At 65.6% G+C, this 48,589-nt stretch carries 41 protein-coding genes and 4 pseudogenes; 30 read left to right on the top strand and 15 right to left on the bottom strand.

Annotated elements, in window-relative coordinates; translation table 11 throughout:
* Positions 1 to 907: 907 nt before the first annotated feature.
* The gene (locus AB0F62_RS32975; protein WP_361807822.1) at positions 908 to 1,108 is read left to right on the top strand and encodes a hypothetical protein; all 201 of its coding nucleotides are present in this window, start codon (positions 908 to 910) and stop codon (positions 1,106 to 1,108) included.
* 340 nt (positions 1,109 to 1,448) lie between these two features.
* Here AB0F62_RS32975 and AB0F62_RS32980 read toward each other — a convergent pair whose 3' ends face one another.
* On the bottom strand, positions 1,449 to 2,960 hold the full coding sequence (locus tag AB0F62_RS32980) for an MFS transporter (RefSeq protein ID WP_361807825.1): 1,512 nt from the start codon (positions 2,958 to 2,960) through the stop codon (positions 1,449 to 1,451).
* Between the two features lie 907 nt (positions 2,961 to 3,867).
* On the opposite strand from AB0F62_RS32980, the gene AB0F62_RS32985 reads away from it, so the two are divergent.
* Together AB0F62_RS32985 and AB0F62_RS32990 are read left to right on the top strand one after the other, a co-directional pair.
* Entirely contained in the window at positions 3,868 to 4,476 is a 609-nt protein-coding gene (locus AB0F62_RS32985; protein ID WP_361807828.1) for a helix-turn-helix domain-containing protein, read from the top strand.
* Positions 4,477 to 5,023: 547 nt separating this feature from the next.
* The gene (locus AB0F62_RS32990) at positions 5,024 to 5,200 is read left to right on the top strand and encodes a hypothetical protein (RefSeq protein ID WP_361807831.1); all 177 of its coding nucleotides are present in this window, start codon (positions 5,024 to 5,026) and stop codon (positions 5,198 to 5,200) included.
* A 55-nt stretch (positions 5,201 to 5,255) separates the two neighbouring features.
* Here the strand turns inward: AB0F62_RS32990 and AB0F62_RS32995 are convergent, their stop codons facing one another.
* Positions 5,256 to 5,810 (bottom strand): XRE family transcriptional regulator, encoded by a 555-nt coding sequence (locus AB0F62_RS32995; protein ID WP_361807834.1) that lies wholly within the window; start codon positions 5,808 to 5,810, stop codon positions 5,256 to 5,258.
* A 328-nt stretch (positions 5,811 to 6,138) separates the two neighbouring features.
* Between AB0F62_RS32995 and AB0F62_RS33000 the strand changes: the two genes are divergently transcribed.
* From AB0F62_RS33000 to AB0F62_RS33040, 9 genes are all read left to right on the top strand, one after another.
* Entirely contained in the window at positions 6,139 to 6,312 is a 174-nt protein-coding gene (locus tag AB0F62_RS33000) for a hypothetical protein (protein ID WP_361807837.1), read from the top strand.
* Between the two features lie 1,057 nt (positions 6,313 to 7,369).
* The gene (locus tag AB0F62_RS33005) at positions 7,370 to 10,567 is read left to right on the top strand and encodes a S8 family serine peptidase (protein ID WP_361807840.1); all 3,198 of its coding nucleotides are present in this window, start codon (positions 7,370 to 7,372) and stop codon (positions 10,565 to 10,567) included.
* Between the two features lie 600 nt (positions 10,568 to 11,167).
* Complete coding sequence (locus AB0F62_RS33010) at positions 11,168 to 11,557, top strand: hypothetical protein (RefSeq protein ID WP_361807843.1); 390 nt, start codon at positions 11,168 to 11,170, stop codon at positions 11,555 to 11,557.
* 153 nt (positions 11,558 to 11,710) lie between these two features.
* On the top strand, positions 11,711 to 12,910 hold the full coding sequence (locus tag AB0F62_RS33015; RefSeq protein WP_361807846.1) for a histidine kinase: 1,200 nt from the start codon (positions 11,711 to 11,713) through the stop codon (positions 12,908 to 12,910).
* A gap of 2 nt (positions 12,911 to 12,912) precedes the next feature.
* Positions 12,913 to 13,557: a response regulator transcription factor gene (locus AB0F62_RS33020; RefSeq protein WP_361807849.1), complete on the top strand. Its 645-nt coding sequence runs from the start codon at positions 12,913 to 12,915 to the stop codon at positions 13,555 to 13,557.
* A 282-nt stretch (positions 13,558 to 13,839) separates the two neighbouring features.
* Positions 13,840 to 14,232 (top strand): helix-turn-helix domain-containing protein, encoded by a 393-nt coding sequence (locus AB0F62_RS33025; protein WP_361807852.1) that lies wholly within the window; start codon positions 13,840 to 13,842, stop codon positions 14,230 to 14,232.
* 885 nt (positions 14,233 to 15,117) lie between these two features.
* Complete coding sequence (locus AB0F62_RS33030) at positions 15,118 to 15,198, top strand: tryptorubin family RiPP precursor (protein ID WP_361807924.1); 81 nt, start codon at positions 15,118 to 15,120, stop codon at positions 15,196 to 15,198.
* A gap of 108 nt (positions 15,199 to 15,306) precedes the next feature.
* Positions 15,307 to 16,359, top strand: a complete 1,053-nt coding sequence (locus AB0F62_RS33035) for a cytochrome P450 (RefSeq protein WP_361807855.1) — start codon at positions 15,307 to 15,309, stop codon at positions 16,357 to 16,359.
* Positions 16,360 to 16,702: 343 nt separating this feature from the next.
* On the top strand, positions 16,703 to 17,077 hold the full coding sequence (locus tag AB0F62_RS33040) for a hypothetical protein (protein ID WP_361807858.1): 375 nt from the start codon (positions 16,703 to 16,705) through the stop codon (positions 17,075 to 17,077).
* On the opposite strand, the gene AB0F62_RS33045 is transcribed toward AB0F62_RS33040, so the two are convergent.
* Positions 17,043 to 17,711, bottom strand: coding sequence for an IS5 family transposase (locus AB0F62_RS33045; RefSeq protein WP_361807861.1), 669 nt, complete (start codon positions 17,709 to 17,711; stop codon positions 17,043 to 17,045). The two genes, AB0F62_RS33040 and AB0F62_RS33045, sit on opposite strands and share 35 nt — an antisense overlap.
* Before the next feature lie 516 nt (positions 17,712 to 18,227).
* On the opposite strand from AB0F62_RS33045, the pseudogene AB0F62_RS33050 reads away from it, so the two are divergent.
* Together AB0F62_RS33050 and AB0F62_RS33055 are read left to right on the top strand one after the other, a co-directional pair.
* Positions 18,228 to 18,428, top strand: a pseudogene (locus AB0F62_RS33050) (nuclear transport factor 2 family protein); the annotation flags it as partial.
* A gap of 422 nt (positions 18,429 to 18,850) precedes the next feature.
* Positions 18,851 to 19,594 carry a DsbA family oxidoreductase gene (locus AB0F62_RS33055; protein ID WP_361807927.1) on the top strand — a complete coding sequence of 248 codons (744 nt, stop codon included), beginning with the start codon at positions 18,851 to 18,853 and terminating at the stop codon, positions 19,592 to 19,594.
* 1,028 nt (positions 19,595 to 20,622) lie between these two features.
* Here AB0F62_RS33055 and AB0F62_RS33060 read toward each other — a convergent pair.
* The gene (locus tag AB0F62_RS33060) at positions 20,623 to 21,072 is read right to left on the bottom strand and encodes a nitroreductase family deazaflavin-dependent oxidoreductase (RefSeq protein WP_361807930.1); all 450 of its coding nucleotides are present in this window, start codon (positions 21,070 to 21,072) and stop codon (positions 20,623 to 20,625) included.
* A 999-nt stretch (positions 21,073 to 22,071) separates the two neighbouring features.
* Here AB0F62_RS33060 and AB0F62_RS33065 point away from each other — a divergent pair.
* The 3 genes from AB0F62_RS33065 (at position 22,072) to AB0F62_RS33075 (ending at position 25,311) form a co-directional block, all read left to right on the top strand.
* Positions 22,072 to 22,680, top strand: coding sequence for a winged helix-turn-helix domain-containing protein (locus tag AB0F62_RS33065; protein WP_361807864.1), 609 nt, complete (start codon positions 22,072 to 22,074; stop codon positions 22,678 to 22,680).
* A 502-nt stretch (positions 22,681 to 23,182) separates the two neighbouring features.
* A complete protein-coding gene (gene ltrA / locus AB0F62_RS33070) occupies positions 23,183 to 24,652 on the top strand; it encodes a group II intron reverse transcriptase/maturase (protein WP_361807867.1) in 1,470 nt (489 codons plus the stop codon).
* 131 nt (positions 24,653 to 24,783) lie between these two features.
* Positions 24,784 to 25,311 carry a transposase gene (locus AB0F62_RS33075; RefSeq protein ID WP_361807870.1) on the top strand — a complete coding sequence of 176 codons (528 nt, stop codon included), beginning with the start codon at positions 24,784 to 24,786 and terminating at the stop codon, positions 25,309 to 25,311.
* A 212-nt stretch (positions 25,312 to 25,523) separates the two neighbouring features.
* Here AB0F62_RS33075 and AB0F62_RS33080 read toward each other — a convergent pair whose 3' ends face one another.
* Positions 25,524 to 26,153 (bottom strand): helix-turn-helix domain-containing protein, encoded by a 630-nt coding sequence (locus AB0F62_RS33080; protein WP_361807873.1) that lies wholly within the window; start codon positions 26,151 to 26,153, stop codon positions 25,524 to 25,526.
* Positions 26,143 to 26,607, bottom strand: a complete 465-nt coding sequence (locus tag AB0F62_RS33085) for a nuclear transport factor 2 family protein (RefSeq protein WP_361807876.1) — start codon at positions 26,605 to 26,607, stop codon at positions 26,143 to 26,145. The genes AB0F62_RS33080 and AB0F62_RS33085 overlap by 11 nt, the downstream gene beginning before the upstream one ends.
* A gap of 390 nt (positions 26,608 to 26,997) precedes the next feature.
* On the opposite strand from AB0F62_RS33085, the gene AB0F62_RS33090 reads away from it, so the two are divergent.
* The 4 genes from AB0F62_RS33090 (at position 26,998) to AB0F62_RS33105 (ending at position 28,653) form a co-directional block, all read left to right on the top strand.
* Positions 26,998 to 27,165, top strand: a complete 168-nt coding sequence (locus AB0F62_RS33090) for a hypothetical protein (protein WP_361807879.1) — start codon at positions 26,998 to 27,000, stop codon at positions 27,163 to 27,165.
* A gap of 347 nt (positions 27,166 to 27,512) precedes the next feature.
* On the top strand, positions 27,513 to 27,887 hold the full coding sequence (locus AB0F62_RS33095; protein ID WP_361807933.1) for a DUF488 family protein: 375 nt from the start codon (positions 27,513 to 27,515) through the stop codon (positions 27,885 to 27,887).
* A 148-nt stretch (positions 27,888 to 28,035) separates the two neighbouring features.
* Entirely contained in the window at positions 28,036 to 28,281 is a 246-nt protein-coding gene (locus AB0F62_RS33100; protein ID WP_361807882.1) for a YlcI/YnfO family protein, read from the top strand.
* The gene (locus AB0F62_RS33105; protein ID WP_361807885.1) at positions 28,282 to 28,653 is read left to right on the top strand and encodes a toxin Doc; all 372 of its coding nucleotides are present in this window, start codon (positions 28,282 to 28,284) and stop codon (positions 28,651 to 28,653) included.
* A 63-nt stretch (positions 28,654 to 28,716) separates the two neighbouring features.
* Here the strand turns inward: AB0F62_RS33105 and AB0F62_RS33110 are convergent, their stop codons facing one another.
* Together AB0F62_RS33110 and AB0F62_RS33115 are read right to left on the bottom strand one after the other, a co-directional pair.
* Positions 28,717 to 30,111 (bottom strand): amidohydrolase family protein, encoded by a 1,395-nt coding sequence (locus AB0F62_RS33110; RefSeq protein ID WP_361807888.1) that lies wholly within the window; start codon positions 30,109 to 30,111, stop codon positions 28,717 to 28,719.
* 204 nt (positions 30,112 to 30,315) lie between these two features.
* Complete coding sequence (locus AB0F62_RS33115; RefSeq protein ID WP_361807891.1) at positions 30,316 to 31,566, bottom strand: MFS transporter; 1,251 nt, start codon at positions 31,564 to 31,566, stop codon at positions 30,316 to 30,318.
* 148 nt (positions 31,567 to 31,714) lie between these two features.
* Here AB0F62_RS33115 and AB0F62_RS33120 point away from each other — a divergent pair, with 148 nt between their 5' ends.
* The 6 genes and pseudogenes from AB0F62_RS33120 (at position 31,715) to AB0F62_RS33145 (ending at position 38,022) form a co-directional block, all read left to right on the top strand.
* The gene (locus AB0F62_RS33120; protein ID WP_361807894.1) at positions 31,715 to 32,629 is read left to right on the top strand and encodes a LysR family transcriptional regulator; all 915 of its coding nucleotides are present in this window, start codon (positions 31,715 to 31,717) and stop codon (positions 32,627 to 32,629) included.
* A 1,480-nt stretch (positions 32,630 to 34,109) separates the two neighbouring features.
* Positions 34,110 to 34,613, top strand: a complete 504-nt coding sequence (locus tag AB0F62_RS33125) for a MarR family transcriptional regulator (protein WP_361807897.1) — start codon at positions 34,110 to 34,112, stop codon at positions 34,611 to 34,613.
* 264 nt (positions 34,614 to 34,877) lie between these two features.
* A complete protein-coding gene (locus AB0F62_RS33130) occupies positions 34,878 to 35,081 on the top strand; it encodes a hypothetical protein (protein ID WP_361807900.1) in 204 nt (67 codons plus the stop codon).
* A gap of 1,419 nt (positions 35,082 to 36,500) precedes the next feature.
* Positions 36,501 to 36,782: a transposase domain-containing protein gene (locus tag AB0F62_RS33135; RefSeq protein WP_361807936.1), complete on the top strand. Its 282-nt coding sequence runs from the start codon at positions 36,501 to 36,503 to the stop codon at positions 36,780 to 36,782.
* A gap of 120 nt (positions 36,783 to 36,902) precedes the next feature.
* Positions 36,903 to 37,124, top strand: a pseudogene (locus AB0F62_RS33140) (IS4/IS5 family transposase); the annotation flags it as partial.
* Positions 37,120 to 38,022, top strand: a complete 903-nt coding sequence (locus AB0F62_RS33145; RefSeq protein ID WP_361807942.1) for a hypothetical protein — start codon at positions 37,120 to 37,122, stop codon at positions 38,020 to 38,022. The pseudogene AB0F62_RS33140 and the gene AB0F62_RS33145, both read left to right, overlap by 5 nt.
* Before the next feature lie 398 nt (positions 38,023 to 38,420).
* Here the strand turns inward: AB0F62_RS33145 and AB0F62_RS33150 are convergent, their stop codons facing one another.
* The 6 genes from AB0F62_RS33150 to AB0F62_RS33175 all read right to left on the bottom strand — a co-directional run bounded on the left by AB0F62_RS33150 (position 38,421) and on the right by AB0F62_RS33175 (position 43,937).
* Entirely contained in the window at positions 38,421 to 39,194 is a 774-nt protein-coding gene (locus tag AB0F62_RS33150) for an ABC transporter permease (RefSeq protein ID WP_361807903.1), read from the bottom strand.
* A complete protein-coding gene (locus AB0F62_RS33155) occupies positions 39,181 to 40,287 on the bottom strand; it encodes an ATP-binding cassette domain-containing protein (protein WP_361807906.1) in 1,107 nt (368 codons plus the stop codon). Before AB0F62_RS33155 ends, AB0F62_RS33150 begins: the two co-directional genes overlap by 14 nt.
* Positions 40,288 to 40,360: 73 nt before the next feature.
* A complete protein-coding gene (locus tag AB0F62_RS33160) occupies positions 40,361 to 41,578 on the bottom strand; it encodes a cytochrome P450 (RefSeq protein ID WP_361807909.1) in 1,218 nt (405 codons plus the stop codon).
* 73 nt (positions 41,579 to 41,651) lie between these two features.
* Entirely contained in the window at positions 41,652 to 42,608 is a 957-nt protein-coding gene (locus tag AB0F62_RS33165) for a DUF2332 domain-containing protein (RefSeq protein WP_361807912.1), read from the bottom strand.
* Complete coding sequence (locus AB0F62_RS33170; RefSeq protein ID WP_361807915.1) at positions 42,605 to 43,546, bottom strand: polyprenyl synthetase family protein; 942 nt, start codon at positions 43,544 to 43,546, stop codon at positions 42,605 to 42,607. Before AB0F62_RS33170 ends, AB0F62_RS33165 begins: the two co-directional genes overlap by 4 nt.
* Positions 43,547 to 43,799: 253 nt before the next feature.
* Positions 43,800 to 43,937: a hypothetical protein gene (locus AB0F62_RS33175; protein WP_361807918.1), complete on the bottom strand. Its 138-nt coding sequence runs from the start codon at positions 43,935 to 43,937 to the stop codon at positions 43,800 to 43,802.
* Between the two features lie 508 nt (positions 43,938 to 44,445).
* On the opposite strand from AB0F62_RS33175, the gene AB0F62_RS33180 reads away from it, so the two are divergent.
* The gene (locus AB0F62_RS33180; RefSeq protein WP_361807939.1) at positions 44,446 to 45,165 is read left to right on the top strand and encodes an IS5 family transposase; all 720 of its coding nucleotides are present in this window, start codon (positions 44,446 to 44,448) and stop codon (positions 45,163 to 45,165) included.
* A gap of 751 nt (positions 45,166 to 45,916) precedes the next feature.
* Here the strand turns inward: AB0F62_RS33180 and AB0F62_RS33185 are convergent.
* Positions 45,917 to 46,261, bottom strand: a pseudogene (locus AB0F62_RS33185) (transposase); the annotation flags it as partial.
* 1,253 nt (positions 46,262 to 47,514) lie between these two features.
* Here AB0F62_RS33185 and AB0F62_RS33190 point away from each other — a divergent pair.
* Together AB0F62_RS33190 and AB0F62_RS33195 are read left to right on the top strand one after the other, a co-directional pair.
* Positions 47,515 to 48,204 (top strand): transposase, encoded by a 690-nt coding sequence (locus tag AB0F62_RS33190; protein ID WP_361807921.1) that lies wholly within the window; start codon positions 47,515 to 47,517, stop codon positions 48,202 to 48,204.
* 12 nt (positions 48,205 to 48,216) lie between these two features.
* Positions 48,217 to 48,474 (top strand): annotated as a pseudogene (locus tag AB0F62_RS33195) (transposase); the annotation flags it as partial.
* Positions 48,475 to 48,589: the final 115 nt, after the last annotated feature.

The raw sequence follows: 48,589 nt of genomic DNA on the forward strand, positions 1-48,589 counted from the left end.
ACCGACGACACCGCCCTGCCCACCGAACTCACCGCATAGCCTCAAAGAAGAGATCACCGAGTGGCCGTCGATACACCACTCCAACGGACATGACCGCGCCGCGGGCGGCGAGCAGTTGCGACGGCAAGTACTTGTCTCGGGCGGCAGTCGTGCGCGTCAAGCTGGCGGCGGCAGACTCCAGGGAGCCCGGAGAAGGGGTGGCGGCAGGACCGAGAAATGAGCGAGCTGGGAGTTCGGATCCGACCACCGCACGGTTGTGGACGAGACCCGGTTGGGCGTCATTGAGCTGCACGCGCGGCTGCCTCCCCGTTTGATGGTTGGCGACGGTTCGGCGCGGCCCCCGACGCGCCGAGCCTGACTTGCGCGATCCACTATGGTGCCCCTGGGAGCCGTTGACCTGCGCGGCTGTTCGATTTTGGCAGAGCAGCCGAATACAGTGGCAAGATCCCTCGTAGGTAGGAATCGACGTGACTCGTGCCAACCCCGCGGGCTCTGGGCGGCCGGCCGGAGACGGTTTCATCGGCTGGCAGGCCCACATCGCCGACGTGATTTGTAGCAGCGTGGGCACCTGCTGTCGATGTGGGAAAACGGACGGGCGGTGGGGTCAGCCAGTGGCTCCTCGGTAGCGCAAGGCGTGCTGAAGTGGAATCCACACCGGTCCTGTACTAATCGGGTCCGGTATCGGGGTGCAGCCGCAGACCGCGGACGGCGGGGAGCCGGCTGAGCCGCACCCACCGGTGATGCCGCCTCAGGTGTGCGTGCCGATACTGGGACGGATTGCGGTGGACGTTCCGATCCCGATCGCGGAAGCCGTGAGTGTTCCTTCCTCTGCCGCGTGAACTGAGTGGTGAGATCGCGGTGTTCCCGGCCGAGGTTGCCGGCGATTGCAGGCCGAACGATGCGATCGGTGACCGTGCGGCGCCAGCCGGCCGCCGGCAGCGGTGACATCATGGCTGCATTCAATGTGGGCGAGGCATTCGTGGAGCCACCGAACCGTGAGTGCGATCGGATGTGGCTGCTCTGCGGAAGGATCCGGGCTTTCGCGGCAATCGACGGGGAAAGTACCACCGCTCCCGGCAAGGTTGTGCCGGTCACCCACGCCCTGTGATCCGGTCTCCCTGAGCGGCCCGCGGCCGTTCATCGGGATATGCCCCTGGTGATCGCGATCGCGTTCCGAATGGTTAGGGAGTAGATCATTCGTACTCCGAAATCCTCGCCCGCGGCAGTCTCGCGGGAGGCCGTTCGGTCGTAGCTCAGCCATGACGGCTTGGGCTTCCCATCCGGCACCAACAATGGTTCGCGCCCCGAGCCGCCTTGCTCCCCTCGGGGTCCCTCCGCGATTGTCGGCCGGGAGGCCGTCCGCATGTGTGCATACGTCGTATATCTCGCGCGAGGCCGGCGCTGACCACAGTGGTCAGCGCCGGCCTGGCTTGGGCCGCGTTGGAAGGTCAGTGGAACGCGGTGGGGAGTTGTACCTCCCCCTCAGTGCTGGGCTCGTCGGTGCTGGAGGCGACCTCGGTGGAGCCGGGCCGGCCAGCGTTGATGAAGATGAGGGCGATCAGTGCCGCCATCGCCTCGATGGCGACCGCCCACCAGATGGCGTGGGTGTAGCCATGAATCAGGGACTGTGCCTGGGCCAGTTTGGTGGTGGCGGTGTGGCTAGCGAGGTAGGCGGTGGTGGCGGAGGCGGCGAGGGTGTTCAGCAGTGCTGTTCCGATAGCGCCACCCACCTGCTGCGAGGTGTTGGCCATCGCCGAGGCGACCCCCGCGTCCCGAGGCTGAACACCGTGCGTGGCCAGTGACATGGCGGGCATGAACCCCGCGCCCATGCCGAGGCCCAGGAGCACCAGGCCCGGCAGGATCGCGTCTGCGTAGGACGGGCCGACCTCGAGTCGGGTCAGGAAGATCATACCGATGGCAGCCACAGCGAATCCGGGTGCCATCGCCAGGCGGGCGGGCAGCCTGGTGGCGAGCCTGGCACCAATCTGCGTTGCCCCCACGCTGAACGACACGGCGAGGGGCAGAAACGCGAAACCCGTCTTGATCGCCGAGTATCCCTGCACGACCTGCAGGTAATAGGTGAGGAAGAGGAAAGCACCGAAGAGACCGACGGTGGCAAGGCCCAGGGAGGCGAAGGCGCCGCTACGGTTGCGTTCGGTGATTACCCGAAGCGGCAGCAACGGGTTCTTGACCTTGGACTCGATGAACGCGAACACCGCCAGCAGGACGGCCGAGGCGACGAACAGCCAGATCGTGGAGGGGGCGGACCAACCGGTTGCTTCAGCGCGGGTGAAGCCGTACACCAGCGCGACCAGACCAAGGGTGGACAGCACGACGCCGGGGATGTCCAGCGGGGAACGGTCGCGGCCGCCCTCGGGCTCGTGGATCGTGAAGTAGGCGCCCACCGCGGCAATGATCGCGAGCGGGATGCTGACGAAGAAGGTCCAACGCCAGTTCAGGTACTCGGTGAGGACCCCGCCGAGCAGCAGTCCCACCGCGCCGCCGGCACCCGTGATGGCACCGAAAACACCGAAGGCCTTGGCCCGCTCCTTGACGTCGTCGAAGGTTACCGCGAGCAGCGAGAGGGCGGCGGGGGCGAGCAGGGCGCCGAAGGCGCCTTGAAGCGCGCGGGAGCCCAGTAGCATGCCTTCGTTGGTGGCGACGCCGCCGACCGCGGAGGCAACACCGAACCCGATGAGCCCGACGAGGAATGCCGGCCTGCGGCCCCATTTGTCAGCGATGCGACCGCCGAAGAGCAGCAGACCACCGAACGCGAGCGCGTATGCGGTGATGACCCACTGCCGGTTGGCATCGGATATTCCGAGGGCATGCTGAGCGTCGGGCAACGCGATGTTCACGATCGTGGCGTCGAGCGAGACCATCAACTGAGCCAGGGAAATGAACGCCAGTGCTTTCCAGCGCCGCGGATCTCGGGTCCGAATTTCAGGAATTTGTGACATGTAAGCATCCACCTTGGGTACAGAAACAGACTGTGCATGGGATCCGCGCGCGCAACGGAAATTACAGGGTGCCAGGGCGCCCTGAGGTTCAGTGGAACGTCGCGGGAGGAATCAGAGGATCCGGCCAGCCGACGATTCAGCGGCAGGAGGACAGGCAGGAGCATGCGGCATGCCCTCGCCCGCACCTAGGAGTGCATGGGGAGGTGGTGCCGAGCAAGGGGCAGATGAGCCCGCCGAGCCAAGAGAAGTTGTCGAGTCTGACTGGCCGCGCATGATTGCGGCCGTCACCACAATCGTGTTCGCAGAGGGTTAGCCGCTATTCACATCGGCATGGGGGTCAAGCATTGGCGTTCTCCGCCGTCGACATGCTGAGAGGAGTTCACCCAGTCGACGTGTCTTTCCTCAAGAGCGTGTCGCGGAAGAGGAAATCCTCGGCGCTGGCCTTTTCCAAGGCCGCCTGGCGACGCGCGTGCGCCCGCAGATTGAGCCGCCCGGCGCTTCGAACTTTCCTCCTGCGTGAATAGGCCGGCCCGCTCTCGCCTGCGATTGAGATTTTCGGGTAGACGTGGCAGGCGGTTAGCCGGCGGAGATCTTCGACGATGCTTAGACGCCCGACAGCATCCATGGTCTTTCGTTTTCCGTTCGCTTCAGTGACTAGGGGCTCGGCCCGCCACAGCGGGGTGAGCCCCTACGTCAACGACCGCAGTGCCCTTCACGTGCGGTTCTGAGGCAAGCCACACCGACTGTTCGTAAACGGACTGGGTGGTCATGTTGACCGTAGCACACAATCTGACCAAGCGGTCACCTTCCCGTTCCAGAAAGCTGACCAATGGTCACCGTGTCTACGCCGAAAACCTGCCACTTGGTCCGGCCGAGCTAGAATCGCCATCGGAAGAGGGAGGACTCCGTGACGAACTCGGCAGTGGGCAGGCCTCTACGCAGTGATGCCGTGCGAAGCAGAAAGCTTCTATTGGAGGCGGCAGCCGAAGTGTTCGCCGAACACGGCAGCGCGGTGTCTGTCTCCCAGATCGCTGAGCGAGCTGGGGTTGGAAAGGGGACTGTGTTCCGGCACTTCCCGACAAAAGAGGATCTTCTCGCATCGATCGTCTTCGAGAAGATGTTCCTTCTCGTCGCGATTGGCGAACGACTACTGGACGCAGAGGACTCGGCGGACGGGCTGTGTGAATTTATGGGCGCCGCCATCGAGATGCAGACCAGGGATCGAGCCTTCTGTGAGGTGGCCCAGGGTGAAGCCCGCGACCACCCCGAAGTCCGTAAAGGCCGGGAAATGCTGGACGCCGTCACAGAAGCATTGACCGACCGCGCCCGCCAGCATGGTGCCATCCGTTCAGACATCACCGGGCAGGACGTCAGGCTGCTGATGAGCGGCATCTATCAGACGGCTGCCCCCGAGCTTGCGACGCAGTCGCGACTGTGGCAACGCTACCTGCGGCTTGTCTTCGACGGCATGCAGTCCAGCGACGCACCGGACCTGCCGCACGCCACGTCCCTCTGATGCCGCATGCGCGCTGTCGTTGGGGGCTGACGGGTCGTGATCCCTGCGGTATGCCGTCTGCGTGAGGTAAGCGCCGGATGGTGGGTTGCCTGCCGAGTGGCGTGTATCCGGCGTCGCAGCCGCTGCTGAACGATGAGCTGCTCGTGGAGCTGCAGGCCGAGGTGGACACGGGGCCGGTCGCGCACGGCCGGCCGGACAGGACCTGGACCCCGTCGCGGGTCAAGACTCTGATCGGCCGCCGGTTCCACAAGACGTACGCGATCCAGGGGGCCGCCGCGCTGCTCAAGCAATGTCCGGCGCATGAGACAGCCTCCGTCAGCTCACGCCGACGGAGGCCAGCCCACGTGCTAGAGGCTCGACGTGGGGGATTAGACGAAGTCCTCAGGCACTACGCCCAGCCTCTCCCAGGCCTCCCAGGGGCACCAATTGGAGAAGGGCATCAGAGTGACAAGCCGCGCCCTGAGGAATTGGGAGGAGCCCAACGGGGACACGACTTCAGCATTGAGCCGAAGCTCAGGAGTTGTCACCAGCGGGACCGGCTGAGCTGGTGAATGGGGACGATCAGCGCGTCGAGACCGCCCACTGGCTGAAGACCGACAGCGTTCACTACTACCGCCAGCTCGAGCCCCTCCTGGACACCTACGCCGACCAACTCGCCTACTACATCGAGGCGGGCCTACCGCCACCGGAACAAATCCCGGTGACAACAAGCCCGCCTCTGTGACAGCTATCGTGCTTCGGCTCAAGCATGAGCGCCGGCAGGCAAGGCCGCGCGTCCGCTACAGCTCGAAGTCGACGTAGTCGAGGTCGGTGAACTCCACCTGCAGGCCGGCGGCGCGGCGGCCGCGGTCGCGGAAGTAGACGTCCTGGAGGGCTTCGGCGGCGATCGCGCGCAGATGCTGTTCGTCAGCGCCTTGGTCCTGAGCGGCGAAGAGGCGGGCCGCATACTCTGGCGGCAGTGCCTGCGTGATCAGGCGCATGCGAGCGTCGTCGGTGGTTCCGGGGGCGGCGGTGAAGCCGAAGCGGGCGCGGGTGTCGATGACGATGCCGCCCGTGGTGGCGGCGGCTTGTTTGGCGCGGGCGCGGATATTCGGCTGCCAGCGCCGGGTGACTTCGCGTTCGAGGCGGGTGGCGAGGCCGGGGCGTGGGCGTTTGATCTGGCCGTTGACATAGCGCTCCACGGTCCGCTGTGAGATTTCCAGCAGCTCGGCGACGGCTCGGGTGGTCTTGAGCTGCTTGACGAGGTAGCGCATCTGGGCGGGGGCTGACTTTGGGATAGGGCGAGTGAACGCACCCTGCACGGCGCGGTAGAGGCTGTCCCCGAGCAGACCCACCAGCGGTCCTTCCGTCTGTTGCGATTCGATGTTGAGTTTCTGCCACCGGACAGACGGCGGCAGGGTCAGTCACGGCTCCCACACCCATGAGCGGCCGCGCCCCGCCGTTCCAGCCAGCACGGGTCGTCCGCGGTCAAATCCGGCTTTTGCGCGCCGCTGACCACAAGATGGGCAGCAGGTCATGTTCGGACAGCGCTGTGCAGACGTAGTCGTGCCCCAATTGGCTCTCACGGCGCTTCGTTACGAGTCTGCCACCTCGTGGCCATAGGTCACGCACCACAACCGCACACCCTCCCCGACCTCGGTGTGTGCCGCAACATCGGGGGCCATGGCACCACTGACTGCTGGGCAGCGCACCCACTATGGCGACGACCTGTTCATGGTCTATGGCATGGTCCTTGCCCTCACCACCCCGCATAGACTGACGCTGCCCATGTTCCCTGCACAGCTGGGATTGCCGTCCGCCACCAACGCGGCCCCGAACGATTTTACGGGTTTCTGACCGCCCAGGAGCACCGCCTCGCCTTGTTGCCTGGGACCCGCGCCACTCAGCGGCCCTGCCGGAACCCGCCGAGCGTTGCGTCCCACACTTGTTTCCGGTGCCCCCGGGACCACCCTGGGTAATCGCCGAGCCGCCGCTCGGCGATTGGACCAGGGTCTCCTGGTCCTGGTCCCAGACAAACGGCCACTGCGACGCCTCGCTTCAGAAGAAGTCAGTCTGCCAAGTCCTGTCGCGGACCAACGCTCTGATGAAGCCGGAGTTGGCGGGGAACTTGTCGCTCGCCTCGCAGGGCGCTGAACTCGTCTGCGTCCAGACAGGACCCTGACCCATAACCTTGCCGGGCCCGGTAGCCGTGTCGCATTGGAGCAGATCGCGAACATTTGACAGGCCACACACCGTGTATCCCCGATCAACGGACGGCCGATGTAATCGACTCGCTGTCCGCGCGAGTGCGGTGACAGGTGCCGCAGGCGGGTCCGGGCATGCCGTATCCAGCGGGCCTCGGAGGTCTAGCCGAGCGGGGCCTGCATCACCACCCAGGTGACCAGCTCGGCCCCGACAGGCTGGCGGTGCGATGGGCCGGAGAAAGTGCAAAGGAGTTGGTCACCGTACGGACCACGGGGAGGGCCCGCGGCTGCGCAGAATGCACCGTCGCCTGTGTGAATGCCCTGAGGGTCCTTGCGGATGCCGGACCCGAGAGCGGCGGCGTCCACCTAGCACGCCAAATCCCCGCTCTGCAGCAACTTACCTCCACCCCAGCGAGCACCCCTTACTACCTGAACCGGCATTGGTACATGCGAATGCTCCGGATAGGGCAACCTTCCTGCCGCCTCGTCGAGTTGATCTATTGGGGGGTGACTGCAACCTGCCGCCCCCTTCACCATCGTGAAAGGGATCACTGATGAGACCCAGGTCGACCTCGCTTGCCGCAGGGACCGCCCTGCTCGCCGGCGCAGGGCTGATTGCCGTGCCAGCGCAGGCTGCCACTCCTACCGGGTCGGCGTCCTCGCTCCGGCCAGCCGCCGCCACGGTTACTCTGATCACCGGGGACCGGGTCGTGGTCGGCCCCGACGGGCAACCCACGACCATATTGCGCGCCACGGGTCGCGAAAAGGTGCCCCTGCAGATCCAGCGGACTGGTGAGCACACTTACGTGGTGCCGCTGGACGCGCAGCACCTGCTGGACACTGGCCGAGTGGACCGTCGGTTATTCGACGTTACCCTCTTGAGTCAGCCCGAGTACCGGGCGCAGCAGCGCGACGGACTGCGCATGATCGTCACCTACCAGGGTGAACTCCCAGCCGCGCGCCAGGCGATGCGTGCCGGGGGTGACGGTGAGGTCACGAGGTCCTTCGAACAACCGGCCGCCGACGCCATAAAGGTACCTGTACGCGACGTCGGCAGCGTTTGGCGAACGCTCACCGAATCGGCCTCCGACGGTTCGGTCACCGCCGCCCCGGGCGTACGCAAGATCTGGCTGGACGCACTGGTGAAGGCGTCGCTGGACCGCAGTGTGCCGCAGATTGGCGGTCCGGAGGCGTGGTCCGCAGGGTACGACGGAACGGGCGTGCGGATCGCGGTCCTCGACACAGGTGTCGATACCTCGCACCCCGACTTGGCGACCCAGGTGTCTGCCGAGCGGAACTTCACCGACTCCCCGGATCTGAGGGACCACTACGGACACGGCACCCATGTTGCGTCCATCGCGGCCGGGACCGGCGTCAAGTCCGGCGGCGTGTACAAGGGCGTTGCCCCTGGCGCTCGCATCCTGGCCGGAAAGGTGGTGAACGACGACGGCTGGGGCGAGACCTCGGGGATCATCGCTGGCATGGAGTGGGCCGTCGAGCAAGGTGCCGACATCATCAACCTAAGCCTCGGCAGCGAAGATACGCCCGGACTCGACCCGATGGAGGAGGCAGTGGACCGCCTCTCCGCGACGAGCGACACCCTGTTCGTTGTCGCCGCGGGCAACTCCGGCGGAGGAGGTCCGGGAACGGTCGAGTCGCCGGGCAGCGCGGATGCGGCACTCACAGTCGGGGCGGTCACCAAGACCGACCAACTCGCCGACTTCTCCAGCACCGGTCCCCGTACCGGCGATGGCGCGCTCAAGCCCGATGTGACAGCGCCCGGCGTGGCCATCACCGCCGCGGCGGCGGCCGGCAGCTTCCTTGAGCAGAACGAGCCCGCGGCCGCCGACGGCTACCTCAGCCTCGACGGAACGTCGATGGCGACGCCGCACGCCACGGGCGCCGCCGCGCTGCTGAAGCAGCAGCATCCCCAGTGGACCGGTGAACGCCTCAAGGCGGCACTGGCCGGGTCCGCGGCGCCCGGTGAGGCGTACAGCGCCTTCCAGCAGGGCACGGGCCGCATCGACCTTCGCAACGCGATCAAGGCCACGGCTCTGGCCGAGTCGGGCCCCGTCTCATTCGGCACCCAGTCATGGCCGCACGACAACGACCAGCCGGTGACCAAGAACGTCGTCTACCGGAACACAGGCACCGAATCGGTCACCCTGGACCTGACCGTCGACGCCACCGGGCCCGATGGAAACCCCGCTCCGGCGGGGCTGTTCACCCTCGGCGCGTCGCAGATCACCGTTCCGAGCGGCGGCACGCGGTCCGTCGCGGTCACTGCGGACACTCGTCCCGACACCGCCACTGGCATCTTCAGCGGTGCCGTCATCGCCTCCGGCGCCGACCGCGTGATACGAACCGCAATCGGGGTAGACCGGGAGTCCGAGGCCTACGATGTGAAGATCCGTCACATCGGCCGGGACGGCGGACCCGCCCCCGTCTTCTTCACCAGCATTCAACCCTACGATCAGGGCCCGACGAGCCCCGGCTCGCTCAGCCTGAGCCAGGAGACCCCGGAGCCCGGCGACGACGGGGCAAGGACTGTACGGCTTCCCAAGGGCCGCTACGTTGTCGTCACCACCGTACCCGTCGACGCGGACCTCGACCCGGACAAGGGTGTTGACCGGATCGTCCGGCCGCTCCTGGACCTCACACAGGACGTTGACATCAGCGCCGACGCTCGGACGGCCCGGCCCGTCGACCTGGCCATGTCCGACGCCCCCCAGGTCAGCGGGTCCCTGTCGATGGCAGTCGCCACCACTGGAAACCCCGGTCGGCCGTTCGTCCAGAACGGTATCGACATGCATTCCCTCGACTCGTTGCGCACCGCGCACGCGGGAACGCGCGTCCCCAAGGGATCGATGACCGAGTCCGCGGACGTCGCCTTCCGGCGCGGCCCCGCCGCCCCGCCGTACCGGATGTTCCGCTCCGTCACCGCAACCAGGGCATCCACCGGCATCACCGAGCACACCTCGGAAGAGGACTACGCCGGAATCGCCGTACGCGTCGGCCGGCAGACCCGCGGCAGCGACCCCATGACCGCCCGCTACTGGGCCGAGCCACAGGGCCAGATGGCCCACACCCCCACGTTCCGAACAGGTGAAATCCCCACAACTGGCCGGGTGTTCGTCCAGGCAAATACAGGCGTGAGCTGGTCGCTGGGGGCGCAGGGACTGACTGCTGACGACGAAGCCGTCGACTGGTACGAAACCGAGTACTCCACGTATGCGCCAGGCTCCCTCCACACCATCCGCCTCACCCACCCTGTCTTCTCCCCTGCCCTGCCCGCTGGCAGCGGGGCATTCCGGGACGGCGCGGACCTGTCCGTTGCACTGCCGCTCCTGGCCGATGGCGACGGGCACGCCCCGCCGCTCACCCTGCAGTACGACTCCGCCCGGCTCACCCTCAGGCGAGGCGGAGAGGTCGTAGGGACCCGGGAGGGCCTGCCGGACGGAAGTCAGGAACCCTTCCAGCTCACCCCGGAGGCAGCGAAGTACCGGCTAACGGCCTCCGTTTCGCGTCCCGCGGGCAAGTACCCGTCGTCGAAGGTCACTGCGGCCTGGACGTTCACCTCGCAGAGGACCTCAGAGCGAACCCCGCTGCCGCTGTCGGTGGTCCGCTTCACCCCGCGGTTGGCGGCCGACGGCACAGGTGAGGCCGGCGCCACACTCCGCGTCCCCGTCACGGTAGTGGGTGCCGCGGCCGGTAACGGCCTCGAGTCCCTGGCTGTCGACGTCTCCACGGACCGCGGCGCCACGTGGACTTCGGTCGCCGTCTCCAACGGCCGGGTCAACGTCCGCAACCCCGATGCGGGCGGCAGCATCTCCTTCCGCGTGCGGGCCACCGACAGGAATGGCGCCGCCCTCTATCAGAAGATCATCGACGCGTACTTCACGCGCTGACCTAACAGTTGAAACACGGGGTGGATCCGCGCTGCGGGTCCACCCCGCGCTGCTTTCACGGCATGGACGGTCGCCGATCCCCAGTGGTTTGTCGAGGACCTCATTGGGGTCCGCCCCACCCTGAAGGACTTTGTCGGCGGATACGGTCACCTCTATTGGTGATGCTGTTTGGTTGGGCGGTCTGGGTGTCCCGCGTCAAGCAACTGCCGCGTTTTCGGGTTCGGGATAGTTGGGGCGACAGAGTCGGCGACGTCGGTGTGGACGTCGTCCCGCATCTCGGCCGGCACGTGCGTGGAGTGGGTGCGCCAACGACTCGTCGGCAGGCGCGCCGCGATGTCCTTCAGTGCTTTGGCGCGGGACTTCGCGAAGTCCCGGATGATCTGCTGCTGCGGTAGCGAGCCGCCCTCCCGCAGCTAACACCATCGACCGCCGGGCCTCTGGATGTTTGTTCCACGGTCTGACCAACCGGCAACACCGCTCAGCCGCAGCATGGTTCAGCCCGTGGGCTGATGGACGATCCGGCCCACGGCACGATGTGGAGAGTCCAGCCTGGGCCGTAGCGTCGACAGCGTCGTTTCACTCACTGTGAGGAGTCGTCCCATGTCTCACGACACCACCACGTTGCAGCGCCCCGATTCGGTCAGAACGATCGCGTGGTGGGGCGCGCGCGTTCTGATGCTGCTGATCGGGCAGGTCGGCCTTGTGTCGACTTCCTTCTTCACGTTCATCGCCGATGCGGATGATGGCGGTGTTACGACCGCTGCCGGCTGGGCAATGGCCGCGTGGTCGTACCTGATGGCCGTCGGATTCCTCTGGGTCGGCGTACGCTTCGGCGCAGCGCCCGCTTTGAGGAACGTTGGCTTCGTGCTGGCGGTGTCACAGCTCGCGTTCGGTGGGGTGAAGGCCGTCTGGTACGACGACGCCTTCCTCCCCGTCGCAGTTGTCGACGTGCTGATCCTGGCGCTCCTTGCGCTGGGGAAGCGCCGTTAGCGCACCACCAGAGAGTCGTGCGCCCGTCCACGCCGGGCTGGCGGGCGTACGCCTTCGGTTTCCGGCCTGTCACGGGGTACCGGGTCGGGGAGAGACAGCCAACTCATCCCACGGGCTGAGGACCGGGGTGCTCGGCGGCCCTATCCTTGTCCGATGCGGAAACGCGGTTGGCTGACGAGGGGATTACGCCAGTCGGATGTGGTCCTCACGTGTACCTTCCTCGCGGCGAGTATCGTGCAGGTCCTCTGGATCCAACCGATCCAGACCTTCTGGTTGCCGGGCAGCACCTGGTTCGGTCCGGTGCTCGCGTTCGTATCGGTCCTCCCGCTGGCCTGGCGGCGTGTCCATCCCGCGACGGCGGCAGTGGTGGGTAGCTCCCTTTGGTGGATTCCCACGGATGCGTTCCTCTTTCTCGGTTACGTCTGCTCGGTACTCCTTACTTTCTCATTGGGTCGCTGGGGCAGCACACTCGGTCGCGGCGGGCTGGCTTGTGCGTCGGCCATCGTCAGCGGAACCTTCGGATTCGTGGCGTACGACCATGCGGAACACCGTCTGGTCGACCTCATGCTCGACTTTGACCTTCAGCAAGGTGCCGCGGAACTGAGCGTTCCCGGTACCGAAACACTCCTCGGCATTCTGGGCTTCTGGTTGATCGTGCTCTGCCCCTACCTTGTCGGGCGACTCATGGCAAATCAGCACAGAAAGGCGCAGCAACATCTCGCCGTCGAGCGGGAGACCGCCCGACACGACGCGATCAAGGAGGAACGCGCACGTATAGTGCGTGAATTGCATGACGTGGTCGGGCACGAGGTGACGCTGCTGTCTATACAGTCCGAGGCGGCCGCCCAAGCGCTGTCCCTCGCCCCCGAACGCGCGGTCGGCCCGATCGAGGCCATCCGGGAGACCGCCCACCGGGCCAGCCGGGAGCTCCGCGCGATACTCGACCTCCTCGGGGACGGTGGGCTCGCCGTCACTCCGGACAGCCGTGGGCTAGTCGAGCTGACCGAGCGAGCGGCACGGCTTGGCATCGCCAACCGTGTCCTCATGACCGGCGAGCCCTGGTCCGACGCACCGCGGCACTGGCTTGCAGTCAACCGCATAGTCCAGGAATGCCTTACCAACGCCGGAAAGCACGCTCCCAGCGAGAAGGTGGAGGTGAACCTACTGTGGTCCCTTGAGGGGCTGCTGATCCGGGTCACGAACACGGCTCCTGGCAAGGCCCCCAGCGGCTCCGGACATGGGCTTCCCGGCATGGCCGAGCGTGCCCGATCGCTTGGCGGCACGTTTGACGCGGTACACGAGGACGGACGCTTCGAGGTCACAGCATGGCTGCCGGCGCCCGAAGGGACGTGACGATGATCCGGGTGCTCCTTGCCGACGACCAGGACCTGGTCCGCACGGGTCTGCGGTTGATTCTCGAGCTCAACGGGATCAAGGTGGTCGGCGAGGCTGGGAACGGGGCGCAGGCTGTTGCTCTCGCCGCCGAGCTGAAACCCGACGTGGTACTGATGGATGTGCGAATGCCGGGCGGCGATGGCATCGAGGCGACACGGCTGATTGCCGCAGCCGACCTGCCCTGCCGGGTGGTTATCCTGACCACTTTCGACCTCGACCGGCACGTCTACGACGCGCTTGCCGCAGGCGCCGCGGGCTTTCTGCTCAAGGACGCGTCAGCGCCACAACTGGTCAGCGCTGTCGAGCGAACGGCCGCCGGTGAGGCGCCGATGGCGCCTCAGGTGATGTCTCGCATTATCGACCGGTTCCTCGAGCGGGTACCTCAGGCCATGCCCGAGCCGCCGCAACTGCGCTCGCTCAGCCCTCGCGAACGCGAAGTCCTGGGTCTGATGGCCGTCGGCCTCACCAATACCGAAATCGCGAATCGCCTCGTGGTCTCGCTGGCCACTGTCAAGACGCACGTGCGCAGCATCCTCGCCAAGCTCGACGCACGCGATCGGGTACAGGCAGTACTCCTCGCCCACAGGTATGGCGTAACGGCTTGACCTGTGACCTGACCACCATGACTTTGCCGTGTCGGGTCAGCCTGCGGCGCTTGCGCCGGCTGACGCCCAGATCCTGCGTTAACGCTTGACACGCCCAACTCTTGCGCGGTCCCACACCGTGTCCGACTCGCTACAGCGAGGGACCGTCTCCTCGCCCGCGTGGATGCCGTGTGTCGCGCCCCAACTACCCCGCCCTTTGGGAATGTCGTTGCCCGGGGATGTCCAATGAAGGTGCCGTGCCCGAGATCGAGTGGGCCCAAGTGCAACAGGTAGTCTTGAGTCATGCGACAGGGGAGCGGGCGGCGCGCTGAGCACACGGTGGATGAGCGCGCGACTGTCAGCCTCGGTCTGATGCGCAGTTTTGAGTTGCTTGGAAAACGGTGGACTGGGTTGATCGTGGCGGCGCTCATGCGCCGTCCCGCATACTTTGGCGAGCTACGCCGTTCGATCCCGGGCATCAGTGAGCGGATGCTCTCGCACCGGCTCACCGAGTTGAGCGAAGCGGGCTTGCTCGTCCGCGAGGTCGACCCGGGTCCTCCGCTGCGGGTGAGCTATCAACTAACTCAGACAGGTGAGGCGCTTCGTTCGGTGCTGGGAGACTTGGGCTCCTGGGCGGAGAAGCATCTGCTCGACGATACGGTCGCGCCCCGCGCTTGCGGCGAATCGGACGTGTGACGCTCGGCGCGGTAGAACAGGCTTACGGGGCTGCGATGGTCTAGTACTCCAGCAGGATTTCACTGTCTGACCTGTGGGTTTTGCTGGGCGGCTGTAGTGTAGCGGGCCACGGAAAGGTCAGGCATCGCCTTCGGTGGGCCGCCCCTCGATCGCGTGAGAGCGATGTAAGTAGTGGCAACGGCGGGCGATTGCTTGGAGTTGTCGGCGCCAGTTCGACCAGCTCAGGGCGTGGTGTCGTCCTCGGTGTCCACGTAGGTGCGGGGAGCTGCCGCTCCGGATGTGCGCAGGACCACCGAGCAGATTCTGGAACGCCCACCCGCAGTGCCGCCGTGCCAACGCTGCCATAAGCACTGCGGTTGGCGGCGGCTCGCTGCCCAACCGGTGGGCGCGCGGTTTCCGCGGCTCATTGATGCAGCTCTGCTCCGTGACGCTGCCAGAAGTCTGCCCAAGAGAAGGCCGCAGCAGCCTCTGTGTATGGACAGCCTGTTCTTGGGTGACGCTCCGCTCTCCGCAAAGGAAACTCGCCCGCACGTGCCATGCAGTCCTGGCCAAGCTGGCCCAACAGAGTAAACTTTCAATCAACTGTCGAAATCCACCCTGCCCACCTAAATGGCGCAGTCGCCACCATGTATCTCGCTCCAGCCACATGAGCCGCTCCCCCAAAGGCCACTGCACTCCACAGTCAATAACTGCTCCTCGCCCGCCACCCCGAAACCAAAAGATCGCATCCCGGGCGGTTAAACGTTAACGACGAGTATCCCCGAGTGAATTACATCACATTGACCGTCTTTGTGGCGACTCCCTAATCTCGAATCGAAGGCCAATGTTGCCCATAGGCAGCTTTGGTCGGTTCGCCACAGTGAGCACTTTCGAATAGGAGATGCCATGAAGGCCATCCGCTCGATCACCAAGAAGTTCAAGGCCGAGAAGAGCCTCAAGTCCTACGCCTGGCCCCTCTGGATCTAAGGTAGGGGTAATTTCTGCCAATTAGCGCCTGTGCCCGGCATGCCACGGCTGCCGGGCACATCGGCGTCACGCACCAAACAGCCCCCATGCGCCCAGGGAGAAGATCAATTGCCTCACTCCGCCGCCTTCGCCTCGGACGGTCGCGTCACCGTGTTCGCGCCGAGAATCGAATCCTTGCTGCGTGAACGCCTGGGCACCGGCCTGTTCCGTCTGGACACGGATACGATAGGCGTCTCCGATTCCGGACTCATAGACGCTCTGTTAGGCGCACGCCCAGCCAGCAAGTTTGAGCGCCCGATCTTCAAGCCCTTGCTGGGCCACACCATCACCCGCCCAGAGTCGTCGGCCGTGATGCGCGCTGTTTCCAGGGACGTCAACCAAGCATTCCTCAAATTCACAGGCGGGGATGTCGATTTGACCGGGAAGTGGCCCCACGTAGCGCACAATTACCTGCGGGACCTTGTCTTCGGCTCCGACCCCTACCGACTGAGGGTCATGGTGGACCGGCGGCTGGAAATCACTCCGAAGCTCACATGGTCAGCAATGACCGCTGGCTCTGTTCTGCCCGCGCGGCGCCGGCCAGAAAAGGGATCCACCAACCTCGGGGCAATGCTCTACGAGGCTGGCACCTACCGGGAACGACGTCACGCCATGGGCTTGTATCGCCGGGCAGCGGCAGCCGTGTGTTTCACCGTATCCGCACTCGCCACAGGTGCGATGTGGCTCGGGGCGCCTTTCGACAGCGAAGTTTCCAATCGGCACATCATCCACGAGACGCTGCGCCTGTTGCCCATCTCGTGGAATCTGCTGCGCATGGCGTCACCCGAATTCCACGCGCTCGACAACCGCATCGGGGCCAGCGACGACGTACTGGTGCTCCCCTTGTTGACTCACCGCGACCCCAACCTCTGGGACGCCCCTCACGACTTCCGCCCCGATCGCTGGAACAGCATTGACCCGGACAACCACCCTGGGTACCTGCCTTTCGGGCACGTCAATGAACGCTGCTGGGGGCGCCACATGGTAATCCCCCTCGCTGAACGTCTACTGGGCATCGCCCGGCGTAATCGCCTGACCGTCGATCCAGCGCAGCGATCAGCCTACGTGCCTCTACGTGGCCTCCTCAGCGTCAACGACGTACGAGTGGTCCAGGCTCAATAGAGGCGGTACTGGGATTCCTTTTGTGATGTCGTCAGAACAGGGGCCACTAGCTTTGCTGGCGGGTTGACGAGTCAGCGTCCTTCTTCTGCACGCCGGTCGCCACGTATCTGATCGCCTTCTAAGAAGCTGTTGTCTTTCCGTAGGTGATCGTTGCGTTTCCGCTGGTCAGGCATGATGTCGGCGGTTCGGCGGCAGGGATGACGTGTCGTGTCGTCTCTTCGGTGGGGGTGCCGGATGCCGTCGGTTATGGGGCTGTTGGAGGAGCAGGAGCGTGCTGCCCGGCAGCGGGTGGAAGGTTCTGCAGGCCTAGTTGCGCGAGGCGGAGGCCTTGTGGGAGCGGTTCGTGATCGCTCGTGAAACGCTCGGGCAGGTCCTGGCAGAACCGGGCGATCGCGGACAGGCACCGGTAGCGATGGCCGAGGACCGGCCGGTGATGGTGGCGGGTGCGGTGCACGGTTCGGTGGCGCCGGTGTGGCGGTCAGGCTGGGAGGCCGTGGTGCTGGCGCCGGACTACCGGCGGATCATGCAGATCCTGGCCGGCCCGGGTAGTGGAGCGATGGACTGCCGGCAGCTGGCGGTGGCGCTCGGCCTCCAGTCGGTGCCGGCGAAGGTCGAGGGGGTGCGGTCGAAGGCCAAGCGCCTGGTGGCGCGGGGCTGGCTGGCCGAGCAGAGCCCGGGGATGTTCAGCGTCCCCGCTTCGCGAGGCGGCGGCTCATGACCATGCTCATCGACCAGTAGATCATCGCCTCCGAACTGTCGGCGCGGGCCTCGTAGTCCCGGGCCAGGCGGCGGATGCGCATCAGCCACGCGAACGTGCGCTCCACCAGCCACCTTTTAGGCAGCACCGTGAACCCGCTGGTGCCGTCGCTGCGTTTGACCACGGTCAGGGCGATCCGCAGGACACTCGCGGCGAGGTCGACGAGCTGGCCGGTGTAGCCGCCGTCGGCCCACACCCGCGTGATCCGCCAGTGCCGCTGCCGTAGCCGGGCCAGCAGTGTGTGCCCGGCCTGTCGATCGGTGACCGACGCCGCGGTGACCGTGACGGCTAGCAGCAGTCCGAGGGTGTCGACCACGATGTGCCGCTTGCGGCCGTTGATTTTCTTGCCCGCGTCGAAGCCCCGCGTGGCGGTCGGCACCGACGCTGCCCCTTTGACCGACTGGGCGTCGATGACGCCTGCGGTCGGCTCCGGATCCCGTCCCTCGGCAGTGTGCAGCTGGTCGCGGAGCCGGTCGTGGAGTTCACCGGTCAGGCCGTTGTCGCGCCAGCGCCGCCAGAACGCGTAGACGCGGTCCCAGGCCGGGAAGTCCGCGGGCATCGCCCGCCAGGTGATACCGCCGGCGACGCCCCGCACACCTGGCAGACCGCGGTTTCCAGCGGCGTCCGGGCCCGCACCACAATCCGCCGACCCTCGTCGGCTGCATCCTCCATGACCAGCGGGGACAGATCCGAAAACACCATAAGCGCGGGCTCGTTGACATCCATCACATGAAGGTCAACGGCCCTCGTAACTCTCCGTCACCACCGAATGTGCGACAGGCCCGTTCGCTGGCTGGACGGAGCTGAACCCGGCGTTGAGGGAGCCTGCCCGGGTTGCCCCGGCCGGCGAACCGGCGAGTTCACGGTGCTCTGAACTACTAATGCGCCTCTGCGGAGGATCGAGCTACCTGGCACGGTCAAGCCAGGTAAGCGGACGATACCCGTCCTCCTGTGTTAGGCTACGGAACCGGACGGCAGTCGTCCGATTGTCGATGGTCGAATGACACCGCACGCAAAGGGAGACCCATCATGAGTGATTACGAGATCGCCGCAGCTGACGTGATCGAGAGCATCAAGAAACCCAGAGCCCGCTTAGTTCCGGGTCGTAGACGAGAAAAGGCACGACGAGTTGGTCGCACTGTTCACTCCTGAGGCCAAGCTTGAGATCGGTGGCATCACGTGGGGCACGCCGTGGGGGTTCGCCTACACCGTTCGAGACCTCACTGGCGCTGAGCCATCCGTCCACCACGGGCACATGCCAGAGATTGAGATCACGAGGCCGGGCACGGCCTCCGGGATCCGGTCGATGTAGGACCTGCTGACCTTCCCAGGGAAGAACGCCCCGGAGGGGCGCAACGGCTGTGGACAGTGCCGGGAGACATACCGGAGGGTCGATGGCACATGGCTGATCGAAACGCCGCTGCAGACCCGGCTGGGAACGGGTGGCGCCAGGTCGTCACCATCCTGCTCGACGGGATTCGCTCTTCCGGATGCGCCCCACTCGAAGGACCAGTACCGCAAATTCGCAGCTGGTAGGAAAGGCGTCTCATGCGCCCACGTCCGCACGGGAACCTTCGCCAACAAGCACGCAACGCGTGACTCCCTCATTGACAGTTTCGCAAGCAGGTCACGCGGTCGCTCGGAATAGCCAGCCGAGTGTTTGCGACAGGTTCGGTAACTCGTGCACGGTCATCCCGCATGAAAAACGGATACACCCTGATGGAGGAAAAGAACGTGCGCGTTGAAATCTGGTCTGATATATCCTGCCCGTGGTGCTACATCGGAAAGGCCCGATTCAAGAAGGCACTTGCCGCATTCCCGCACCGGAATGCTGTTGAGGTGGTGCATCGTTCTTTCGAGCTTGACCCCCACCTGGCTCACACCCCCCGCCCGACAACCGGGGTGGCACACGCGAAGAAGTACGGAATGACTCCAGCGCAGGCCCGTGCGGCCGAGGAGAACCTCGCGGCCAACGCAAGAAGCGAGGGACTTGAGTACCTCGTCGACTTCCGGGACCACGGCAACACCTTCGACCTGCACCGGCTGCTGCACCTGGCCTCGGCCCGCGGAGTGGAGGATGAGCTGCTGACCTCGTTCTACAACGGAAACTTCGCTGCTCGGCGTAGCATCTACGAATCCGAGCACCAAGTCGAACTCGCTGTTTGTGCTGGACTCCACGAGCCTGAGGTGCGCGCTGTTCTGACTGACAAGCGTGCGTACGCCGACCGAGTACGCAAAGACGAGGCAGAAGCCGCGCGGATGGGCATCACCGGCGTGCCGTTCTTGGTGATCGACCGCAATTACGGTGTCTCCGGGGCCCAGCCGACGCGGGTGTTCACCGATGTACTGCGCCGAGCCTGGACCGATCGCGAATCCGCCCTCACGATCCTCGGCACTGCCGACCAAGCCGGCTGCGATGCCGACGGAGCCTGTGACGCGCCACGGAATATCGCCACCGACGGAACTGAGCTGCACTGATGCTCGTGGCGTCCGTGAAGCCTGGGTTACGATCCGGGCGCAGGGAGAACCACGAGGTGCCAGCACCACGTAAGTATCCTGATGAGCTCCGTCAGCCTACCGTCCGTGAGGTCCGCTCGACGGCTGTCCTATGGCGCACGTCGCCCGTTACCTTGGCATCCATAAGGAGGCCTTGTGGTCCTGGGTCCGCCAGGCCGACGCCGGCGAGCGCGACGAGTTGAAGGAACTCCGCGAGGAGAATGTCGAGTGCGGCTTGGACCAGTACGAGGTCCGCCGCTGCACGGGCCGGTACCGGCACGTCACTTTGGTCATACTCGCCCGGGCTTGTGTGGCCGCCGCGGCATGCCAGCCCTGGGGAAGGGGGGCGGAACTGGTGAGACGCCCGGGGCCATCGGGCTCACAGTGGCGAAGGTGCGGGGACTCTTGGCCGTTTGTCGTGCCCGGCCCCGCGCCTGAGCGGGCATTGCGGACGGACACCCCGCGCTGAGCTGGTCGAACTGGCGCTGCCGACGCCAAGCAGTCGCCTGCCGCTGTCACTTCCTGCGGCGTTGTCGCACGATCGAGGGGCGGTCTCCGTGAGACCGCCCCTCGATCGTGCGAGGTCCCGCTACGCTCTCGCCACCCGGCGAAAAACCTGGTCAGACAGAGAAATCCTGCAGGAGTACCAGGACTTCGCCGTAGCCGAAGAGCGCCTGTCTGCGGCTACGGCGCCTTCGATGGCGCGGAGACGTCGTCGCCGTTTGGGTTCCGGACAGGACACCGGCGCACCCAGGACTCGTCCGAGCGTTGTGGGATCCCGGACCGCGGCCACGGCAGAGCACGGCGCTACCGTGGTTGAGAAGCTGGTCGCCGCACTCGCTTGGACGATCTCGCTGCCATCGCTCGGCAAAATCAGCCCTCCGTCCGACTGTGACGCTGATTTGAGGCGCCGGGCAGAGGCGAGTGCCGAAGTCTTAATCGCTGCCGCACCGCCACCTTCGTCGGCCGGTGATTACCGCCGGATGGCTACGGCGCTTCTGGATGAATCCCTAGTCAACCGGTTCCAACACGAACACAGGGATGACTCGACTGGTCTTTACCTTATAGTCATCGTAGGATGGCCACGCCTTTGCCGCGCGAGACCACCACTCGTCGCGTTCGGCACCATGTACCTGGCGGGCACGATATTCCCGTTCCTCTGTGCCATCCCACAGCTTGATATCCGGATATGCTACAATATTGTGATACCAGGCCGGATTTTCGAGGGCTCCCCCCTTGGACGCTACTGCGGCATATCGCCCCTCATGCTCAACGCGAATCACCGGCGTTTTTCGCGCCCGCCTCGTCTTCGCACCGTACGTCGTTAGAATCACCAATTTCGCGTGCACACCGAGGTACTCCACCGCAATGCTATCGGTGGAACCTGCCTCTTCGGCAGTTTGAACCAGGCGAGCCTGATCCTGAACCCACACCTCGTCAGGCATCGCACTCAGGTCCATGTCCGCTGTGGGCTGCGTCTCGGACACTTGACTCCCTCTCAGATTTTGAACTGACGGCCAATTGAATTCGAGAGCCGTTGTTCTTGATGTGCTGGATTTTAGATGTAAAGGTCGCGCGTTGTGAAGTGTTGGATGCAAATAGCACGCCACGAAAATCCGCGTTCAGAATACGCGGTTGAATCCGCCATATTTGATATTTCCTTGGGCTTCGTCTAGTGCCTGACGGGACCGCTTCACCTCCAGTTGGATCTGCATCCGCACAGTGGCACCGCCAGCGGGACCGGGCACTGCGCATGATCGGGCACGTGCGCCGAAGTCAGTCCCATCCGGATCGCGTGAGGAAATCCTGCAAATCACCCTCCGAGGATAAGTCCAGCGCAATGGGGACACCTGAGGCCCCCCATGCTTGTCCAGGCCCGTGGATTACGTCGCAACTATTGGCCGGCCTCGCGAACTTGACCTCGCATGTGATCCGCATCGGCCACAGTTCAACTGTAACCCCTATATGGGTGGCACGCAAAGCTCGACTTACCGCCCGTTCGGGGGCGTCGGTGATGCGCTAATTTCAGGGCGAATCGCCAACTTATTTCACAAAAGGGCCGTTCTCGGTCAGCGTGGAGCCACGGCAGCGCGTGCAGATAGTGAAAGTACAGATACTTGAACGCGGCGGTCGGAGACGCCGAGAATTCAATCTTCTGGCGTCGAACGCCCGAGAGTGGGACGTATCGCATGGCGGCCAAAAGCTTTCCTCGCAGTTCAGTAGCTGGCGTCGAGGGGCAGTAAAATATCGAAAGCGACCGGAGGTCGGCCTCGGTGAAAAGGAACCCCCATCAGCGACTGATTCCAGCGAATACAACACAACGATCCGCACATCTATCCGCATTCGCCGGGGTCGTCCCGGTTACGTAATCCCCAGGATTCGGCAACACCATTACTGACGTTGAATGCGTGGTGTCGTTGGGGGCTGACGGGTCGTGATCTCTGCGGTATGCCGTCTGCATGAGGTACGCCCAGGGCGGCGGGTTGACTGCCGAGCGGCGTGCGTTTCGGGAACGGCTGCGGCTGGCGGCGGCCGACCGGTTTGCGCACGGTGATGAGAGCACGGTCATCGCGCATGACCTGCGGGTCAGCGTGCGTTCCGTGCAGCGGTGGCGGAAGGCGTGGTCGGCTGGCGGGCCGCGGGCCCTGGCCTCGAGGGGACCGGCATCGCTGCCGCTGCTGAGCGATGAGCTGTTCGTGGTCCTGGAGACAGAGCTGGACAAGGGGCCGGTCGCGCACGGCTGGCCGGACCAGACCTGGACCCTGTCGCGGATCAAGACCTTGATCGGCCGACGGTTCCACAAGACGTACACGATCCAGGGGGTCGCCGCGCTGCTCAAACGGCACGGCTGGACCTGCCAGGTCCCCGCCCGCCGCGCGATCGAACGGAACGAGGCGGCAGTGGCTGGCTGGGTGAAGGAGATCTGGCCCCAGGTGGAAGCACCGCGGCGGCGCTCGGCGCCTGGCTCGTCTTCGAGTTGCGCCGTGAGGCGCTGTGATTCGTGTGGAGGTGAGAGACCTTCACCGCCGACCTGTCGTGGCAGGGAAGTGGAGCTGGGGGCAGCCTGATCCGGGTGATGACGGGGAGGGCGGGAGCGGCCCTGACAAAGCCGGGACGTGCCAGTACTGCCAGATGGTGCGGGTCCGGCAAGCGGGATGGAGAGGAGTACGCGAGGAACCGGCGTCTTTACGTCTCTTAACGACTACACCGGCTCGAAACCTGGTGGATCTGGGCCGGAAGCGGTGCGCACTCGTTGCCCGAGGGCAGCGGGGAACTCCTTGGCCGGTATTTCGAAGCCGTTCGGGAGGCCACGAGGAAGGTCTACGGCGTACTCGTGGCGATGCCGCAGGGACACAGTCGGGCTCCTACTCCAACGAACGAATCACAGTGAACACGGGAACCACTCGTTCTCAACTCCCCAGTCGCGCACAGCCAGCGCCCGGCCGGGGATAGGCGCATCGACAGCCGAACGGTCCGGGTGGGGCGGAGCCGCCGTAGTACTCCGAGCCGGGGAAAGCCCGCGCACATGGGGAAGGGCGGCAGCGGTATCGAGAAGGGAAGGAGACTGCAATGCCGAAAGACGCACCGCTGAACAGCGGCGCTCTGCTGGAGACGGACCCGGTGGGTCCACGCCAGCGGGTATCGGAGATGCAGGCCAAGCTTCACCGTTGGGCGGCGGCCGATCCTGGCCGTCGGTTCGACGATCTGTTCAACCTCGTGCACGACCCGGCGACGCTGATCGTGGCGTTCGAGCGGGTCGCCGGCAACCGGGGTGCCCGCACTCCTGGCGTGGACGGCTTGACGGCCGCCGACGTCGAGGAGCAATTCGGGGTTCCCGGGTTCCTGGACGACCTACGGGCCCAGCTCAGGCAGGGCTCGTTCCGGCCGCTACCGGTAAGGGAGCGCAAGATTCCCAAACCGGGTGGGTCGGGGAAGGTGCGGCGGCTGGGTATTCCAGTGATCGCCGACCGGGTTGTCCAGGCCGCGCTGAAACTGGTGCTGGAGCCGATCTTCGAGGCCGACTTCAAGCCGGTCTCCTACGGGTTCCGGCCCAAGCGGCGGGCTCAGGATGCGATTGCCGAGATCCACTTCTACGGCACCCACGGCTATCGGTGGGTGCTGGACGCGGACATCGCGGCGTGCTTCGACGAGATCGACCACGTCGCGCTGATGGACCGTGTCCGGATGCGGGTCAAGGACAAGCGGGTTCTGGCACTGGTGAAGGCGTTCCTGAAGTCCGGCCTCCTCACGGAGCTCGGTGAACATCAGGAGACCTTCACCGGCACGCCACAAGGGGGCATCATCTCCCCTCTCCTGGCGAACATCGCCCTGTCGGTGCTCGATGAGCACCTGCACCGGGCATGGGAACCGGATGGGGAACTGTCCACCAGTGGTCGGCGCGAACGGCGGGGCGCCAAGGGCCTGCCCTCGTGGCGGCTGGTCCGCTACGCGGATGACTTCGTCGTCCTGGTCAAAGGGACCAGGCAGGACACCGAGGCACTGCGCGAGGAGATCGCCCAGGTCCTCGCACCGATGGGGTTACGGCTCTCGGAGGCCAAGACCCAACTGGTCCACCTGAGCGAGGGGTTCGACTTCCTGGGGTTCCACGTCCAGTGGCGCCGCAAACGCGGATCGGACAAGTGGTACGTCTACACCTTCATCGCCGACCGGCCCGTCCGGTCGGTGAAAGCGAAGATCCGTACCCTCACCCACAGAACGTCGCAGCAGGACCTGGCCGTGGTGCTGGTGAATCTCAACCAGGTCACCCACGGATGGGCCAACTACTTCAGGCATGCCGTCGCGAAGCGCACCTTCAGCAACCTGGACAACCTCGTCTGGTGGCGAGTCATCCGGCTGATGCAGGAGCGGCATCACTGGAACTGGACGGACGTCCGCAGACGGCTCACCACCCCCACCGGGCGGTGGCGGCCGATCAGCGCGGGCGAGATCGAGTTGCGGAAGATCAGCGCGATCCCGGTCACCCGGTATCGCTACCGCGGCAACACGATCCCCAACCCCTGGACCCCTGCCACAACCTGACGGCAGAGACCGTGGAGAGCCCGTTGCCTAGTAATAGGCACGGCGGGTTCGGCGAGAGGTCCGGGGAAACGAGCCGGGAGTAATCCCGGCACCGCGCCCCGGGCCTACTCAGCGACGAGGCCGGCTTCTCGATGACGCCGCCCACCCGTCGCACCTGGGCCCGCCGCGGCCGCACCCCGATCGTCAGGGTTCGCGGTCGCTCCCGCCGCCGCTTATCCGTTGCTGCCCTGGCCTGCTACAAACCCGGCCAGCCTTCCCGGCTGATCTACCGGCCGAGCACCGACGCCCGACCCGACGGGCGCAAGAGTTTCGCCTGGACCGACTACCGCGACCTGATCCAAGACGCCCACCAGCGGCTCGGCGGTCCGATCGTGCTTGTGTGGGACAACCTCAACACCCACTTGACGGCCGGAATGCGGCGTTACATCGCCGACCGGGACTGGCTCACCGTCTACCAGCTCCCGCCCTACGCACCCGACCTCAACCCCGTCGAGGGCATCTGGTCGATACTGCGGCGCACCACCACCGCCAACCGAGCCTTCACCGACCCGCAGGACCTGATCACCGCAGTCCGCCGAGGCTTACGCCAGCTCCAATACCGCCACGACGTCCTCGACGGCTGCCTCACCGGCACCCGACTCATCCCCGCCCCACCATGACGACATCACGCATTCAACGTCAGTAGCACGCACAGGCGGCTCGCGGCCGATGGGTTGAGGTGTCAGACATCCCGCTCAACCGCCGAGGAGTCCTGCCCATTGTGTACGGGCCGTCGACGAGTCGGCCGTCACCGGATTGGCGGCCCTTCGACAGGCGGACCGATGTGCCCCTTGGGAGTCGGGCACATCGGTCCGCGGCCAGGACGGGCCTTTCACCAGGCGCGGACCTGAGGTCCGGGTCCCTCCAGAGGGGTGCGCCCAGGGGCGCGCATCCCGTCGAGCAGGAGCGTGATGACGCGTCGCCATCCGTTGGGTCCTGCATCAACGCCAAGACTGTGATCAGTATCCAGTGACGCACGTGAGCAGATCATGATGTCTTGCCAGGTTACGTCCTCGCGCAGGGCGCCGACTGCGCGTACGCGCTCGGTCAGCCGGATGACCGCGTCCTGCAGGGCGGCGGTCCGCTCCGCAAGCTCGGGCGAGGGCGGCACCTCGCATGCCGCGGTCACCTCGGCCAGCCCGAGGTTGTCCCGGTGCGCCCCTGCCAGCTCCATCACGAACTCGGTCAGGCCCTTCCACGCGTCCGCACGTTCCATACATACCTGAGCGGCGTCGCACAGCTCGTCATAGAGGCTGAGCACCACGGCGTCGAGCAGCGCCTCCTTGGTGCCGAATCGCCGGTACAACGTGCCCACTCCCACGCCGGCCACCTTGGCGATGTCCAGAGCCGACACATCAAGCCCACGGGAGGCGATGGCCTCCTGTGCCGCGGCAATCAGCAGACGCCGGTTGCGCCGCGCGTCCGCCCGGCCTCCGGGCATGGCATCGGATTCACGCGGCATCCGGCGTCCAGTTCTCCAGCGGGTCCATCCGGAGCCGAGTCAGCAGCACCGAGTCGATCAGCCACTGTCCGTCGACCCTCCGGTAGGTCTCCCGGTACTGTCCGTAACCGTTGTGGCCCTCCGGGGCGTCCTTTCCGGCTGGGAAGGTCAGCAGGTCCTGCATTGACCAGATCCCGGAAGCCGTGTCAGGCCCGGTGATATCGATCTCAGGCATGTGTCCGTGGTGCACGGACGGTGCGGGGCCAGTGAGATCACGGACCGTGTACGCGAACTCCTGCGGCGACTTCCACGTGATGCCATCGGTCACGAGCTTGGCGTCGGGGGTGAACAGCGCGGCCAGCTCATCGTGCTTCTTCTCGTCCACGAAGCGGAAGTAGCGGGCCTTGAGCTTCTTGATGCTCTCGACGCTCTCGAGCACGTCCAGCCTGCGGATGATGTCCTCGCGATCACTCATGATCGGCCTCCTCATGCATACAGCACCCACCCAGGGCACTTACGGAAACGGACGACTACCGTCCCTTCCGTAAAGTACCACAAGGGGACGGCCGCCGTCCGGTTCACTTGCCCCGCTCTTCGCCACAGTGGTCCGACCACCTCACGACCAGGTCGCCAGGCCGTCCCATCGCGGACTGGCGACTTGGCAACCGCCCTCCGCCCGCTTGATCCGATGACGACCCAGGCCTGATCCGCTTTGGCGGACATCCGAGATCCGGGGTTCTGCCCCGGGAGGGCGTCCATCGTGGAGGGCATGGGGGAGAAGAAGCCGTGTCCTCGCCGCTCGTTCACGCCGGACCAAGGCGGAGATCGTCGAGCTGTGCTGGCGTAGTGACCGTCGGTCGACCAGGTGGCCAAGGACTTTGATCTGACCGAGACTGCGGTACGCGACTGGGTGAAGCAGGCCGAGGTGGATGCGTGTGAGCGGGACGGCCTGAGTGGCAGCCAACGCGAGGAACTGGCCGCGCTGCGGCGGGACAGCCGCCCGCGCCGGGAGGACCTGGAGGTCCTCAAGTGATCGGGACGCACCGCCGAGAGGTTCGCCTCGGCGAGGCGTGCAGGGCAAACTGACAGGTGCGGTCATCGTGCTATCTCCTTCGGCACTTTGAAGATCAGTGGTGGCCGTTCGTCCATGCGGGCATCAGCCCGGACGTCGCGGCACCCCGTCGGGTCCAACCGGTTACACCCCTTCCAAGGACGCAACCCCCGAGTCCCCAGCTGAGCCAGTACCCGGAGGCGGTGCTGCAGCCGGCGGATGCCGCCACAGGCGCCCGGAACAGCCGCCCGTGCAGGCGGGCCCCGACGTCGTACCACCGATAGAGTGGAGATCACGGGGATTCCGCACCAGGGAAGGCGATGATGGCCATGGCCCGACGGTTCGGCTACCGAAGGATCTATGAGGACGCCTCATCCCAAGAGGGCAAACGCGTTCTGGTCGACCGGCTATGGCCCCGAGGTATGAGCAAGGAGCGAGCCCGTCTGGACGAGTGGCTCCGCGACGTGGCACCGTCGGCTGACCTTCGCCACTGGTACCACCACGACACGGCACGCTTCCCCGAGTTCCGCGAGCGGTACATCGCCGAACTCGAGGACCCCGATCACCGGCCAGCCGTCGAGCACCTGCGAGACCTCGCCGCCCACAACAGGGTCACCTTGCTCACCGCCACCAAGGACGTCGAGCACAGCGAGGCGGCCGTCCTTGCCGGATGGCTCGACTCCGCGGAGTCCGCGAGCCACTAGTACTCACGCCGGAGTTCTGGTACTCGTGCTGGTCAACGGCAAGGCCTCTGCTGCCCAGGATGCTGGGCACGGGTGCTCACATCGCCCTTGACCAGCTGGCGCGCCCCATTCCACACCGCTGCTGTACGCTTTGCTGTACGCTGAGGGTATGTCGAAGCCAGTCACAATCCGGGTCCCCGAGGAACTTCACGCCCTGCTGCAGCAGCGTGCCGAGTCCGAGGGCACCACGGTGACCGCTCTCATCACCGAGGCTGCCCGCAACGCGGTCCGTGACCCCCGCTTGGAGAGCGCAGCCGAAGTCTTTAGGGCCTTTGTCGTAGACCATGCCGACGCGTTCGATCAGGCATTCCCCGACGACGCCCCCGCCCGCCTGGACGCCTCCCGGGTGGCCTGAGTGGACCTGTACATCGACATCCGCTGGCTCCTGGAACGCCAAGCCGACGTCCTACCCAAGCAGCCCTCGGTCCACGACTTCTCCAACCTCGTGGCCGCCGTCGCCCGCCATCGCGTCAACACCCCCCAGATCGGCGCCACCGTCGACAGCGCCTGGCGCGCCGCAGCCCTGATGCACACCATCATCCGCCTGCGCCCGCTGCCGGCCCGCAACGCCCTGTACGGCGCTGCCCTCGCCACGGCCTACATGGATGCCGCGGGAGAAGGCATCAACCCGCCCTACGGCGCCTTGATCGACCTCGCCCGCGACATCGACACCGGCCGCGCCGACGGATACGACGCGGCCGACCGCATCCGCTCCTGGCGCATCTGAGGGCACCGGCCGACGGCCCATGGGTCACAGCACGGACCGTTGCGGTGCTGGCCAGCTTCTCGCCTACTCTTCGGGCTTGTGGCGGTTGACCCCGCCGTCCCAAGAAGTGTAGGTGTACGGGTTGGATATCTGCTCCGTGTGCGGGAGTTCAGGCTCCTGAGCTGCCTTCCACTCCTTTTCGCCCATGGAGGTGCGGAAGTACTCGACGGTCTCGGTGACCGCCGCGCGGGCGGCGTCCAGAGGCGCGGTGTCGAGCAATGCATGTCCGTACTTGACGACCTTGCCGTTGACCATGACCGTGTGGACGTCGCCGCGACCCGCTTGGAAGACGACATGTCCGTAGGGGTGGATGATCGGGTACATGGCCGGCGACCGATCATTCTTGATCAAGACGAGGTCGGCCTTCTTGCCGACGGTGATGCTGCCGACGGCTGAGGAGAGTCCAAGCGCGTGCGCGCCGCCCGAAGTGGCCCACTGCACGACCTCCTCGGCCCTCAGGTGGTTGTGGACCACGGTCTCGTCACGACCGTGTGCCTCGAGGTGTTCCCGGGCGCGATCCGCACTGAGGGTGGATCGCATGGCGGAGAAGAGGTCTGCACTCCACCACATGCTGGAATCCATGGACAGTGAGACCGGAATGCCGTGCTTACGCAGGTGGGTGGTGGGTGGGTAGCCCTGCCCTGCGTTGAGCTCACTCTCGGAGGACACCGAGACGGTGCCACCGGTGGCCGCGATGCGGTGGTAGGAGTCCTGAGACAGGGACGCCGCGTGGACGTAGGTGACGTCTCGGGTCATAAAGCCGTTTTCCCACATCAAGCGGATGCTGTCGTCGCTGGTGGCCCCCCACACGCCGGCGTGCGTGGTGACGCGCAGCCCCAGGTCGCGTGCGGTCTCGAAAGCCTTGCGCTCGGGGAAGTCGGGGTCTGCGGTGACGTCGAACGCCAGCTGGAGACCGAGCATGTCGTCGCCCGTGGTGAACCGGCGCGACGCGAAGGCCTTGAAGTCGGGACTGGCGGCCCACTCCCACGGGGCGCCGAGCAGGTTGCCGTAGGCGAGTATGTAACGCCCGGGCGTGGCCTGGAGGGCATCGACGGCGGCGTCGGCATGGTCCAGGGTCTGCAGGCCGTGTGACCAGTCCAGGGTCGTGGTCACCCCCGCGTCGAGCGCTTCGACAGCGGCGAGGAGATTGCCGGCGTAGATGTCCTGGGGCCGGAAGAGCTTGCCCCAATTCAGGTAGCAGAACACGAAGTACTGGCTGAGGGTCCAGTCGGCTCCGATGCCGCGCAGAGCTGTCTGGTACATGTGGCGGTGGGAGTCGATCATTCCGGGCATCAGGATGCCGCCGGTAGCGTCGATTTCGGCCGTACCCTCGGGAACGGTCAGATTGTGGCCGATCGCCTCGATGCGCTCCCCGATGACGAGCACGTCGCCGTCTTCGAGGGCGTCGTGGGAGTCCATGGTCAGCACGGTGGCGTGGCGGAAGACGACAGGGCGGCCGGGGGCGAATTCGTCTGGACCCGCGACGTTCTGGCGCGAGGGGACGTCCTTGGAATGGGAGTTCATGATCGGTGCTGTTCCTTGTGGCAGTGGTACTGATGGAGTCGGGTGGCAAGCGCGATGACCGCGCAGTGGTGCTGCGGATCGGTGGCCCATGTCGTGGGCTTAGCCGGTGGCGCGGACACCGAGTCGGTGTGAGGTGCGGACCGCGATGAGTGCGCCCAGTGAGAGCGCTGCGGCGAAGCCGATCATCGATGGGCGTAGACCGAACTGGCGCGAGGCGAGGCTGAAGCCGATCGAGGGCAACCCCATTCCGGCGTAGGCGATGGCGAAGAACACGGCTAGCACGCCGGCCCTGGAAGCGGGCCGCGCGGCCGCCACGCTCTGCCCAACGGAAACCTTGAACAGCAGTCCGGCCCCGGCCCCGGTTATCGCCGCTGCGACGAGGAACAGCCCCAGTGCCGGATGGAAGAGCGACAAGGCGGTCAGGGCCAGGCCGACCGGGAAGAACACGACGCCCGTTGTCAGCATGCGGGGAGCGGGCAGTTGTCCCAGCGCCAGTTGGGCTGCTGCGGAGGCAGCGAATACCGCGAAGGGAGCGAGTCCGGTGATGAAGGAGGCGGAGGTGCGCAGCACGTCACGGACCATCACCGCACCGAGAGACGAGAAAAAGCCCATCACTGCGAACGCGAAGAAACCGATGCCTGCTGCGGCGGCGAAAACCGCGCCGCCGCCCGGCCGCAGCCCGAATCGGGCAGGAGGCTCTCGTATCGTCTGCCGGTCCACGGTCTCCGGGCCCGCCAGGACCAAGAATCCCAGAGTCACGAGTATCACGCCGAACAGCGCGAAGGGAGTGGTCAGGGGCGCCGGAGCCCACTGAGCCAGTGCTCCGGCGACCAGTGGTCCCAGGGCCAGGCCGCCGAGGTTGGAGGCGGTCGCCACCAGACCGGGCAAGGGCGACCCGACTCGCTCCGGATGAGCCCGGCCGTGCAGGTCGCTCAGGTAGGCGGTGGCGGTGGAGGCCATCAGCCCTGTGCCGACCCCCGTCACCACGCGCGCGACGAGCAGCCCTGTCACTCCGTGCCAGGTTGCCAGCAGCAGAGCGGCAAGGGAGGAGGTCGAGAGGGCCGCGACGATGATGCGCCGACGCCCGAGCCGGTCGGACAAGTGTCCGAGGAACAAAAACCCCGCGGCGGCACCGACGACCATCGCCGCGAAGGCCACGGTAACCATTGTGGAGCCGAATCCGTCACGGCCGGCGAACAGCGGCCACAAAGGTGTTGGCAGCGTACCGAAGGCCATCAGCGCGCCGAAGGCGGCGGCGACGGTCCAGAAGCTACGCGCAGGTGGGGTTCTTTCGGATGCCTCGTCCAACGCATCGGCGCGACGGGCGGAACGCAGGGAAGACAACGACATGACTCCGCTTGCTCGGAATGAATGATGAAGGCGCACTCGACCCGGTCTACCTGCGCCTTCCTTCCAACCCGTACAACGATCCCCGCGATTTCCACTCTGTGACAGAAGGTAGAGATGCTTGCCATCTCTGTGAGAGATACTTCTCCCCATGGAACTTCGCCACCTGCGGCATTTCGTCGCGCTCGCCGAGGAAGGCAGCTTCACACGCGCCGCCGCAAGGGAGCTGATCGTCCAGTCCGGACTGTCCACCTCCGTGCGAGCCTTGGAGAAGGAACTGGGGGCTCTACTCTTCGTGCGCGGCAGCCGCCCGGTTCGGCTGACCGCCGAAGGCCAGGCCCTGCTGCCTGCCGCCCGCCGCACTCTGAAAGCCGCAGCAGCAGCCAGTCAAACGGTGCAGGACGTACGCGGCCTCCTCTCCGGACACCTGCGCATCGGCACCTACCCGGTCAGCCCTCGCCTCCTGCCGCTGCCCGCGTGGCTGGCCGGGTTCGCCCGCGCGCATCCGGGACTGGAGATCACGGTACGGCAGACCGACGGACCGGCCATGACGCAGATGGTTGCCGACAGTCGGCTCGACTGCGCAGTGGTCGACCCGATAGCCGGTCCACCAGACGGCCTGTATGCCCTGCCTCTGGCTTCCGAATCACTCATGGCCGCCCTACCTGCCGGGCACCCGCTGGCCGAAGAGACAAGCCTGACGCTTCACCAAGTCGCACAAGAGCCCTCTGTCGAGACCGATCTTGCATGGACGACCCGCACACGCACCGACGCGGCATTCGCCGCCGCAGGCATGACTCGACGCATCGTTTGCGAGGTCGCTGATTGGCGACTCGTGCTTGACCTCGTTCGCGCCGGGCTGGGCATCGGCCTGGTACCTCCCAGCCACGTCGACTCCATCGATGAGCAGACCCGGAACAATCTGAGACTCATCCCTCTGGCAGGAGTGGACATCAAGCGCGAGCTGGCCCTGGTACTGCCCGTCGACCAGTCTGCCTCTCCCGCAGCCAAGCGCTTCAGTTCGTACCTGAGCCAGAGGATTCGTGAGAGTGACGCGGAGGCATGATTCCTCAGTTCATTCTCAACTTCCGTGAAGTGACCGACGGAATACATCTCACTGTATCCAGACGCCGAGCTGGCTGGGAAACCGGTTCCTAACCTCTGATCTCGGACACACGAGACACTGGATTGTTGCGGCCTGAGGCGACGGCACGCGGTCGCTGCCGATCTGCGGGTTAATCTCGAAGACCCTGCGGAACTGGGTCCAGTCGGCCGGGGCGACCGGGCGGCGGGAGCGCCGGGCAGAGTTGGCCGGGGGCAAGTTTTCGTATCTGACCACGGCCATCGACCTCGCCTCCCGGTAGCTTGCCGGCTGGGTGATCGCCGATCATATGCGCGTTGGCCTGGTCAACGGCGGTCTGCTTCTGTTCTTTTCCTGCCCGTACCAACGCGACGGCGCGGGCGCGGAACTCAGCGGGATAGGCACGGGGCATGTCCGGCAGCCTTTCGTGAAGGTCGTCAGTTAGCCAGCAGAATTGGAACCTGAGAGGTGGGGCAGGTCAAGATGTCACCCGATCGTGCACCAGACCCATGCCCTCCACCCGGGCCGAATGGACTCGCGGCACCTCGCTGGCGCTAACTTCCACAGCGAACGCGAGGACCGGTTCTGAAGCCGGGCCTTCGCTGACGCCTGCCGCGAGGCCAGTGTCATCCAGTCCATGAATGCCGTCGGTGAGAGACCCTCCAAGACCGCCGGGCCTGGGATGCCGAACGCGAGGCCCACCTCTGGCTGCACCGCTACAACACCCTCCAGCGCCACTCAAACGTCGGACATCGCAGTCCGAGCGCCCACCAGAGAGCACTCCGAACAACATCATCTGCGAGTAGCGGAATGGCCGAAGTCGAACTGCCGTAGTTGACACCGCACTGCACGGGCTGTGGCACGCTCGAGTGCACTGTGTGGCCGAGAACACCCCGAGTGCATTTTGGAACGTCCAATTTGCCACACGGGGTAGGGGCCTGCTATGCGGTCACTCATGTAGGCGAAGAGCAGGCTTCCTACTTGTGAACGCAAGGTTAGTAAAGTTCGCATTATGGGTGAAGTGGACTGCCAATCACGCTCAATGAAGGAAGGGGCCGTATCGCCTTGTTCCAGAATCGGCGTTGAATGACATGACGGGCGTCACTTTGCATGGGATGCTGAAATGGTGACGCAGTCTATGCTTATCGCGTTCACTTCCCGCACGGCGTGATGAACCGCTCGATACGCGTGTTTAAGTCTCGACTGTGGCTGCTCGCCATGGCCGCGCTACCGCTCGGTATTCCCGGCCGAACCGGCGAGGATTTGCTAAATCGTGAAATGGCAGGGAAGCGGCTCGGTAAGGCCACTCTACGACGTATCGGGGGAGTCCCACTCAACTGACGCCGACTGCTAGTTTGAGCACGAGCCGATGTCGCCGCAAATGCTTTGTTCCAATCAATCTCGCGACACCCGTCGATGCCCTCCAGGATGGATTGTCCTGGATGACTAGAAAAAGAAAGACCGAATGCAAGTGGATCAAAGGTTGCCGGACATCCCGGTCGACGAGCGCACTGTGCGGCCCTTGAGTGGAGAAGAGCAGGAATTTATATATTCACTGACCCGCGCGATTTCTGTCTTTCCTCGCGCGATCGACGCGGAATTGAACCGGAACGCAGGGCTGCTGTTCTCGGAGTACACGCCGCTCGTACACCTATCCGGGGCGCCGCAGCAGAGAATGCGCATGAGTGAACTCGCCGCAGCTTGCAACTTTTCTCTCGGCGGCATGACTCGAGTCATTATCCGGCTGGAAAAGCAGGGCTGCGTCATGCGGGTGCAATCTTCACAGGACGGCCGCGCATGGAACGCCGTCCTGACCGACGCCGGGCGGGCCCGCCTACAGGTGGCCGGATCGGCCTTCCTGATCTGTGTGCGACATCACCTCATGAACCATTTCGAGGGCCACGACCTGCCCAGGCTCACAGCCGCGTTCAACAGCGTCGCCGTCGCGAGCGATTCCCCGCAAACCTGACTGACATATTCCAACAGCACCTCAAGCCGCATCCGCAAGAAGCGGCGGCGTCTATGTGTTCGGTCGCGCGCAGCCAAGCAAAGCTCTGTGTCCCGGCGAACTTGGCCGCCGCTCCCGCGTTTCGCACGGCCGCAGGCGGAAGCGGGTACTGTCACAGCCGTCGGTGGGCCAGATGACCAGCGACCGCCCGACCCCGCGCAGTAGGCGGTTTCCGGATTCCGTCCGGGAAACTTCGACATCGATACCATGAGCTGAGGTTTGGGTATGTCGGTCCGCACCCGCCGCACGCACTTCAGCCCCTCGGTGGGCAGCTCCCGATGGCCCGGCTTCCAAGGCGCCGCCTGGCACAACAATTCCGCCGAGGACCTGACGACGATCTCCCTCATACAGTGGGCACACCTCAGCGACCACGGGCTGCCAAAGTGGCATTCCTTCTGGATCACCGTCCGCCAAGCGATCGACAACTGACCGACGAGCCCGCGTCCGCGTCCGCACAGGCCGGCCTCCGCCCTGCCACCAGCACAGTGCCAGCGACCGCCGGGGCATCCCCGCGACGGCCGGAGAAGCGGGCGCACCCGCGCAGGACACCGCGACCTACCCCCCTCCCGGGAGAAGTCAGGTCAGATCGGCAGACACCTAGGGAGCCGCCTCTGACCAGGGCGAATACAGTTCGGCCGTCGGGTTGTGCACAGCAGTCTGCGCAACCCCGCCTCGACATCGAAGTCACCTGTTTGGCGTACCGGAGTCGCCGCCAAGCCTGCACCGCCGTGTCATTGCTGTGACCGCATCCGCGTTCGAGTGGGAGGTGGCCGATGTACAACATGCGTGCCGAACCCATGGCAACCGAGGCCGGGACCTGGCAACGGTGGCACGTTGTCGACCGAGACGGCAGCGCTCTGTGCGGGCAATTCCTGAATGCGAAGACACGCCAGACGCCAGGCGCCCTACACGAGGACTACTGCCGCCCCTGCATGGACGCCGTCACCGCAGCCGCACGCCGCGCCTGAACACACCACAGCGATCAGGCTGCCCGCCCACCGCAGCGTTCCCGCGTCCCCACCCGCGGCCCCGCTCCTTGGAGCTCGGGCGCCGATCCACGGTGGGGGAAGCGTTGCCGACGAAGCCCGCCCGGCCCTCTCACCTCTCCGTTCCACTTGGTGGCCCGACGGGGCGTTCCGCGGGCGGTCAGAGCCACAGGACCCGCACACCACTTGGTCTGGCCTGCGACAATGGGCCGGTGAGTCACGGCAGACCGGCAGGTGAAGGCACAGGTGAGGCCGCGGACCGGGACCGTAGTGCACGCGGTAGTGGCGCCCTGCCAAAAGCAGTCCACCGTACCCACGCGCCAGTACAAGGACGAGGTGTACGTCGTCTGCAGCTGTGACCGACGAGTGGCCGGGTAATGGGCAGCGGCCTCGGAAGTCTCGGTCAACCCCAATCGCGTCTATTGAGATCCTGCACGGTGCGGTCATTGCACGGAGGGAAATCCGGCGAATTACCGCCCATCCACCGGCCGGGCAGGGTCCTCCCGGCCGGCGGGTACTGCAGTACGGCACATCAATGACGTAGTCTCCGCAAGTCACATGCGACGATGCGTGGCCACCGTCCGTGACCGCATTTATGCGCCAGGAATGCCGGCCACGCGAAGCACGAGGTGCGGCCTCACGCCGGGTTGAGCATTCAATGCCACGAAGTTAAGAGCGTAGCGGCGGTGTCAAGCGCGGGCGGGATGCGAGGGGCCTCTGCTATCCAGGGGATCGACCAAGATCTTCCTGAGAAAGCGGAGGCCCGGTGGCTCAGTCTGTCACGGGCGGAACCGATGACGTGTTCGCGCCGGGTCATATCGGTGAGTTAACGCGGGTCATCCCGCCCGAGTTGGTGGATGCGGTGCTGGACGAGTGCGGGGCTCGCGAGCGACGACTTCGGAGCCCGCCCTCTCGCGTCGGGGTGTACTTCGTGCTCGCGCTCGGGCTGTTCAGGCATCTGGGCGCCGGGCTGGTGTGGGGCAAACTCGGGGCCGGACTGGTCGCCTGGGTGCCGCAGCCCTCGGAGAAGGCACTTCGCGATCTGCGTCGGCGGGTCGGGGTGGCTCCGCTCAGGCGGCTGTTCGACGTGCTGGCTGGCCCGCTGGGCCAGCCGTCCACACCCGGAGTGCGCTACCGCCGCTAGCGCACGGTCGCCTTCGACGGCTGCGGGAGCCTGCCCGTCCCCGACCACGAGCGCAACCGGTCCTGGCTCGGCCGCACCGAACGCCGCTACGGCCCGACCGGCTACCCCCGGCTGATGCTCATGACCCTGTGCGAAACAGGCACCCGCGGCCTGATCGCAGCGGTCTTCGGCCCCGCCCCTGAGGGCGAGACCGACTACGCCCATGAACTGGTCGGCCACCTGACCTCGGACATGCTCCTCCTGGCGGACCGCGCCTTCGACAGCAACGAACTGCTCGCAGACATCGCAGCTCAGGGGATTAGTTCCTATACGCGCCACCAGCACACGACGACCACCGGTGCTGGCGCTGCTGCCCGACGGCTCCTACCTGACCCGGATCGGGGGCCTACCGCTGTGGGTGATCGAGGCCGAGATCCACTCCCGCACCGCCGACAGCGGCGACTTCGGCGGGACCTACCGCCTGCTGACCAAGCTCAATGACCACCGCACCGATCCCGCCGACCACCTGGTGCGTCTCTCCCACGAACGCTGGGAGATCGAGATCACCTACCTGGCGCTCCGCCACACACTACTCAAAGGCCGAGTTCTACGTTCGAAGGACCCGGTGGGCCTCAACCAGAAGATGTGGGGACTGCTCGCCCTCTACCAGGCCCTGCGCTCGGTCATGGTGACCGCGGTGGAGACAATGCCCGGCTGCGATCCCGACCGAGCCGCCTTCACCGTCGCTCTGGAAGCCGCCCGCGACACGGTGGTCAGCCGGGTCGGAGCGACCGCGGCCTCAGGGCCGAGCAGCCGTTCCGACCTGGTAGGACACATCGGCGCCCGCGTCCCGCACGCGCTGCTTCCCGGGCGCCGAATGCGACTGTCCGCCCGCATCGTCAAGTGCGGAACCTCCCGCTACAACATCTGCAACCGCGACGGGCGTCCACGCGGCAGCACCCCGATCTCCGCCATCGAGATCACCGTGCACCCACCAGCCCTGCCCAGCGCGCAGGACCCGAGCCGGGCCCTCTCAGGCCGCTGGGGCCAGGTCTGCCAGCTCTTGGCCGCGAACTCCAACCAGGCCATGCACACCCGGGACATCGCGCGGTATCTCGGGCTCCCCACCTCGGGGCGTCCCCTCAGCAGTCTCACCGCGCAACGCTGCTACTGGGCCCGCAACGGCCGACTCATCCGCACCGCGCCGAACACCTACAAGATCACCCTCCCTGATGCCTTGACACCGCCGCTGGGCACTTAACTTCGTGGCATTGATCGATCATCTGCCGGTGGCAGTACCCCTCCGGCTGCCCACCCCTGTCCTCCAGCCACCCAGGCACCGATAGCAGGTTCTGCACCACCGCCCACTCGCCGTCCGTCATGTCCGACGGATAACGCCGGACACGGCGCGGACGGTCGGCCGCGTTGCCATACACGTGCGCGAGACAATCACACGACAGGGTGGTCGAGTTGGACCCGGCCGACGCGCGGGCGTACAACTGCGACAACAGGGCCTCCTGGGCACTCGTTGGTCTCGACAACCCCGAGCTGCACAGGAGGCCCTGCTGTCATGCGCACCTGACGGAAAGGTCACCCAACCGGGAAGCCACACTCGAACCCACGCTCACCATGACCGGTAGAGCAACGGCCAAAGCCCTACTAGTCGGTGTTCTGTCGGGCGAAGGTGCGGACTGCCCACCAGAAGGACAGCAGCGTCATCGCTGCCAGGGCTATAGACCCGGAGAGCAGTGAGTGGGCAGAGAAGTCTCCGCGGAAGCCAGCGCGGCTGGCGTCCATCACATGGGCGACGGGATTGACCCTGGACAATTCCCAGAGCCAGTTCGGGGCGAGTGCCGGGGTGATTGGCAGGAGCGTTCCGGACAGCAGGAACAACGGCATCAGCATTGCGTTGAGTACGGCCGGGAGCTGTTGCTCGCTTTTGATGCGCAGCGCGAGCGCGTAAGAGAGCGACGCGATTGCCATCGACAGGGACGTGATCATCAGCATGCACAGCGCGACCCCGGCCGCGGGCGGTCTCATCCCGAAGACGAGGCAGCAGATGAGGACGATCACTCCGGCTTGAACCATCACGTTGACTGCCACCGTCAGCACCTTGCCCAGTAGCAGTGCCGCCGGACGCATCGGGGTGACGCGGAACCGCTCGAAGACACCGGCACGGTACTCGGACAGCAGGTTCATGCCGACGAAGGAACTTCCGATGATAACCATCTGGACCATCAACGCAGGAGCGAACACCATCCAGAGGCCACCCGGCGGGAACCCGGGTGTGTAGGTGACGAACTTCTGGACCAGGGGGCCAAAGAAGAACATGTACAGGATGGGTTGGGCCAGCCCCATCACCAACCATGTCGGTTGACGATACCGATGGATCATCTCCCGACGGAAAACCAGCCATACGTCACGCCGCAACATCGACGTCCACCTTCCCGGGGCGTTTGGGGGCCCCGGCGCGATGACGGCCACCGCCACCACGGCGGGGGTGTCGAGATCGGCGAGTGCCAGAGGGATTCACCGCTTCGGCTGTCTCCTGGCGCGGTACGCCCTTGCCGGCGGCCTCCCGCAGGGTCCGTCCGGTGAGCGTGAGGAAAACGTCGTCCAGAGTCGGTTGGCTGACGCGCAGCGAGCTCGTTCCTATTCCTGCGATGGTCAGGGCCCGCAAGAAGTCGGGTAGCGCAGCATGGGCGCGCGGTACCCGGAAGCGCACCAGCTCATGGGAGTACGAGACATTCCGAGCTCCGGCCAGCCTCCCCACGATCGCGGCAGTGGCCGCGACGTTCCAAGCGGCGACCCCCACTTCCACGGTGTCACCAGAGACTTGCGCCTTGAGGGAGTCTGGTGTTCCTTCTGCGATGATCCGGCCGTGATCCATCACCAGGACTCGGTCACACAGCGCATCGGCTTCGTCCAGGTAGTGGGTGGTAAGGAACAGCGTCATGCCGTGATCGGCACGCAACCTACGGATGTGGTCCCACAGGTTGGCGCGGCTTTGCGGGTCCAGTCCGGTGGTTGGTTCGTCGAGGAAGAGGAGACCCGGGGTGTGGATGAGGCCGAGCGCGAGGTCGAGTCGGCGGCGTTGGCCTCCCGAGAGTGTCCGGGTGAGGCGTCGCTCCAGGCCCATGAGGTCCAGTTGCTCCGCGAGGTGGACGGAGCGGGTGCGGGCGGCGGAACTGGACAGGCCGTACAGCCTGCCCTGTATCTCCATTTCCTCGGCGACTGTGCTGTCTGGGGAGGCTGCGAAGCCCTGCGCCACGTATCCGATTCTTCTTCGTACTCCGCGTGGATCCGTTAGGAGATCGCGGCCGGCCACGGTCGCCTGTCCGGCTGTGGGCAGGAGGAGAGTCGTGAGCATGCGCAAGGTTGTGGTCTTACCCGCTCCGTTCGGTCCGAGGAAGCCGACGAGTTCCCCGCGTTCGACGGTGATGTCGACTCCGGATACGGCGTTGACGCGTACGCCCTTTGGGCCTTGGCGCTTGAACTGCCGGGCAAGCCCGCGTGCCTTGATCATGGGGTTGCGATGGGTCCTGTCGTGGGCCGGGTGTCAGCCGGGGCGGGTCTGCCGTCGTACGGTGGCTGGGGATTCACCACGCTACGGGCAGGTGATTGATGCCGTAGATCGCCGACGAAACTCGGAAGGGAATCTCGCTGAACCGCATGTCGAGGCGGAGTCCAGGGAATCGCCGCAGCAGGGCGGGATATGCGATTCGCATCTCCATCCGGGCCAGCGGGGCACCGATGCAGTAGTGGATGCCGTGGCCGAAAGCGAGGTGTGCACCGGCCTTGCGGCCGAGGTCGAAACGGTCGCCGTCGGGGGCCAGGGCCTCGTCGTGGTTGGCGGACGGCAGGGAACACAGGAGCCGTTCGCCGCGCCTGATGTGTTGTCCCGCGAGGGTCACGTCGGTGCGGGCCACGCGCGGTACGCCGGTCTGCACCACTGACAGGTAACGCAGCAGTTCCTCCACGACGCCATCAATGTTCTTGCCATCCCGTACGGTCGCCGCGTGGTCGGGATTTTGCAGCAGCAGCAAGGTGCCGAGCGACAACATGTTGACGGTGGTCTCGTGCCCGCCGAGCAGCAGTAGATCGCCGACGCCGGCCAGCTCGCGGTCGTCGATTTCCCCGCCGTGCTCACGTACCAGCAGGCCGAGGATGCCCTCGCCCGGGTTGGCACGTTGTTGTGCCACCAATCGTGCCATGTAAGCCAGTGATGTTCTTGCTGCGGCCTCGCGCGCGGCCCTCGAACGGGTGCCGTCGAAACGGATGACACTGTGTTTGTTGAACTCGGCACGGTCTTCGTAGGGAACGCCGAGCAGTTCGCAGATCACCATGGCTGGAACCGGCAGAGCAAAAGCCTGGACGAGGTCGACCGACGGCCCCGCCTCCTGCATCGCGTCGAGGATCGCGGCGACGCTGGCCTCGATCCTGGGCCTTAGTGTCTCGATGCGCTTGGCGGAGAAGCCCGGGGTGATCATACGGCGCAGTCGGCCGTGCTCGGGCGGGTCGTAAGTCGTCAGATCGCCGTGACGCACAAGGGACTCGGGTGGTGCTGCAACCGAACCGCCGCGGTTGGGGTCCGTCAGCGTCCTGCCGTCGCTGCCGAACCGTCGCGCGTCCGAAAGTACTTCACGGACGTGCTCGTGCCGGGTGACGAGCCAGGCTTGTGACCCGGTAGGGAGCGTCAGCCGCGTGACGGGCTGGTTGGCGCGCAGCACGGCGAGTTCACTGGCCAGGTCGAATCCGTTGCGACGAATGTGGACGGGTATCTGGAATTCTCCAGGAGGTGACATGATGTTATTCATCGGGTGCTTTTGCTCTTTTCCCCTGATCGAGTGGGGTGGCCGGTGCTGGACCATCTGTGATCGGGAGGCTGCATCAGGAGTAGATGCTGACCTGAAGGCGTGGCATCCCGCCCCACTCGACCGGCTCGAAGCAGACTCGGGCCAGTCGCGTATTTCTGGACGCCCGGGTCAAAATATCCTCGATGGCATTTCGGCTCTGTTCGCTCATGTACCACCAGAAAAGGCTGTGCCACACCACTGTGTATGTTCCGGTGTCACTCGGCTGGGAGAGCCGTCTCTTGAGCCATTCCACGGCATCGGCCTTTTCGACTCGTATGTCGGAGCGAGCTGCGAGCGATATCGCGTCATCGAGCTCCATTTGTTCCACATCGCGTTCGTGTGGAATGAACGAGCGCAGGATCATGGCGTCGTGTGGATCGGATGGATCACGCGGTGCGAGATCACAACCTGCCCTGTCGACGATTTCGAATTTATTGGGCTGCGGACCGCTGACTGCCAGCCTCACCGGCGAGTCGAGGTCGCCCCATTCCCATCCGTGCCCGAACCACCGGTAGCGGTCGAGAGCGAGGTTCAAGCCCGCGCAAGCACCGATCTCCAGTAGGCGGACCTTTGGTGCGGCCAGCATGCTCAGGCCGCGCAGCAGTGATCCGGCACGGTTGGGTTGGTGCTGCTGGACCGGTCGGTCCAGCGCGGCCCTTATCTCGGTGGGATTGCGCAGTAGCGTCTGACGGAAGAGCTCACGGGTTCGTTCTGCGTAAACTGGGTTGTCCGCATTCGACATCAGGTCTTTGAGGTGTCCTGACAGTTCGGGGGCTCGTCCGGTCAGGACCAGCAGCCGGACCCCGGCCAGGGCGCGCAGAGAGAACAAAGGCGCGGCAGCATCCGGGTGCTCGGCCAGAATGCGGCCGATGGGACCGTCGCTCTCGATGTCATCAGTGAGCATCGTGAGTATGTCCGCCGACATCGGTGTGTGCCCGCTCATGGCCGAGGCCATTGCGCGGAGGCTTTTCACGCTTTCCTCGGGGATCACGCCGCACCCGCCAGGTCGCTCAGGAGCGAGTCCGCGGCCGATACGTCGACCATCCACTGGATGAGGTCCCGCTGGTCAGAGGGTTCAGCCAGCGACTTCAGAAGGGCCAACAGCTTCCTCTGGACAGCTTCCACCCGCCGGTCGTACCCAGCCGCGATCTCGGCGGTGACCAGACGCCGGCGAAGCTCCGAGCGCGCCGAGACATCGCCCTTGACGCGGGTATGCAGCGCCCCCAGGGTTTGGGCTTCCCGGGCTCCGGCGTCCTCCATCGCATGTGCCAGCAGCAACGTCCAGGTGCCGTTGGCCAGGTCCTCGTCCTCCTCGGCCGCCACCGCGATGGAGGCGCGGTCGTTTGCCATCTGTCGCAGAACGCCGAACAGCAGACCGAACATGCGCCAACCCCTGATGCCCTCGTCATCGGCACCGGCCAGCATGGCGGTCATCGCGGCGTCCCTGCCGTACGGGGCCCCGGACTTTCGGGCGTAAATCCGCATCGTGGCCGCCCACGAACCCGGTTCCTCTGCGGCTGAGACATCACGGAACTGCCCTTCGGCCGCCGCGACCGAGCCGGCATTGAACTCCCATGTCCAGGCCGCTTTGAGCCGGTCAGGTAGAGACTGCCGCTCAATGATCATCTGTGGCACGACACTGAGGCAAGCCGCGCTCGCAATCCCTGCTTGCGCGTTGGAGAGCCCTGCACCGTCCTCGTCGAAATCGGCGTCGGCGAGATCATCGAATGTCTCAGCCCCCGCCCACCAGAGCCTGGATATGACCACCACCGGCAACGCCGGGTCCAAGGCGGAGGTGAGTGCCCCAAGAACAGGAAAGGCCAGTAGCCGGAACGGGCTGTTCACGCTTCCGTCGCTGGCCACAAGACGAGCCACCCCCGCCGCCAGTGACGGATGATCCTCCGAGAGACGATCAAGTTCGGAGCTCACGGCGGCCGACAGTGACTGTCGCCGGTCCAGTAGCTCTCGATAGGTAACGCTTACATCCCTGACGACCATGGGGTGGCGAAATCCTTCTTATTTGGAGAAAACGTGGGGCCGTGGGCGTCGTTGCACCCCTGAGGAAAGTGAAGGCATCCGAAAGATTCCCGACGTCCACGGCTCCACGTTTTCCAGCGTCACATCAATGTGCGTGAGTCGCATCAGCGGACTCGAATCGATGTGACTGGCGATTACCGGGCAACTAGCAGTAGGTCCACGACCCGTTGCCGCGACCTTCTTCATTGGTGACCGTCAGATCGATCTCCTCTTCGGGCTCAGTGGGAACCCACTGGCCCTCAAGGATCTGTTCGATCTCGGTCATCGCAATGGTCTGGCTCATGTCCGAACCTTTCTGGATGCAAATTCGACAGTTTTGCAGGAGCGGTTCCCCCGCTCTCCATACATGCTGCCTCGGGTTATCGGAAGTTCCGGAGTCTTTCGCGTGAACATTAATGAACGGTCCCGGATGTGCGAAGTCATCTCATTTGGTGAGTTCGCGGTGGCGGATGGGCGTGCAAGCAGAGGGGAATGAGGAGGCGGTCGGCGGCGCGTATAATGCGGGCCCTGAAAGGAGAGGGGCTAATGGGTGGGGAACCGAGTTATCACTATCCGAATCCCGAGTGAGAAACCCTTTCGGCAGGCCGCGGGGCTTGCTCCACCTCCGGCGCTCAGGTTGATTCCCTTTGCGCGTCCGAGCCTTTCAGTTCTGGGTGCAGGCGGGCGGTGGATCACGCTCCGGTGGTATGTCGTCGTCAACTGTCCTACGAAGATGGGGAGTTCATGTCGTCGCTGTTGCCGCGTGCGGTATTGGGCGGAAGCACCTTCCTGATCGGATGGTCTCGAACGGGATGGTGTGGAAGTTGCGGACCCGGTCTGCCTGGCGGGATGCATTCGAGTGGGACAGGTCCTGGGTCACGTTGCACACGCGGTTCCGCCCGCGGGCTGCCGATGGCACCGCACCCTCGGCCGGGTGCTGCGGGCTGCCCAGGTTAAGGCGGATGCGGCCGGTGCCGTCGACTGGATGGTGTCGGTCGACTCCACCGTCGTGCGGGCCCACCAGCATGCCGCCGGGGCCCGAAAAGGGGGCTCCGCAGCCCGGGGCTCGGACGGTCGAGGGGTGGCCTGACCAGCAAAATCCACTCGCCTGCGACGGCCTGGGCCGCCCGCTCGGCTTCACGGTCACCGGCGGCAACACCAACGACTGCACCCAGTTCACCGCCGTCATGCAGACCATCCGCGTGCCCCGGATCGGACCCGGCCGGCCCCGAATCCGGCCCTCTCACGTCACCGGAGACAAGGGCTACAACTCCCGGGCCATCCGCACCTGGCTGCGTGAGCGGGGCATCGCCCACACCATCCCCGAGCGGGCCGATCAAATCCGCAACCGGCTCCGCCGCGGCCGCCGCGGCGGACGGCCCCCGGCCTTCGACAAGACGGTCTACAAGCGGCGCAACGTCGTGGAACGCTGCTTCAACCGCCTCAAGCAATGGCGCGGCATCGCCACCCGCTACGACAAGACCGCCCAGTCCTTCCAGGCCGCCGCCACCCTCGCATCCCTGCTGATGTGAGCGTGACGTTTAACGACAGGATCTAGGCGGAATAGGCCTCCGGTCGACAGGTCACGACCCTGCAGGGCAGTTGGAAACTCTCTGAACCAACGCCGTTCAGCTCGAAGCCGTTACCCCGGGAGGCCGCACGACACCCTGATGCTCCCATCATCGCCAGCCTTCCAGGCCTGGGGGGGGCATTGGCCCGTGCCCGTGCTTTCTCGCCGAGATCGGCGACGATCGGAACCGATGTGCCTCTGTCGGATCTCTGAAGGCCCACGCCGGCCCCCATCGGCTACCCGGGCGAACGGCAAGACGTGCACCGTGCTGAGCCGCCGGGTCAAGAATCAGCGTCTGGCTGCCGCCAGCCGTGTGTGGGGCCCTCGCATCCCTGACCGGCTCACCAGGCGTCAGAGCTCACCACGATCGTCGGGCAACGGACAGTTGTATTGATCACGAGCGTTGTGGCCCCACAGAACCTCTTCAACCGCTTCATGAGGATGCCCTTCCACCTCCTCCAGCGCGGAGCGCCCTACGACAAGACGAGGGGCCTTGGCCGGCCGGCCCGGGGCCGAAGGCCCTGCAGCAGCCGCTTGACGAGATGGACGCGCGACATGCCAGCCCGGGGCGAAAATGGCTCGCAGATCTGTTCGATCGCAGGAGGCTCCGGTCTGCCCGGCCCCCATCGGCATCCCTGGAGCGAACAGTGACGACAGCGAGAGCCTGATTCTCCTGGGCCGCGGGCATGCCGCCGATCCGCTTACATCGCGGATCGCGCTGATCTGCGCCGGACTGAGTCGATCGCGCACCGGCTCCAGTCGAGCTCGCCGGGTGAGCCGACTTCGTCGAGCACCAGTCGCTGCAGCTTGGCCCACACTCCGGCCTTCGTCCACTCGGCGAACCGACGATGCGCGGTCGCGCCTGACGGCCCGAACGACGGCCCGGGCAACTGCTGCCACGTACAACCCGAGGTGGCCACTAAGACGATCGCAGCAAGTACTTCCCGATCCCCGTGCCGTCGGCGGCCACCACCTTGCGGCCTTGTCGGCGCGGGCGGCACCACCTGCTGGAACAGCTCCCACAGTTCATCCGGCACCAGTCGCTCAACGATCCCCACGTCCGCAGGCTATCGAATCGACCAAATGAGATAGCCCCCAGAGGGCCACCGCTGCCTATCTCATGCAGAGGGGAGTCTGGTCTGCCCGTTCCCACCCTTTCGCGCTGCCCCTATCGACCGTCAGGCGCAGCCAGCACCACTACCGAATCGCTGACCTCCGGCCTGATGCGCACGTGATCGTCTCGGGGTTCACGTCCGGTGCGGGGATGCAAGGGTGCGCGATATTCGTTGGTATGCCCGGCGCTTCCGTATTTATGGTTGGGTTCTCATAGGCGGGCGTCGGTGGCCCGGTGGCGTGGAACAGTCGGTGTGGGCGTTCGCAAGGGCCAACGGTCGGGTGGGTGGGCTTCAAGCGTCGTGCGGCGCGGGCCATTCGAGCGGAGACGCTGACCATGTGAGCACCACGGTCGGGGCCGTGCCCCAGGTGTAAAAGGACTTGGTCAGTGCCCCGGGGGCACGCAGCAGGTTGTGGGTGATCGCCCACAGGGTCAGCCGGGCCGCGTCGGACTGGAAGGACCCGGCGGGCGGATGGGGCCAGGGCCTGTTTTGCCGTCTACGGTGACCTGCTCGATGGGGGCGCGGTGCCAGTTGTCGGTGTACGAACTCGGTTCCCGTCCCTGCTGTAGGTGGTCTGGCCTGGCCCTGGCGCCCGAGTTTGTCCCGCAGGTGTCCTTCGCGCGCAGGCGGGGGTGGTCCGCCGCGACTGGCCCGGCTGCGTCGGCCGGGTACGTCGCCGCTTTCAGCAAACTGGTGCAAAACCATGCCAAGGGCTGTGGCTTGCTACCACGTGGTGGGCTGGGTGGATCTGATCAACCGCCACGTCTCACCGCCGGCGGGTTCACACCGGCTGCATGCAGCGTGCTGGATGTGTCACAGGCCGCGCCTGAGGGTCCGGGTGAGGTGGCCGGGATCGGTGAACGCAGCGTTGGCCATGGGACTGTACAAAGAACGGCACCTCTCTGTGTCAAGCGTCTGAGGCTGTGGCAGGGGTCGCTCAAGTTGCACCTGCCGCCTGCGGGCTGGCCCTCGAACGGCGTGCGTCCCGGCCACAGCCGCCGACGGGAGTGGCTCAAGAGAGTTCTGCACTGCCAGGCGTTGGTCTGCCCTCCTCGTCGGTCACCCGAAGCTGTCCACGGAGGAGACACCGTGCCACCCCGCCGCTCCGCCGACGCCGCATCAGGCCGGGTCATCATCGCGATCGACCCGCACAAGGCATCCTGGACGGCGTCGCCGTCGGCGCCCGCCTTCGGCCGTTGGACGCATTACGCGTCCCGGTCAGCCGAGCCGGCTACCGCGATCTGCTCCGCTTCGCCCGGCGGTGGCCCGAGGCGATAGGGGCTATTGAAGGCGCCGGTGGACTGGGTGCCCCGCTGACCTCGCGGCTGGCCGCCGATGGCATCTCGCCCACGGACGTGCCTGCCAAGCTCGCCCGCCGGGTGCGTCTGCTGTCCACCGGCCACGGCCGCAAGAGTGACGAGGCCGACGCCCTGTCCGTGGGGATCACCGCCCACACCGCCACCAGGCTCCACACCGCCCAGATCGACGAGGCCATCGCAGCCCTGCGCTCTTTGACCGAGCACCGCGACGACCTGGTCCGGACCCGCACTCAGACCGTCAACCGCCTTCACGCGTTGCTGACCAAGCTCGTGCCCGCCGGCTTGTCCCGCAAGCTGACCGCCGATACTGCTGCCGCAGCCCTGCGGGGCATCCGGCCGAAGGCGTCGCTGGCCCGCACTTTGCGCGGCCTGGCCAGGGACCTGGTCGCCGAGATCAGCCGACTGGACCGCCGGATCACCACCGTCACCGAGCAGATCACTGGAGCAGTAGCCGAGTCCAGCACCACCCTCACCGAACTCCACGGCATCGGGGACCTGCTGGCAGCGAAGATCCTCACCCGCACTGCCGGCGTCGGCCGCTTCCGCTCGGAGGCCGCATTCGCCTAATACTGCGGCGTCGCTCCCCTGGAGGTGTTCTCCGGGGACGTGAAGCGACACCGACTCTCACGAGCAGGAGACCGGCAGCTGAGCTCCGTCCTGCACGTCATGGCCATCACCCAGATCCGCCACCCCACCCCGGGACAGGCCTACTACCAGCGCAAACGCAGCGAAGGAAAAGGCCACAAAGAAGCCCTCCGCCGCCTCAAGCGCCGACTTGCCGTCGTCTACCGCACGATGCTCCACGACCGGGATACCTCTCTGATCGCCCCCACTTGACACAGAGAGGTGCCATTCGATGGACAGGAACGCCGGAAGCGCTGCGCTGATCACCTCGGAGGCAGGAAAATCGGCTCGGGTGTCCCGGTCAGCCGATGGGTCTGCGATGCCGGTG

This window comes from Streptomyces sp. NPDC026673 (assembly GCF_040638135.1).
Lineage (GTDB): Bacteria > Actinomycetota > Actinomycetes > Streptomycetales > Streptomycetaceae > Actinacidiphila.

Excerpts from the sequence above, each read along its gene's own strand:
- AB0F62_RS32980 (WP_361807825.1), bottom strand. The coding sequence starts at position 2,960 with ATGTCACAAATTCCTGAAATTCGGACCCGAGATCCGCGGCGCTGGAAA.
- AB0F62_RS33000 (WP_361807837.1), top strand. The coding sequence starts at position 6,139 with ATGGCACCACTGACTGCTGGGCAGCGCACCCACTATGGCGACGACCTG.
- AB0F62_RS33010 (WP_361807843.1), top strand. The coding sequence starts at position 11,168 with ATGTCTCACGACACCACCACGTTGCAGCGCCCCGATTCGGTCAGAACG.
- AB0F62_RS33015 (WP_361807846.1), top strand. The coding sequence starts at position 11,711 with ATGCGGAAACGCGGTTGGCTGACGAGGGGATTACGCCAGTCGGATGTG.
- AB0F62_RS33020 (WP_361807849.1), top strand. The coding sequence starts at position 12,913 with ATGATCCGGGTGCTCCTTGCCGACGACCAGGACCTGGTCCGCACGGGT.
- AB0F62_RS33025 (WP_361807852.1), top strand. The coding sequence starts at position 13,840 with ATGCGACAGGGGAGCGGGCGGCGCGCTGAGCACACGGTGGATGAGCGC.
- AB0F62_RS33030 (WP_361807924.1), top strand. The coding sequence starts at position 15,118 with ATGAAGGCCATCCGCTCGATCACCAAGAAGTTCAAGGCCGAGAAGAGC.
- AB0F62_RS33060 (WP_361807930.1), bottom strand. The coding sequence starts at position 21,072 with ATGGACCTGAGTGCGATGCCTGACGAGGTGTGGGTTCAGGATCAGGCT.
- AB0F62_RS33065 (WP_361807864.1), top strand. The coding sequence starts at position 22,072 with ATGAGGTACGCCCAGGGCGGCGGGTTGACTGCCGAGCGGCGTGCGTTT.
- ltrA (WP_361807867.1), top strand. The coding sequence starts at position 23,183 with ATGCCGAAAGACGCACCGCTGAACAGCGGCGCTCTGCTGGAGACGGAC.
- AB0F62_RS33075 (WP_361807870.1), top strand. The coding sequence starts at position 24,784 with ATGACGCCGCCCACCCGTCGCACCTGGGCCCGCCGCGGCCGCACCCCG.
- AB0F62_RS33080 (WP_361807873.1), bottom strand. The coding sequence starts at position 26,153 with ATGCCGCGTGAATCCGATGCCATGCCCGGAGGCCGGGCGGACGCGCGG.
- AB0F62_RS33085 (WP_361807876.1), bottom strand. The coding sequence starts at position 26,607 with ATGAGTGATCGCGAGGACATCATCCGCAGGCTGGACGTGCTCGAGAGC.
- AB0F62_RS33095 (WP_361807933.1), top strand. The coding sequence starts at position 27,513 with ATGGCCCGACGGTTCGGCTACCGAAGGATCTATGAGGACGCCTCATCC.
- AB0F62_RS33100 (WP_361807882.1), top strand. The coding sequence starts at position 28,036 with ATGTCGAAGCCAGTCACAATCCGGGTCCCCGAGGAACTTCACGCCCTG.
- AB0F62_RS33110 (WP_361807888.1), bottom strand. The coding sequence starts at position 30,111 with ATGGACTCCCACGACGCCCTCGAAGACGGCGACGTGCTCGTCATCGGG.
- AB0F62_RS33115 (WP_361807891.1), bottom strand. The coding sequence starts at position 31,566 with ATGTCGTTGTCTTCCCTGCGTTCCGCCCGTCGCGCCGATGCGTTGGAC.
- AB0F62_RS33120 (WP_361807894.1), top strand. The coding sequence starts at position 31,715 with ATGGAACTTCGCCACCTGCGGCATTTCGTCGCGCTCGCCGAGGAAGGC.
- AB0F62_RS33125 (WP_361807897.1), top strand. The coding sequence starts at position 34,110 with ATGCAAGTGGATCAAAGGTTGCCGGACATCCCGGTCGACGAGCGCACT.
- AB0F62_RS33130 (WP_361807900.1), top strand. The coding sequence starts at position 34,878 with ATGTCGGTCCGCACCCGCCGCACGCACTTCAGCCCCTCGGTGGGCAGC.
- AB0F62_RS33150 (WP_361807903.1), bottom strand. The coding sequence starts at position 39,194 with ATGTTGCGGCGTGACGTATGGCTGGTTTTCCGTCGGGAGATGATCCAT.
- AB0F62_RS33155 (WP_361807906.1), bottom strand. The coding sequence starts at position 40,287 with ATGATCAAGGCACGCGGGCTTGCCCGGCAGTTCAAGCGCCAAGGCCCA.
- AB0F62_RS33160 (WP_361807909.1), bottom strand. The coding sequence starts at position 41,578 with ATGAATAACATCATGTCACCTCCTGGAGAATTCCAGATACCCGTCCAC.
- AB0F62_RS33175 (WP_361807918.1), bottom strand. The coding sequence starts at position 43,937 with ATGAGCCAGACCATTGCGATGACCGAGATCGAACAGATCCTTGAGGGC.
- AB0F62_RS33180 (WP_361807939.1), top strand. The coding sequence starts at position 44,446 with ATGGTGTGGAAGTTGCGGACCCGGTCTGCCTGGCGGGATGCATTCGAG.